Origin of the sequence: Bacillus sp. FJAT-29937 (assembly GCF_001509555.1) — a bacterium.
In the GTDB taxonomy this organism is placed as follows: Bacteria; Bacillota; Bacilli; order Bacillales; family Cytobacillaceae; genus Cytobacillus.
Genome location: NZ_LMAS01000005.1, coordinates 124850 through 182520, shown reverse-complemented (window position 1 = coordinate 182520; position 57671 = coordinate 124850). Strand labels below are relative to the sequence as shown.

The following is a 57671-nucleotide window of genomic DNA, read 5'->3' as shown; positions in this document are numbered from 1 at the left end:
ATTTTTGACTGTTAATGTAGGTGTACTCTCTATGCCTTCGTAAGTTTGACCGCTTATTTCATTGAGTGTGTAAAATTCAAACTCTTCATGAAGTCTGTCAGCAATTTGTTTTGAAATTGGAACAAGTGAAATTTCCATCTCTGAAGCAAGGTCTGCAATCACTGGATTCGGTAAACCAGAAGAGAAGAAAGCAACATCAATCGTTCCATTTCTTAAAGCATCCGCCGATTGTGTGAATGAAAGAGCAGATAAATCCATATCATAGCTTGATAGATTAGCAGCCTTCAGGATCCTCTCAGACATCAGCTTTGTTCCGCTCCCGACTGATCCTACACTTACTCTTTTCCCTCTTAAATCGTCTAATGTTTTAATATCACTATTGGTCGTGACAATTTGGATGAAATTAGAGTAAATTCCAGTAAGAGCGAGAATTTCGTTTTTATTTATTTCTGGTAATGCAAGCACATCGACTGTACTGAATCCTAACTCGGCCTGTTTCTGACTTACTAGTTTTGTATTCTGAATCGAAGCGTTCGTCACTTGTGTTCCAGATGCTTTTCCATCATACTTTCGAAATAAGTCTGCCATAGCCTGCCCCAAAGGAAAATACACACCTGACATATCACCAGTAGCAATAACTAATGTAGTTTGATTTCCTGTAACTTTCTCTGATAGCAGAGGCACTGTTTGAACCTCAGTTGAAAATAATTCCTGTTTGATCTTTATACACCCAATCAAAAGAAATATTAAAAGGAACAAGATTTTAATAAGCGTCCCTATTTTCAATGACTGTCCTCCCTTCATACAAATAACACTTGCAATTACCGTGCCAATATTCTGATTATTGAATTTGTATGCGTTTTCATAAATTGGTCACTTTCTCAGTAAATAAAACCGGCAATTTCTGCCGCTATTTTCAGCAAAATTTGCCGGTTTACCAAGTTTATTTATTAAGCTATTTTTCAATATCATATAGTTTAATTTTATCCCTGAGACTTCTTTCAGAAATTTGTAATGTCTGGGCCGTCCTTTGACGGTGTTTTCCGGAATGTTTTAGCGTTTCGGAAATCACCTTTTTTTCAATTTCCTTCATTGTTAGACCGATAGGAATGACGATATTTTTTTCGCTATCATTAGAAATACCTCCATCCCCTTTCTTTTGCTCAAGAATGGAATGAGGCAAATCCCCCTCATCAATGACAGTATTCAAAGAGAGCGCTACTGAGTATTCAATGATATTACCAAGCTCCCGCACATTTCCCGGATAGTGATAGTCTAGTAAAAGTCTGCGGGCAGCTGCAGAAAAAGATCTCTTTTCTCTGTTCATTTCCTTACAATACTTTTGCAAAAAATAATCAATTAGCAGCGGCAAATCCTCTTTTCTTTCTCTTAACGGCGGTGTTTTGATAGGAATAACGTTCAATCTGAAATACAAATCCTCTCGGAAATTCCCTTCTTTGACCATTTGTTCAAGATTTTTATTAGCAGCACATAAAATACGAACATCTAATGGGATCTTCTTATTAGAACCTAGAGGTGTCACTTCACGCTCTTGAATGACCCGCAATAATTTAGCTTGAAGCGGTAGGGGCATCTCACTAATTTCATCAAGAAATAGAGTTCCTCCATTTGCTGCGACCCATTTTCCTTCCTTTTGCTGTGTTGCCCCTGTAAATGCTCCCTTTTCATAACCGAACAATTCAGATTCAAGCAAGCTTTCCGGAATGGCTGCACAATTCAAAATTTCTAATGGTCCATCCTTACGCTTCCCTAAATAATGAATCCTTTTTGCTACAAGTTCTTTCCCCGTTCCACTTTCTCCCGTAATCAAGACGCAAGAGTCGATATCTTTAATGCGTTCGATCATCGAAAATACATATTTCATAGCCATACTATTTCCTAAGAAGTCTTTAAGGCCCTTCTTTTCTTCCTGATCTTCATGAAGTGTTTCTAGTTTAGTAGAAATTTGTTTAAACTCAGTGGCCCTTAATAATAGCGATAATAGGTTTTCGATGTTAATTGGTTTTTCAATATAATAATAGGCACCCATTTTAATGGCTTCAATGGATGTTTCAATTGAAGCATAAGCGGTCATCATGATGACCGTTACTTTTGGGGCTTTTTGTTTAATCTTTTGCAAAACGTCCATCCCATTGTAACGCCCAATTCGCAGATCTAGCAGTATTATATCCACTGGTTCTTTTTCCGCTATGAGTATGCCTTTCTCCGGATCCGTTGTGGTCATAACGGAATAATCATCTTCAAGAGCAAAGCTAAGTGAAGTACAAATGGCTTGTTCATCGTCAATTATCAGTACTCTGGGCTTCATTCTGAATCTCCTCCTTTTGATATAAAGGCAATACAACCGTGAATGTCGTTCCTCTATTAGGAATACTGTTGACTTGAATATCTCCATTATTCTCTTTTATTAAATTGTAGGATAAGGTTAAACCCAATCCGACACCATTTCCCTTTGTAGTAAAAAATGGTTCAAAAATATGGTTTAGGTCCTCTTGCTCCATTCCTTTACCAGTATCTCTAATGATGATTCTCCCTTTCTCGGCATCCTTTTTCTCCATTATGATTTTTATTTTCTTCACTTCCGTTTCTTCCACTGCATGAATGGCATTTAATAATAGATTAAGGAGGACTTGGCGAATTTGCTGAGGATCAATGTTAAAAACAAGGTCGGGTTCCATGTATTGTTCAAATTCAATCTGATTTTCATTCATGGTTACTTGTAATATAGCTAGTAAGGATGTCAGCTCGAAGGCAGTGCAGGGTTGAATATTAGGTAAACTAGGACGGGCATAATCAATTAAGTCTGTCACAATCCTATCTAGTCTGTTCACTTCCTCAGGTAAATGCTCCATAAGTACCTTTTGAAATTTCGGTTGATCGTATTTCCTTGGGATCAGATCTATGAAAGTTTTAATGGACGTTAACGGGTTGCGAATTTCATGAGCTACACCAGCTACTAACTGGCCAAGCGCGTGGAGCTTCTCCTGTGTAATTAGCTTTTGTTCGAGTTTCTTTTTTTCGGTTTCATCGTTCATTGAGAGCAAATAGCCTGCCTGGTTTTCAAGTGAGTTAAACATCTTATTTAGAGTATAGTAGATTACCTTGCGCTCTCCATTATCATTGATTTCAATAAAGCGATCAGCGCTTTCTTGTTGTAGAGCTTGTCCAAAACGATAATGCTCAAATAGCTTCAAAAAAATGGGAGAATGCTGAAGGTTGAACTTTGTATTAGCGGGAAGCTCGAGAATTTCTAATGCCCGCTTATTACAGCTCGTTATCTTAAAGTCAATATCGAAAGCAACGATGCCCGTGTCTATTTTATTTAAAATTTGTTCTTTAAACGCATAGCTATCAGCAGTTCGTTGCCTTTGTTTTTGTAAGTCTTCATTTAATAGCTGGAGATCTTTTGTTTGAATATTCACTGCTTCTTTTAACCGTTGATTCCAAATATAGATGGCAATGAGGATGAGTGCACCAATCAAAAGAAATATAGATAATAAGAAGATAAAATGTTCCAAACGAGCAATTTTTGCTCCGGTTTCCGGTCTAACCCATTCATCAATTAATTCACTTACTTCTCCCTTAGCCTTTAATTTTGTAAGCGTCTGATTAATGATTATTAGCAGATCCTCATTCCCTTCCTTCACAGCTATCGCATAATCTGCCGGATTAATGACTTCATCAAGAATAAGGTAATTTTCCTCTTGATCAAGCTCTTTTAAAAAGAAGGAAGCCGTAAATTTATTCCCAATAAAAACTTCAGCTCGGTCATTTAGAAGCATCAAAAGACCCGAGTAGTGATTTGTCACCAACGTAAGATTCGTATTCCGTAAATTTAATATCGTGTTGAGAACAGGAGGATTATCTTGCAGAACAATATGCAAGTCCCTAATATCCTCGATACTTTTAACTTTATTCCAACTTTTCATAGGGATAATTAAAGAATCTGACATCGTAAAGAAGGGTTGAGTAAAGTCGAATACTTTATCCTTTTCGGTGCTATATGTTAGCCCTGCAATCGCGTCAACTTCACCATCTATTAATGCCTGTTCCGCTTCATGAATCTCCATTGGTATGTATTCAAAAGTAATCCCATTTTCCTCTGCGATTTTTTCCGCTAATTCAATATTTATTCCAGTCAATGCCCCTTGTTGATCTATATAAGAAAAAGGCGGAATAGCCCATTCCCCGGCGATTTTATATATTTTATCTTCTGCAACTACTAATCGTTGTGATATTGACATAAATAAAAGGAGGCTAATTATAAAATAAAAAAACCAGACTTGTTTTTGGATAACGACACCTCCTACTAGGTAATGTTTGAAAAATTTGAATATTAATATAATAATATGGAAATCTGTGTATGATAGCAAGCTTCTCTTACTTATATAGAATTTTTTCCAACCAAATGGGAACACTTCCATTCTCAAAGATAGTAGAAAAAACACAAAACACGCCATTTACGAATGACGTGTTTTTGGGTTTATATATTATCCATTTCCTTGAGGCTCTCATTAAATTAATATAAAATCTAACCCTATTTTATTTGATTAATTTATCACAACATCCCTTACTTAAGAATAATACCCCAAAATCAAAATACACTCCTCTTGTTTACTCCCATACCCGCTCAAAAGTTACTTCGTTATTTTCATTTCTCAAGAGAAATACATCAGGATTGCTAAGACTTTTCCAATCATCGAAGCCGAAATCATTCTTATAATACTTTAAAAGCAAAGACATTAAATTCCCATGTGTCACAATGATGGTGTTTTCTTTTTCACCGTTAAAAATTTCTTCTGCCACTTCAACGATTCGTTCCGTTGCAGCTTGACTAGACTCGCCGCCTTCAAATTTCAGTTCCATATCATCAAAGGTTGCTCTTAATTTTTCTAGCCAGTCAGGTAGATTTTCGGTACTTAGTATACGTTCTGTCAATTTTCTATTAAGCTCAATTTCTATATTTAATTGCTTGGCAAGTGGTTCTATAGTGTCAATCGCACGTTTATATGGGCTTGATAGAATTCGATCAATTTTCATTTCGGAAAAAAACTCAGATAAATCTAACGCTTGTTTCAAGCCATTATTTGTTAGTTTTGATTCAGGCGGCTGCCCTTCTGCTTCACAATGCCTAATAATATAAGTTTTCTTCAATTTAACCATCTCCCCGCTTCATTCTTTATCCTTACAGTACAAAAAATTGGAATAAAAATGAAGTCATCTCCTTTAAATAAATTTAGATTGTATTCAATTTGGTAAATGAACAGGCCAGGCTTTGACCTTAGATGCTCTTTTTTGACATTTGCAGTAAATGAACAGCACCGGCTTTACCCGTTGAAGCCCATTTTTGACTTTTACGGTAAATGAACAGCACTGGCTTTGCCCGTCGAAGCTCATTTTTGACTTGTGCGGTAAATAAACAGCACTGGCTTTGCCCGTCGAAGCTCATTTTTCACTTATAAGGTAAATGAACAGCCCACTCTTTACCCGCAAAAGCTCTTTTTTGACTTGTGCGGTAAATGAACAACCAGCGCTTTCCCCTTAAGACCTTATTTTTGACTTTTAAGGTAAAAGAATTTTTACTACTGAATACCGATTAAGAAACTCCATTCTTTTCTCCACAAAAATTTGTTCTTCAGCCTATTTCTTCGCAGCACGACTTAGGTTGAGCCTTCTTCTTAACCTTAATCCCCTCCCCAATTATCCAATGTCTTTTAAAAAATAGTTAAAAAAGGGTGTTGAATTTTCTAAATTTATCCATTACAATACAACTAAACTTTACTAACCCGATAAACATTATCGGATTAAATTAGTAACTTATTAATTTATTAAAGGAGAGTATGAGAATGAACACCAGAAGGAAAAACTTCAAGCTATTAGCAATTATTTTCGGATTATTGCTTATGTTGACCGCTTGTGAATCAGCATCAAGTACTGAGACAGCAACAGGAGAAAACAAAGAAACAAACAGCGAGAAAACAGGAAAAGTCATTCGACTTGGATATCAAAAGGGAAACACTTTAAATATTTTAAAAGAAAGTCGATTTTTAGAGAAAAAGCTTCAAGAAGATGGTTATGAAATTGAGTGGAAAGAATTTAACGGAGGCGGGCCCTTATTAGAAGCTCTTTTTACAGGAAACATCGATTTCGGCCATGCATCAGATGGGGCTACCATTTTTGCACAGGCGGGAAATAAGCCCTTTGTTTATGTAGGAGCAGACTTGCCCAATCCTGAAGGAGTCGGAGTCCTTGTCCACAAAGATTCAGACATCAAGTCAATCGCTGATTTAAAAGGGAAAAGGATTGGTGTAAGTAAAGGCGGTAATCATCATTACTTAACCATTTTAGCATTAAAGGAAGCAGGGATTAGCCTTGATGATGTCGAGTGGGTGTATTTATCTGATGCAGCCCAAGGGCGTACTGCATTTGAAACAAAAAAATTGGATGCATTCGCAACCTATGATCCGTTCTTGGCTGGAACAGAAATTCAGCTAGATACAATCAACCTAACAGAAGGAATAGATTATGGCTATCCGAACAGAACCTTTTACGTGGCAAACATTAAATTTAATGAGGCAAATCCTGAATTAGTCAATAAAATTATCGAAGCCATAGATGAATCGGATGAGTGGGCCAATAAAAATAAGCCTGAGGTAGTTAAATTAGTTTCTGCCATGTTAGGAATTGAGGAAAAAATCATTGATCGAGCTACCGCTCGCAGAGATTATAATGCCGAAAAAATGAGCCAAGAAATCATTGATGCACAGCAAAAGCAAGCAGATGTTTATCATGAAATTGGGTTAATACCGGAAAAAATTGATGTATCCCAAAATGTAGGTAAGTAGAGTTCTGCTCGGGCTCTTTTGCGGAAAGGAAAATGTCATGAAGGCAAAGTTATCAAAAAGTCTATTGCCGTGGTTTATCCCGATTTTGGTTTTGGTTGGATGGCATTTTTTCTCAAAGACTGGGATTGTTTCTACCCAGCTGGTGCCTTCCCCACTTACAGTTCTAACTAGCGCCTATAACTTAATTATTTCTGGAGAACTCTTCTACCATATGCAGGTCAGTTTAACACGTGCCCTAATTGGTTTGTTGATTGGGGGAGGAATCGGTTTTATTTTAGGAATTTCAAATGGATTATCTAATCTCACCTTTCAGTTAACTGATACTTCCTTGCAAATGATCCGTAATATTCCTAATCTTGCCTTGGTCCCGCTTGTCATTCTTTGGTTTGGGATTGACGAAGGTGCAAAAATATTTCTTGTATCCATCGGGGTCATGTTTCCAGTCTATATTAATACTCTTCATGGAATCAGAAATCTTGATGCAGGATTGATTGAAATGGGAAGAATGTATGGATTAAAAGGATGGGATTTATTTAAAAACGTATTGTTTCCGGGTGCCCTTTCATCCATTTTTGTAGGCTTGCGATACTCCCTCGGTGTTATGTGGCTAACATTAATCATTGCTGAAACGATTGCTACTACAAGAGGTGTTGGATATTTGGCCATGACGGCCCAACAATTTATGCAATCAGATATTATCATCATTACGATTATTTTATATGCATTATTTGGAAAATTGGCGGATATGCTCGCTCGCTGGGGAGAAAGGAAAGCACTCCGCTGGCACCAAAGCTATGTTCGTTAATTGGTTGGAGGGATTAAACGATGGCTATGCGTGAGCCAGTCATAAGTGAAACTGTACAAAAGAACAATCATGCCGTTCATATAAGCTTGAAAAATATCGAAAAAAGTTTTGGCGAAAAAACAGTATTAAACAATGTGTCACTTGAAATAGAAGCAGGACAATTTGTTGCCATTGTCGGTAAGAGCGGCAGCGGTAAAAGTACGCTTCTGCGACTGATTGCCGGGTTAGAGGAGCCTACATCAGGTCAAATATTTTTTAACGATACGCCAGTTAAAGAATCAAAGTCTAGTGCCACCATGATGTATCAAGATTCTCGCCTTTTGCCATGGAAAAGTGTATTAAAAAATGTCGGTCTTGGGTTAAATGGAAACTGGAAAGAAAAAGCAGAACAGACTTTAGAGGCCGTCAGATTATTATCTTTCAAAGATGAATGGCCATCCACACTTTCCGGCGGTCAAAAACAGCGGGTTGCACTTGCAAGAGCCTTGGTGCATAAGCCCTCCCTCTTATTATTAGACGAACCTTTAAGTGCATTGGATGCCTTAACAAGAATGGAAATGCAAAATTTAATTGAAGACCTTTGGCTGAATCAAGGGTTTACCGCCTTACTCGTGACCCATGATGTTCGGGAAGCTGTAAAAATCGCTGATCGAATCCTCCTCATTGAAGATGGAGATATCACATTAGATATTAAAAATAACGCCGCGCGGCCAAGGGAATTTTCGGTGCCATCCTTAGCGTTATTGGAGAAGAAAATTATTGACCAGATCTTAAAATCGGAGAAATAAAAGCAGGAATTGCTCTGAAAGCTTATTGTTACAACCATCGCCGTTTTTGGTTGGTTAACCCAAAGACGGCAATGGTGTTTTTTTGTTCAATTAAGAAGGGATCCTTCGAAGTTACGGACTTGGGTTCCTTTATTTTTGTATATTAGCATGATTTTAGAAGCTTACTGACACTAGTTCCGCAATTGTGCTAATTGAGCGTTACTTTTGTATGTTTTAGGGTATTTAGTGGATCCTTTGTCCTAATGCAACGTGAATTAAGGTGTTTTTTGGGATATAACGGCTTCTCTGTCCGCTCATAGAGAAGGATTCCTCTTCTCCATTATGATTCCGATAATTTCTTGATTTCCTCAACAGGTAGATCAGTGGGTTCTGAAATTTCATATGTGGTTCCATTGATACCTATTCGGCCTTCTAATCCATCTTTCATTTTCCTTTTAATACTAGCAGGATTACTGGAACAGTTAGAGAACTAATTAATTATTCCTTTAAAAAGATCGGAGGATAAAAATGTTAGAGGTTAGAAAAATCACGCCAGAAATGACTTATAGTCTTAGACATACTGTTCTGCGTCCACACCAAACGATTGAGGACTGTAAATATGATACAGACCATGAACCAGGTGCGCTTCATGTTGGAGCATTTTCTCAAGGCAGGTTAATCAGTATTGCGTCCTTTTGTATCGAAAGGAATCCTGACTTTTCTACTGAAATGCAATATCGCTTACGGGGAATGGCGACTTTAGAAGAGTTTAGAAAGCTAGGAGCTGGGAGATTAATTGTTGCATATGCTGAAAATTTATTAAAAGCTGAAGCGTTTGACCTTATATGGTGCAATGCCCGAACCACTGTAGAGGGGTATTATAATAGATTAGGCTTTAACATACATGGTGAAGTTTTTGATTATCCTCCTATTGGTTCGCATATCGTGATGTATAAAAAACTTACCTAAACAGCCACGGAGTTTTCCACAAAATCTTTACGATGCGGACTGTGGTTCCGTTATATTAGTAAAAATGCATAGTTTTGAGAAATTACGGACACTGGTTCCGCAATTGTGCCAATTGAGCGTTATTTTTGTATGTTTTAGGGCATTTAGCGGATCCTCTGTCCTTGATCAACCTGAATTAAGGTGTTTTTTGTAATATAGCGGATTCTCTGTCCGTTCAAACAATTTTCCCCATCCTCACATGCTGCATTAGCAAAAAAGCACATATTATTTCAAATAATGAAAATATTACATAAGAGGTGATATGATGCTCGTCCCCAAAATAATGATTTCATTGACACTCCTTAGTAGTTTAGGAAGCATCCCTTTTAACAACCAAAATTCAGTGCCTGCACCTAAAGTCATAAAGAGTATTTATACAAATATTCCTGAAAAGAATAATTGGGTTATTGTACCAAAGGGAACGAAAGAAATAACCATTTCTGTAGAAGCTGAAAATACAGAAACTGTTCTTTTTTGGCTGATCCCCACCGGAACACAGACTTGGCACGAAAGAAGACTGCTTGGTTATTCTATAAACAAAGATGTGAAAAATCAATTTAATAAGAATCATGTGTTTTCATTGACATGGAAAATAGATGAGCCTTCTCTTCTTGACCATTTGGTGGTGGAACTGATAGGGATGGAGGAAGTTACGAATGGTGGTAGCATTAATATTAGCATGGAATGATTACTGTTCCCTTTTTTCTTAAGTCTACATTTTTAGGCAGAAAATTAAAAAAGCGTCCCTACTTTAGTAGAAACGCACTGCTTTAATACTTTATTTCGGTATGCCTATTGCCTTAAACGGATAAAATCGAAACTTCACTTCTCCAATGACAGATTCGTATGGGATGAAGCCTATATGCCTGCTGTCCTTACTATTCAAACGGTTATCACCCATAACAAATAAAGAACCTTTAGGCACTTCTTGCAATTCAAAGTCTCCGGTCAGCTTGTTAAATGGATTATCCGCTTTATTTTCCTTTAAATATGATTCTTCAAATGCTTCGCCATTAATGTAAAGGATATCGTCTTTCATCCCTATCCGGTCTCCTGGAAGTCCTATTACTCTCTTTATATATTTTTTGTCTTCCACATCAGGGGCATTGAATACGATCACATCAAACCTTTGAATGCCAGCCGTTTTACTAATTACAACCTTTTCTTGATCTAGAAAAGTAGGTGACATGGACTCTCCAAAAACAGTTGTAGGCGAGAATAGGAATTCCCTGCATATAAAAGCAATTATGAATGCAAATGCCAGTGATTTCATCCAAGAAAAGATTTCTTTTTTTGTACTTTCTTTCATCGTTTCGCTCCTTACATTAAACCTAGTTTTGTTTTTTAATTAGACTACCTATTTATAGACTCCTTTGTAATAATTCGTTAAAATGCATTAAATTCCTTCCATACCATTCAATTCAGATAGCCGTACAGGCTCACTTAACCACGAATTCAGGTATTCAATAAACTTTTTTGTGGCTGGGGCAAGGGTTTTAAAAGATGTAGCAGCAATACCAATTGTCCGATAATGTTCTCCTGCTAATTGAAGAATCCGCACATTAGCCGGGACACGGTGTAATACCATTTGAGGAAGTATACTGATTCCCATTCCATTTCCAACCATTGAAATAATGGCTTGGTCATCTGTAAGTTCAAATTTAATATTAGGCGTAATATTATTTTCTTTTAACATTCGGGTTAAATCGTTATCGCTCCCTTTTTTCGATTTGATTAGAGGATCATCCTTGATCATGTCAAAACAAATCTCATTTTGGTCAGCGAGAGGATGTTCATCTGAGACGATGCATAGCATTCTATCATTTTTTAAGGGAATCATTTCAAATTGTTGCACAGTGGGTAAGGACACAAATCCAAAGTCAACCATACCTGTTGATATCCAATGCTCTATATCATCATAATCCCCTTCCAACAGCTTAATTTCGATAGAAGGATGTCGATCATTAAACACTTTCATGATTTCAGGCAGCCAGTGAATGGACACACTTGAAAAAGTGCCAATCCGAACTGTACCAATTTCTAGTCCATTGATATTAGCTATTTCTTGAATCATTTCTTCGTTCCATTTTAAAATTTCACGGATATATGTTAAAATGCGCTCTCCGTTGCTCGTCAAATGGATTCCTGAGCGTCCGCGATTAAGAATGGAAAATCCCCATTCTGTTTCTAGACTAGAAATGGCATGACTAACAGCAGATTGCGTTAAACCGAGTGCTTCCCCCGCTTTCGTGAGGCTCCCCAATTCTACAACGCTACTAAAAGTCTCAAACTTTGCAAGAGACAAATTGAACACTCCCTTTCCATGAATTTTATTCATGTATAACTTTAAAAACATTCATTTTCTTAATTTAAATTCTACCTATATAATGTAAAATAATCAATTCAAGACAGGATAGGTGATGATGAAAAATGAATGGGAGTACAGCTGTTGCTAAAGTAAAAAGAATGGGGATGAATACTCAATTAAAGGCAGATTTCACCATGCTTGTGGTCACTTTATTTTGGGGATCCTCTTATTTATTCATGAAGATGGGTCTTGAATCTATTCAAGGTTTTAACTTGATCGCCTTACGCTTCGGTATAGCTTTTGTTTTAGCAGGGCTCGTATTCTACAAACGCTTCATGCATATTGATTTTCAGACGATTAAATATGGGTTTTTATTAGGGACCATCTTGTTCTCGGCCATTTCTGTTGTCACAATTGGGGTAAAATCCACGTCCGTCTCAAATGCCGGATTTTTATTTAGTCTCGCTGTTGTATTTGTTCCATTGTTATTAGCCATCTTTTTTAGACAAAAAACTAAAAAACGGGTGGTAATCGGTGTTGTCTTCGCAATAGTAGGTATCGCCCTTTTAACATTAAATGATGGATTAAGCATTAGCGCTGGAGATTTTCTCATCATTTTAGGAGCTTTGTTTTATGCCATTTACATCATTGTGACGGATAAATTGACGAAAAATGTAGATTCTATTTCTCTTGGAATATTACAACTTGGTTTTACCGGGGCTTGGGGGTTGCTGCTATCTTTATTTTTCGAAAATCCGCATCTTCCTAACACGACAGAATCATGGGTATCTATTTTGGCATTAAGTATATTTTGCAGTGCGATTGGATTTATCGGCCAAACCGCAGCCCAACAATATACGACTCCCACACATACAGGTCTCATATTTTCATTGGAACCCGTATTCGCAGCTTTATTTGCTTTTATTTTCGCCGGTGAAGTTCTTTCGGAAAAAGGATACATAGGTGCCTTTCTAGTCTTAATCGGAATCTTAACAACGAAGATAGATTTTAAAAAGTTCATGATGAAAAAAGATTACAGCAGAACAATTGGAAGGTCTGAAACGTAGTTTAATATCCAGTGATGATTAGAAAGGTTTTCTTTATTCCTTATAAACCATTCAACTAATCATTTTCATTAAAGAACCGTTCGTGAAACAAAAAGTTTCCCATTAAATTAGGTTTGATATGTTATGATAATTGATATGAGTTAACCAATAATTAATTTGGTTGACATTTCAATTTGCCGAACCTGTATATAGGGGGAGAATTATGTATAAACTGCGAGGCCACCACCTTTTTTGCCTTCTTGGCTATCGGGGTATGGGCTATTCCGAAGAATACGTGGAAAATATGACGCATTTGCATCAAACGTTGAGAAATGACCCCAAGACGTTCATTCAGCTAATAAAGGGACCTGATCAGCTGTGTGAAAAATACCCAAACTCCGGGAAATACCACTGCCAAGACGAGCATATTTATGAAAGAGATGCCGCTATTCTAGAGAAAATGGGGCTTAAAATTGGGCATATTTTGACTTGGGAGGAGATTGAGTCGTGCATTCAAAAGTATGTCATCCCCTCCGATATTCAAATCGTGTGCGAAACTTGTTCCTGGCGTTCATATGGAGTTTGTGAAGAAGGTATTCAAGAGATTCATGAAGGGAAGGGCTTACGGGAAGTAAAATGAGCCCTCTTTTTTTATTTGTTGGTACGGTTTATTTTACTATTGCTTATGAATCCGTAAATGAAGCAAAAAAAGTAGCTTTATGAACTACTTTTTTTGGATATATCTAAATCTATTGTTTTAAGGAAAATGAAGTGAGCCTTCTTTTTCACCCAGTTCAATCTCATGTTTTCATTCTTTAGTGTCTTCATAACTTTGGTATTCTAAAATATCCCCAGGCTGACAGTCTAAAGCCTTACAAATCGCCTCTAAAGTTGAAAATCGAATCGCTTTTGCCTTTCCATTTTTCAAGATAGAAAGGTTAGCCATGGTAATTCCAACGCGCTCCGAAAGTTCGGTTACGCTCATTTTCCTTTTAGCCAGCATCACATCAATATTGATTATAATCGCCATTGTTTTCACCTCAAACCGTTAAATCATTTTCTGATTTGATATCGATTGCATTTTTTAATAGCTTTTGAAGAACAGCGGCAAAGACGGCAATCACCATGGAAGCAAAAGGAACTACCAATCCGACAAAGATGACACCTGGGGCATCATCTACTTCCGCAAAGAGATAGAAGAGCGGCAAGACTAGCAGATGCAAGATACTGATTGTGATGGCACAGCGATTGATTTTCTTTAAAGCATTAACAGATAATTCGGAGAAAGCCTCACTTTTATCGATATAGCGCAAAAGTTTGAAAGCCTGATACAAAGCAAAGTAAAAAGGGATCGCTGATGCATAAAAAACGATGGAAACGAGATATTTAATAAAAGCAAACTCTGGAAGCAATTTTGCTGTAACATCCCCTATCTCAGGAACCAAAAAGATGCACAATGCAAGAACGGGAATTCCCATAAGAACAACAACGAACTTTAAAAAGAGTGTTTCTCTATTCATATAAAGCACCTCATTTATTTATTATTAATTTGATTCTAATACAATATTTATCGTTTTACAATAAATTATTATCATTTTTCATAATATTTTTATTGTTAAAAACCAACCACTATCCATGCTCGATTTCCCCTTAACCCGCTTTAAAGTGGCTACTATAAGAAAGCTCACTATCACCAATAAGAGCCATGAACTAACCTTTCCTAGATGAACGAGACTCCAAGTGTCTGCTTGATTCGGATATTCCCAAGCCCCAAAGAACGTTGCGATATTTTCTGCGACCCATATGAAAAATCCGATGAGTACAAAAGAAAGGGCGAGTGGCATACGGTAACGAGTCCAACCAACCTCGTATGTGACCCATGATTGCCAAAAGACGATCATGACAAGTCCAGATAACCACCAGCGGACGTCAATCCAATAATGGTGGGTGAAAAAGTTCAAATAAATTGCAGCTGCAAGAAGTACAACTACCGAAAACGGTGGCCATTTAACAAGTTCAACCTTCAGCCTCCTCCACGCCTGGCAAAGATAACTCGCTACACTTGCGTACATGAATCCGCTATACAAAGGCACTCCGAAAATTTTCGCATATCCTTCCTCAGGATAAGACCAGGACCCCATATGTGTTTTGAAAATTTCAAGAGCAAGCCCAATAAGGTGGAACAAAGTAATAACCTTTAGTTCATCTCTTGTTTCAAGTCCAGAACGCACCATCCACCACTGCATCAGAAGGCAGATGATGAGCAGCCAGTCATACCGTGGCAAAAAGGGAAGTGGCATGATTTTTGTAATAGCCAAAGAAGCAAAAATAACAACAGGGAACAAACATGATAGGGCCTGCTCCCAACCGAAGCGAACTAGTTGTTTTAATACACTCATGATTTGTCCCTCCAAAAGTTTTTTCTAAATGTACATAGTTCTGCCTAATGCTATAGCTAAATAGATTTATATTTTTGTACATAGGTTGACCGCCGAACATCTTTCTTTCGCTTTATTGATCTTTGGTGTCTTCATCACTTCGATATTCAAAAGCTTTGTTATTGCAAATTTGACTTTAACACAGAATTTATCGTTTTACAATAAATAAATATTGATTTTTATTACAATATTATTGTTTTATTTAACTTTAGACAAAACAAAAAGCATTCCCTAATACAAGGAAATGCTTTATAAATTGGGCTATTTTCATCTTCTACTAACCTGTCCTTTGAACAAACTTTCTATTGGCGTGGTGCAAATAACATGATCGAAACACCTATTAAACATATCCCAGCACCTAGCCAATCATATAAATCGGGTGTTTTTTTATCAATGCCCCATCCCCACAGAACAGATAGTACAATAAATACCCCACCGTAAGCAGCATACACTCTACCGAATGAAGGAAAGGATTGAAATGTAGCGATTACACCGTATAAAGCTAATGCAATTCCACCACCAATTCCCCAGTAAAAAGGTTTTCCTTCTCTTAACCATAACCAAATTAAATAGCCCCCACCAATTTCAGCTATTCCTGCAACGATAAACAAAACGATTGCACCAAAAATTTAAACCACTTCCTAAACCTTTATGTATATGTAGATTATAGTTTTGTTTGAGATCTAATTCCAGATAATGGCCCTTCAATAGAATAACTGAATGTTGATTTTGCCGTGTTTGAAAAATAAACGGAAAAATTCCGTTTATTTTTGGAAATACTCATATTTCCCTAAAAATAAGAGGAGGTTTTCCGTTTATCTTACCCAAATCCTTGGATTTTGTCTTATTTAGAGCAGTTAATCGGAATTTCTCCGCTTATATCTACATCTTATGCCTCCCTTATATACATTAACCGGAATTTCTCCGCCTATGAATATCTCATATCTACTCGAAAATCATGAGTTTTTTTCAAGAACCTAACCTCCACTTGCTAGGTTGAATCGTGTTTCTCGTGTTCATTGCATTTTGTATATATTAAAAAGATCAGTGTATTACTTCCGTTCCCGCTATCCAATCATAAACATTTTCCCTCCTTTTATTGGTAAGTGGAATGATTAAATATAATAGTATTACAATATTGACAACATTGAGAATCACATAAATAGTAATTTCTGAGAAATCACATGGAAGCATTAATCGCCATATCCCAAAATGTGCAACCTCCCAAGGAAGTAACTTGATAGCTGTTCGCAAAGCTGAGCGACCGATTCCAATTCGCTTACCGACACCGTCAACAACACGGATGCCCATTTTCCTCTTCCCCCATGTTCCCTGCCATTTAGAACAGTCACTCAAAATAAAATAAAGCGAAACTGGCAGCGTCATCATAAAAAAGCCTGTCAGTTCGGCTGTTACTGGGGAACTTGAAAATAAGGGGTTTACAACTGATTGAAATACAAAAGAAATAGTACTTACAACAAAAATGCCGTATATAACGATTAGGAGATAATCTAATAAGAAAGCGTAAATGCGGATTTTAAACGACGCATAAGACATAGAGATAAGCCCTCCATTTCCGTTTCATGATCACCTAAAAAGTAACTTCTTACTTTATATTCCGCAAAACCCAAAATATTTCGCTATGAAAGGGGCATGGTGAGTGTTTGGGTGGAAGAACTTGAAAAACACGTACTATGAAGAGGTCATAGTGAGCGTTTCAGCGGAGATACTTGAAAAACACGTACTATGAAGGGATCATAGTGCGTGTTTTGGTGGAAGAACTTGAAAAACACGTACTATGAAGAGGTCATAGTGAGCGTTTCAGCGGAGATACTTGAAAAACACGTACTATGAAGGGGGCATAGTGCGTGTTTTGGAGGAAGAACTTGAAATACACGTACTATGAAGGGGGCATAGTGCGTGTTTTGGTGGAAGAACTTGAAAAACACGTACTATGAAGAGGGCATAGTGCGCGTTTCAGCGGAGGTTCTTGAAAAACACGTACTATGAAGGGGGCATAGTGCGCGTTTTGGTGGAGGTACTTAGAAAACACGTACTATGAAAGCATCATAGTTAGCGTTTTGGATGGTGAACTTGGAATACCCATGCTATGAACGTTCCTGTCCGTAAAATCAATAATAACGGACAATTTTTTTATGGTTTGATAAAAGAGGCTATCTTTCTGATAATTAGTTCCGATAACGTGGGGAAAAAGCAAAAAACAAACCAATTATCAGCCGAACTCGCACACTAAATACCAATGTAATCAGTCAGAAAAAGGTCGACTTAATAAGCCGGCCTTTAGTACATCAAAATAATGAAACATTAAACTAATTCACTCATTAGCAACAAAATTCACTAGTTTCTTTTCCCGCTTGTTCCCAATATAACTTCCTTCTTGTACATCACCAACAAAGATATATCCAAGTCTTTCATAATACTCGTTAAGCTTGATGTTTGAAGCCTGACAGTCTAATCTAACCGCATCGACACTGTTAACGAGTGCCATCTGTTCACATAAGTTGATCATTTTTATCCCAACACCTGGAACCTCTGTATCGCTGACAAGGTTGTGAATATAGTAATTTTTTGACCCATCGTTAGTCCATCGCTTATCATCTTCGAGTAATACGACCGCTCCAACTACCTTACCCGTCAGTTTATCTTCCATAACGTAAAGTTGTTCAGTTTCTACTTTGTTTTCAAAATAGTCCCTTGGATACGATTCTAGATAATTTGTTCTATTCCACTGATTTAAATTGTTTTTTTCCATCCATATAATCCGCTTTTCTATAAGTTGATATATTTCATCCACATCTCTTGTTACTGCTTTCCTGAAAGCATAGTTTTCCATACTTGACCAAGTACCATCCTTTTCCATATTGTTCTAACCTACAATTTACCAAATTTTACAATCACCTTCTATGTTTTATCATAAAAGGTATTAATTCTCTGTTTTCCAAAATAGACCCCGATTGACATTTTACGTCAAGCTAACTCAGCATAATAACGCAATAGTTCAGCTACTTGTTTATTCCCCTGTTCTACCGCTATTTCCAATGCAGTTTTTCCACCATCAACCTTTGCCTGAACAGAAGCACCATGTTTTAAAAGTAGTATAATTAGATCCAAGTTATTATCATGAAATGCAGCAGTATGTAAAGCTGTATGCCCATTGCTATCAAAAATATTGGCTTTCGCATGATTCTTTAAAAGGAGTTCAATGACCTCTAAATTTCGTTCTCCTGCGATTGCAGCATGAAGAGCCGTATTTGACGGAATAAACTCTATCTTAGAATGAGAAACGCCATTAACATCTGCATTATAATTTAATAAAATCTGTACAGCATCTTTATTTCCAAAATGCGATGCAATTCCTAGTGGTGTTAATCCTTGCTCATTTTCTAAATTTGATAAAGATGGGTTAGAAATAAGAGCCTTTTCTAAAGCAGCAAGATCATTGGATTCAATAGCTTGAAATACATCATTCACTTTAATATTCACAATAATCCCCCCATTGTCTTTTAATTGATGAAATTTACTTTACTTCAATTTGTATTAAATTAGTATCCATTTTCAATCGGTCTCTTAATTCTTCTGTCATATTAAAAGAGAACTTTTGACCAGCTTTTCCATCAGCTAGCTGAAAACCTTGTGCTGTATTAACAGTGCCATCCATTCCCATTGGCAGCCAATTTGAAGTATCGATATTTAACAAATGGTCAATATAATTTCCACTAACTTTTCCTTTCTCTAACCATTCATCTGGTAAAAAATCATGCCCCAATACCTTTTCAGATAATAAAACTTCAACTTCCCCCGCTGAAATAGTTACTTGCCCGTTTTTAGGAATAGATTCCCCATTAACCTGTAACTCATATATAACCTGATTTTGTGCGAATTCCAACATTTCTTTATCCGATAAATTCTCGATCAGCTCCTTAATGGTCGTCACTAAATACTGATTACGTTCATTTAGAAAATCATTTTGCATTTGCACCGATTCTATTTCATATGTATCCTCGACAACATCATCAACCAAACTTTGGACTTGACCTTGTTTTTCGTTTTGCCCATTACTACAACCAACTAGCGAGAATAGACTCAATAAAAATCCAGTTAATATTAATTTTATTATCATGTTTTAGCCCCATTCCTATATACATTTCCAGATAATAATAAAGCTGATCAATTTTTGGTGATTTTCAAGCAACATTTATACTCTTGATTGACGTTATGTTTTATTAATTTCGCACAACTCTCCTGCTTCGTTATTTGAATAATTTCAACAAAAAGAGCGTTAATCCTTCTTAACGTTAATTATAATAATAAAAAAACGTGTTATCCCATGTGTGCCAAGGGTTTAGACATTTTTTATATAAAAGGTTTCAAGCGGAAAAATGATCTCCAAGGTTCTTTGTCCGAGGAATCCAGACCATTTTGGAATGGTAATTAAAACTAGGGGGAAGAGGGAGTTTTTATGATTGAGATTACTAATGTATATTTTTCTGATTCAAAGGACCCCAAATTTGGTCAGGAAATAGAAAGTGAAGTAATATTAATTGATAACAAATTTGTCATTGATATTGACCCTGCTGTGAGTGCATTTTACACCCTAACTGGTGAGTTTAATGGAATCCCGGTTGTAGACTTAGCCATTTGTAAACGTTTTTTTCTGGACAATGATATCAGTAAGAATGGAGTTGATTTGTGGGAACCAATGCAAATGCCATTGATAAATGTTATTGAAAAACTAGCGAAATAAAAGATAGGAATCTTCTTAGCCACAAATAACTCTCAATTAAGAAAGGGCTAAGAAGATTGGGGGAGCATAGTAATATTGCCGCGACTACAAAGTAATTGAAAGATTCATATTGTGATTTGGAAGATTATGCAAATGCATTACCTGAGTTGAGAAGAAGTAGACATTTTTTCGAGTGTTTAAAATACCTACTTCTTATTTATAAAATATTTCTTTTGTCTAATCTTGCAATTACCTCGATTTCGACTAAGGCGCCCCTAGGAAGCGCGGAAACTTCAACACAACTTCGTGCTGGTTTATGTACTGTAAAATAAGATCCATATACTTCATTTACAGCTTGAAAACTGTCCATCGAATCTAAAAAAATTGTTGCTTTTACAATTTCATTTAATCCAACATTCAACTCGGATAATAATGAAACAATGTTATCCATAATCTGCTTTGTTTGCTCTGCTGCTGTTTCACCTACAATTTTTCCATCTTTAATATCTAATGGCAACATTCCTGATAAAAAAGCAAAACCATTGGCTATAACCGCCTGTGAGTAGGGGCCAACTGCTACAGGTGCTTTATTCGTATTAATTTGTTCAACCATGATTTTTACCTCCATTTTCGTGATATATCTATTGTTTTTATCCGTCTCATACTTTTCATTTCGAATGTCAACCGAACCTTTCTATAGAGTAACGATCAATTGGAATGGATGTTTCTCCATCAAGAATTAACTCGGTTATTAATGTTCCTATTAAGGGCGATAATGTGACACCACTATGTGTTGCAGCTACATAAAGATTTTCCTTATCTGGCACCCATCCTAAAATAGGCAATCCATCTTCAGGCATTGCCCTAATCCCGGAAAAAGCGCGGACTATTTTTGCCTTTCCTATTGAAGGTACATAATGTTTTGCTAGATTGGCGGTTTCTTGTATGACATCAAGTGTAGTAGAACGGTCGAAACCAACCTTTTCCATGGAATAGCCAATTAATACCTCTCCATTATTGGCTTGCCTCATTCCACTAATTGTATAATTTAAAAAAGGCTGAAGGGGTTCTGTGACTAAAATTTGCCCTCTTAGTTGATTGACAGGAATATTAATTCCTAACATTTTACCAATCTCTCGTGACCATGTTCCAGAAGCTAGAATAAGATTTTTACAACGATAGTTTCCTTTTTTACTCTCGAGTAAGTAATATCCATTACTTTTTTGGACGTTAGTTACCGTATTATAGTAAGAGTATTCTACACCATTTTTCTTAGCTGCCCTCATTAACATATCAACCAGGCGAAACGGATTTACATTTCCATCAATTTTACTAAAAGTTGCTCCGGCCACTGAGGGGTTTAAATAAGGCTCTTTTTCAAGTACTTCATCCCTTGTTAATACTTTAATTTTAATACCTATCCTCCTGTACTCTTCTGCAAGGCGTTTTGCTTTTTCACGGTCTTTCTCGTTAAAAAAAGGGGATAGTCCACCTGTTCGTTTATATTCCACATCTCCAATTTTTCTAGATAAATAGGGATAGAGCTCACTACTATACATGCTGAATTCTGCATACCACGATGGAGATTTATTATGGACCCAAACCCAAGCCTGAGTGGACCCCGAAGTTCCAGAAAGAGGAAATTTTTTATCAAGAACTAATATCTCTTCTTTACTTCTTTCAGAAAGATGATAAGCAATACTATTTCCAATCACACCCGCGCCAAGGATAATCGTTTGGTAATATTTGGTCATTTACCTTCCCCCTATAAATCTAGTTCATCTAAAACAGATTTAACTGTTGAGAACGCTGTACTATTTGTTGCTAATGTTTCAATTTTAATTGGATAAATAGGCATACGCATTCGAGGGAGTGTGATTTCTGGAAGAGGCTGGTCAGTAAGTTCATGAATGATTTGATTAACAAGAATTGCACAAATTTTTGATTGACAGGCCCCCATTCCACACCTTGTAATCCGTTTAATATCATCAAAGGACTTGGCGCCATAATTAATGACTTCTTCTATTTCTTCATAGCTTATCTCTTCACATCGACAAATAATTGTTGCTTTATCCATTGAAACACCCACTTTTATCATTCTTTATTCACGAGATGAATTGATCTTTTATCATTGGTTGCGAGAAATGGTTAATGTGCAATTTCCTTTCTTCCCAAACCATTGGGCTTCCCTTTGATTCTAAAACCTCTACTTCCTTCCACAATGAATTTCTAATAAACTGTGCTTCTTCCTGTTCAATCATTTTTAGCTCTTCACCAACACTAATTCCAGCAATCATTCCTGTTAACAGCACAACACCATGATTGCTAATTCCTGATGCACTTCCTGCTATATATATATTTTCTTCGCTAGTTCTAAAATTTGCGTCATATTGAGGCAGCCACCCGCCTAATGCTTCCCGATATCCAAAGGAACAATTTAGTTGATAAAACACATCTAATACCGGGGCTCTCCCTCCGTCTAAACATACAAAATCAACTTGAAAATTCATAAGCTTTTCGTCGTGCTTAATCATAAGCTCTTCCACTTGTCCGTTTCCTTTTGCCTCTATTACAATAGCATTTTGATATACTGTAACACCAGATGCCACTACTCTGCTTAATTGTTCACAGTTAAACGGAGATTTAGTTTCCTTCGGCACAACTATTCCTTTCACGGTAATCCCTACATCTTGTAATTGAGAAACCACATCGAGGGTGAAGTCGCTTATCCCTATAATGACCGTTTCTCTGCCTGGAAGAACTAATTCTCTATTAATTAATGTTTGCGCAGCTCCAATCGTCATAATTCCAGGTAAGGTCCATTTTAAAAAAGGAATTGCTTTCTCATATGCACCCGTTGCTACAATAATTTTCTTCGCTTTAACGGCAAAAATCTTCTGCCCATCCGAAATACCAACACTTCCATCTTTATATAAGCCAATAACTCTATGATTTAAAAATTTCCGAAGGGATGATGATTGTTGATTTACCTTTTTAACTAAACTTTCCGCTAATTCAAATCCTCGCATATTTTGATACTGTGTGGGTAAATATTCCAATGGCTGTGTTTGTTGCCTAAGCTGCCCACCTAATTCATATGATTCATCTACTATTGTTACATCCAAATTTCTTTCTCCTAGTTCAGTGGCAGCTGCTAATCCCGACGGTCCCCCACCAATAATTAATACATCGGTGTTCATAAAGCTTCACTTCCAATCTTCGGATCTGCATTATTCGGAAGAATCTTCATTCCTTCTTCTACCCTTTTCATACAGGTCTGAATATGATCCTCTCCATCCACCGTCATATAGCAACTGCAACATCTTCCTCTAGAGCAAAAAAGTCCCCTAGCTTGCACATTCTTTCGTGTGACTCCTAATTTTTTTATTCCATTTGCCATCAATGCAGAAGCAATAGTTTGATGTTTGTATGCCCTTAAAGGTTTTCCTTCATAATAAATTGTTACCGGGTCAATTAACTTTTCTCCGAAATATGGATGATTTTTGATATGCATCCTTACACACCTTCTTCAACTTTTTAGAATGAATGTTCAAACCTCCTGTGGCTTCCTTAATGGATTATATGGCCCTAAATCAATATCAATTGAATTTTCAAGAGCTAACTTAGCTGCTAACACTCCAACATAAGGGCCCATAGTGATCCCCGAAGCACCCAATCCTGTCGAAATAATCAATCCCTCCAAACCAGAAATTACCCCAATCAGCGGAAGGATATCTGGCCCCAATGGTCTAAATCCTATTCTAACTTCCTTCAATGAACTATCTGAAAGCCCTGGAGCAATCTCTAAACCAGCTTCTAAAACACTTTTGACTCCAGAAGCTGTTAATCGATAATCAAATCCTGTTCCACTTTCTCTCGTAGCTCCAACCACAACCCTTGAATCATCAAAAGCCACCATATAATAACTAGTTTGAGGTAGAATAACCGGCCATTGCTTGGTATCCTCGTTTGGTAAAACTAAATGAGCGATTTGACCACGTTGAGGTTCAATCGCAACCTCTAATCCTAGCGGAGATAATAACTCTTTTGTCCACGCGCCAGCAGCCACTATCACCTTATCTGCATAAATGGGGATACCGTTTATCTCTACTCCGATAACTTTATTATTATTAACGATTAACTTTCCTTCACCTGTGTGATGAATAACCCCATGTTTCTTTGCTCCTCTCTGCATAGCATCTCTTAATAATTTCCCATCCACTCTTGCCCCACCTGTAACATGAACGGCCTTAAGATCTTTTTGTAATGGAGGAAAAAGTCTTTGTGCTTCCTGAGCAGACAAACGCGTTACTTCTCCAACCTCTGGTGTATCCACCTTGCGTTGATGTATCCTTTTTTCAATACTGTCTAACTCTTCATCATTACTACTTACAGCCATTGCACCTACCATTTTATATCCAAGATTAACTTCCCCATCTTCTTTTAGTGCCGATACAAGTTTCGGATAATGAAGGGCACCTTCTCTAGCAATCTGATACCAATTCTCATCTTCCACACTTGTAATCCATGGACAAACGATTCCGGCCCCTGCAGCGGTAGCCTGTCCCTGATGTTCCTTGTCAATCACTACAACCTCTATCCCCTTTCTTGCGAGATAGTAGGCTGTGCTTGATCCAACAATTCCAGATCCTATAACAATTACTTTCATTATTCGTTTCCTCCTTTTAGACAAGTACTTTTTTATCTAGTGGGTAATGACACGAAACATAATGCCCTTCCCGATATTCTTTTAGATTGGGGCGCTCCTCCTTACATTTATCCATTCTGAACGGACATCTTGAATAAAATCTGCATCCGACAGAATCATCTATATGCGTTGGAATATCATCTTCCAGTATTATTCTATTTTCGCGTTCCCTTAACATAGGGTCTGGTACTGGTACAGCTGAAATTAATCCAGATGTATAAGGGTGAAGAGTGTGACTAAATAACTCTTCCTTTGAAGCAATCTCGACCACCTCTCCCATATACATAACAGCAATCCGGTCACTAATATATTTTACTGCAGGTATTCCATGCGCAATGAATATATAAGTTAAGTCAAACTTTTTTTGTAATTCGATTAGTAAATTCAATATTTGGGCTTGAATTGAAACATCTAGCGCTGAAACGGGTTCGTCACAAACAATTAATTTTGGCTTTAATGCCAGTGCCCTTGCAATTCCAATCCTTTGTCTCTGACCTCCACTAAATTCATGCGGAAATCTACTAGCAAATGAACGGTCTAAACCTACAGTTTCTAATAACTCATAAACTTCATTCTCAAGTTGCTTGCCTTTTGAAATTTTATGTGTCCGGAGCGGTTCGGCTATAATGTCAAATACTCTCATCCTAGGGTTCAAAGATGAAAAGGGGTCTTGAAATACCATTTGTATATCTCTGCGAACTTTCTTCATTTCACCTTCAGATAGAGCGGTGAGATCCTTATTTTCAAAAATAATTTTGCCCCCAGTAGGTTCAAGCAATCGAAGTATAAGATTGCCGGTTGTTGATTTCCCACAACCCGACTCCCCAACAATACCTAATGTTTCCCCCTTTTTCACAGTAAGATCAATACCATCAACAGCCTTAACCTGATATATAGACTTCCTAAATAAACCCGTGGAACTTGAAAAATACTTTTTTAAACCCTCTACTCTGAGCAAATACTCTTCATTTGCTTTATTTAGCTTCTCAGCCGTCGCCATTTTTATCACCTCATTTCCTCATGCAGCCAGCATCTCACTTCTGTAAGTTGTGCTAATTGAAATAAAGGAGGTTCCTGCTGTCTGCATTTATCCATTGCAAAAGGACATCTTGGATGAAATTTACAACCATGCGGTAATTCATTTGGAGTAGGAACATTTCCTTTAATTGATTCAAGTTTATCTTTAAGATCGTGAATTTTAGGTGTACTATTTAATAAGCCTTGTGTGTACGGATGCCTTGGGTTCTTAAATAAATCAAATACATTGTTTTGCTCTACAATCTGACCTGCATACATCACAATGACACGATCAACCATCTCAGCAACAACACCTAAATCATGGGTGATTATTATAATTGAAGTTTTAAATTCTCTACTTAAATCCTTCATAAGATTGAGTATCTGAGCTTGAATAGTGACATCTAATGCTGTTGTCGGTTCATCGGCGATTAATAATTCAGGATTGCATGATAAAGCCATTGCTATCATGACCCGTTGCCGCATTCCACCACTAAGTTGGTGTGGGAATGAGGAGTAGACTTTTTCTGCTTTTGGAATGCCGACTTTTTTTAGCATGCTAATCGCTAATTCTTTCGCATTTTTTTTATCAACATTTTGATGAAGTCGAAATGATTCCGATATTTGGCTACCAATTGTGAATACAGGATTAAGAGAGGTGAGTGGTTCTTGAAATATCATTGAAATTTTATTTCCGCGAATTTTCCGCATCCTTTTATTAGAATATTTCGTTAAGTCCTGGCCATTAAATGTTACTTCTCCGCTAACAATCTTTCCTGGTTCATTCACTAATTGAAGGATAGATAAGGAGGTGACACTTTTACCACATCCCGATTCACCAACAATCCCAACAGTCTCACCTTTATTAATCGCAAAAGAAACACCGTCTACAGACGGAACAACACCATATTCTGTAAAAAAGTATGTTTTTAATTCTTTAACTTCTAAAAGTGTTTCACTGTTACTCATAATCATTATTCCCTCCTATTTTCTTATCTGTGTTCTTGGATCTAGTACATCTCGAAGCCAATCACCTAAGAAAATAATTCCAAGGACGGTAACTGTTATCGCAATACCAGGAAAGGTCGCTAGCCACCAATTTGTAGCTAAATAATTTCTTCCATCTGTTAACATTCCACCCCACGATACCTCCGGGGGTTGAATACCTAACCCTAAAAAACTCAAAGAGGCCTCAAGGACAATCGTCGTCGCTACACTTAAAGTTGAAATGACAATAAAAGAGGATAGAATGTTTGGAAGAATATGTTTGATCATGATTGTAATACTGCTTGTACCAATAGATTTTGAAGCTTTAACAAATTCCCTTTCTTTAATACTTAAAACTTCGCCTCTCACAACTCGTGCATATGTAACCCAATTAGTAAAACCAATAACGATAATAAGGACCAATAAACTTGGTCTAAAAACTGAAAGAACAACGAGAATAAAGAGTATACTTGGAATTGCTATAAAAGAATCCACGATTCTCATCAATACGTTATCTACGATTCCACCATAATAACCTGCAAAGAGCCCCACAACTATCCCAATAATTCCAGCTAATATTACCGAAAAAACACCAACTAATAATGAAACACGGGTTCCAAAGATGATCCTACTAAGGATATCCCGCCCTAAATTATCAGTACCAAGTAAATATGCAGGTGATCCACCATCTGACCAAGCAGGAGGTTTTAACATATCGCTTAAATTATTTTTGGCTGGATCATAAGGGGCTAAAATATCAGCAAATATAGCAACAAATACGACCAAAAATACGATAAAGAAACCGACAGTTCCTGTTTTACTTTGAAATAATAACTTCGCCCATCTTTTTATTGGACTAACTTTCCCTATGGGAGAAGCAGCTTTTCCTTTATTGATACTTACATTTGCCTCCAAGTCGAACACCCCCTATGAATAATTAATTCTTGGGTCTAACAATCGATAAAGTAAGTCAGTAATGAGATTAATAACAATAACTAGTATAGCGATTACAAAAACCGCAGCCTGAACGATTGCCATATCTCTCCCATTAACCGCCTGAACAAGCAACAATCCCAAACCTGGCCATGAAAATACTGTTTCAGTAATGAGGGCCCCACTTACAAGTGATGAAATTTGAAGACCCATAATGGTTACAACTGGGATTAGTGAGTTCCTAAAAGCATGTTTAAAGATAATACTAGGATCACTTACCCCCTTACTTTTTGCGGTCCGGATATAATCTTGATTTAAAATCTCTAACATACTCGAACGAATTAATCTTGTCATTTCCGCAGCAATCCCTGTCCCTAGCGTAATAGCAGGTAAGATTAAATGAGCTAATGTTCCCCGTCCTGAGACCGGAAAAAAGTGATAGTTGACAGCTAGAAAAAGGATTAACATAATTCCTAACCAAAAGTTTGGCATCGCTTTTCCTAACACCGAACCTCCGGTAATAAACAAATCTACGAAGCTATTTCTTTTTCTTGCTGAATAAATGCCAAGTGGAATTGCAATAACAATTGCTACTACCATAGAAGCTGTTGCAAGTTCAAAGGTTGCTGGGAGTCGTTCCAATACAAGTGGTAACGCTTCCTGATTATAACGAAAAGAAGTTCCGAAATTACCCGTAGCTAGATTACTTAAAAAATTGAAGTATTGAATAATGAAGGGATCCTTAAGTCCTAACGCCTCTCTCAGTGCCTCTCGATCCGCATCAGAAGCATCTTCTGGCAACATTAAGGAAACGGGATCTCCTGCCATATAGACTAATACAAAAACGACAAAAGTAATGATAAACAAGGTGGGAATAATTTGTATTAATCTTCTTGAAAGATACCTCTTTTTCAACTTTTCCAACCCCCTTAAAAATTAAGCGGGACTAAATGAGAAATCATTTCAAGCCCCGCTAATAATTTTTATTACTTTAAAGTAATATCTGAGAAATTAATAACCTCGTCGAGTCTTGGAGCAAAATTCACATTGTCATTTACCCCATAGTTAGCACCTTGTTGAAACAAGAAAATATGGGGTCTTTCTTCAGCTACAATTTCTTGAATTTTTTGGTATTGTTGTATTCTTTCCTCTTCATTTAAATTTCTTCCAGCTGCATTAAATAGATTCTCAACTTCTTCATTAAAATAATCCGTTTGTCCTGCTGCGCGATCCTTAGTGTAATGAACTAAAGAATACGATGCATCTAGCAATCCATCAGCTAAAGCTATCATTATTAGTTCTTTGTTAGATTTAGAGTTATATTTATCTAGAAAAGCACTTGATTCTAACAATTCCAAATTCACTTTAATTCCTACCTCACCCAACATACCAGCAATTAATTGAGCAACTTCTCCGTCAAGCGGATATCTTCCTTTAGGAGCAGTAAATGTTAACTCAAGGCCATCTGCATATCCAGCTTCAGCCAATAATGACTTTGCTTTTTCTACATCATAAACATACGCATCATATAAATCTGGATTTGATCCAAGCACCCCTTTTGGTACACGAGAACGCACTGGAACTGCCGTACCTTTCAACACAGAGTCAACAATAGCCTTTTCGTTAATGGCCAAATCGATTGCTTCCCTTACTCTTGGGTCAGCAGTTACATACCCGTCAGTATGGCGAAGCATTAGCAACATAACACGTGTTGTATCCCCATTAATTAGGGAAGTTCCATTTTCCCCCTTAACACGATCCCATTCATTTGGAGGAATATCAGTAGCTATATCTACTCCACCTGTCAGCAATTCTCCGACACGGGTAGAACTTTCGGGAATTGCACGTACAATAACTTCCTTCCACTTAGGGGCATCGCCAAAATAACCATCAAATGCTTCTAGTACAACTTTGTCATCACGCTTCCATTCAACGTATTTATAAGGTCCCGATCCAACAGGATTCTTCTGAAATTCCTCAAGACCTACTTTTTCAAAATAATTTTTTGGTACTACATCTGCACCACTCTTAGCTAGTAATCTTAGTAAAGTTGGCATTGGACCATCTGTTTTGATTTCAACTGTTAATTCATCAATAACATTTACCTCTTTAAGTTGGGTAAAATAAGGATATTCCTTTAAAGATTCATCAGTCATGACACGTTCAAGACTAAACTTTACATCTTCAGCCGTTAAAGAATCTCCGTTATGGAATTTTACACCTTCAAATAATTTAAATTGCCATGTCTCCTCATCGATGTTTTCATAAGTATCCACAAGCTCTGGTTTGATTTCCATGTCATTATCACGGTAGAATAAACGGCTAAACATATTCCTGAAAACCCTATCCCCATTCGTACTCAAAGAATTTTGAGGATCCATAGTAGTTAAATCAGCACTCTGTGCTATGATTAAAGCGTTCTTTTCCGCACTAACTTTTGTCCCATTTTCTGATGTTTTTTCAGAAGTTTTTTCAGATGCGTTTTCATTGGATGATGAAGGACTATTGCTGCAACCTATTACAAAGATGACTGTCGCAAACAATATTGCTAAAAATGTCAAATACCTTTTTTTCATTTCCCTGCCCCCTTAGATTTTTAAAAAAATTTATTAATAAAAATATTCGGACTATTTTAATTGCAGTTGTCCTAAATTTTTTATTACAGCAACCGTAGCTTTAATTCCTTGAATATAATCATCAACAAATATATTTTCGTTTGGTGCGTGGAAGCTAGATTGTGTATTTGCTACACCAATCTGTACAGCAGGAATATTTGTGTTATTTAACAACTTATACATAGGGCTAGACCCAGCTAAATTCCGTAATATGATTGGTTCTTCTTCATAAACCTCGTCTATGCTATCTAAAATAACATCTACAAATGGATCGTGAGGATTTGTGTTAAAAGGCAGCATTCCATGTGATTGCTTAATCTCTATATCTTCAAAACTGTTGCGATCTAAATGTTTACGAAGTAACTGAACAATGTTTTCAGGTGACTGATTTGGAACTAGCCTAAAATCCAACTTTACTTTTGCTATTGAAGGAAGTACTGTTTTCGATCCTTCCCCGGTATAACCGGAATCAATTCCACAAATGGTACAGGTCGGTTGGGCAGTTAATACTTCTTTCAATTTATCCCCCGTAACATTATTAAGAAAGTCTTTAATACCATACAAATCCTTTGTTCTTTCTTCATCAAAATGCATGGATTGGATAAATCCTATATCCCTTTCAGTTAAAGGAATAATATCATCGTAGAAACCCTCAATTAGTATGTTTTCTTCTTGATCTTTTAAAGTGTTCAATGCCCAAATTAATCTCCAAGCTGGATTTTCAATAATGGCTGCCTCAGAGGAATGTAAATCCGTTTTTGCTCCTTTACAAACTAATTCAAGATAGCAGATTCCTTTTACTCCTAAGCCAACATGAGGGCGTTTATCTTCTACTCCCCTTGATCCCCCCTCCCAGATTATCCCGTCGGTTTTTAGTTTTTCGGGAAAGTTATTCGCAAAAAACTCTAAATGCGGACTTCCGACTTCCTCTTCTCCTTCAAATATAAATTTTATGTTTACCGGTAACTCACCATAGACTTCTTTATAGGCATGGATTGCACAGATACGGGCAATTAAATTCCCTTTATTATCTGCTACCCCACGCGCAAATATTTTTCCATCTCTAATACTTGTTTCAAAAGGATTACTTACCCACTGATCAATTGGATCCTCGGGTTGTACATCATAGTGATTATAAAAAGTCAGCGTTTTTTCCTTACCAGTGTCTAATTCCCCATAAATAATTGGGTACCCAGCTGTTTCTATTTCTTCAATTTCAACATCTATTTTTTTTAAAAAGCTTTTAACTAACTCTTTCATTTTCACCATTCCACGATCCTGGGCTGAGACACTAGGTTGATTACATGATTCAATTAACCAGTTTATATACTCCTCTGCATTTCCTTCTATGTATTGATAGACCTTTTCCATCTTTTATATCCCTTCCTTCTTTTCTAAAGGTTATGTAAGGAAATTTTCATTAGATTATAAAGATATAAAGTTATAACATTATATCTTTATAATCATTTAATACATGCAAACAGTGCATTACAGATTTATTTCTATAAAGTACCTAGACTTATCATGCCTAATAATAAATTTAGAGTATTCAACTGCCTTTTGGTCATTTGTATAAGTATATCGTTCTAATACAAATAGCTGCTCTCCCATAGGAATCTTCATTAACTTTGATTCATATTCGGAAGAAATGATTGTTGAAAAGAATATTTTAGCTTTTCCTAATAGCATTCCATATTTATTAATAAACACATTGTAAATTAAATCATTATCAATAGACAATTGAGTTAATCCAGGAAATAACATTGACGGTATATATGTGTATTCAATCCCTATTACGTCTTTTTCTTCTAGCTTTAATCTGTGAATTTTATATACCTTCTCTTCGGGACTTAAATTTAAAGCTTTACTAACTTTTTCACTCGCTTTTTCTTCTCTAAAACTTAACGTTTTGTGGGGATGTGATGTTGAATCATTATTCTCATTCCTTAATGTCACTAACTGAAAAATATCTTTATCATCTTTTTTTCTTACAAATGTCCCCCTTCCTCTTTGACGATATAAAATACCTTTGCTAACCAAATCATGAATTGCTCTTTTAACAGTGATTGTACTAACATTAAATTGGATGGCGAGTTCCTTTTCTGATGGAAGTTGATATCCTGGTTCCCAATCACCATTTACTATTTTTTCATTTAAATAATCTTTAACCTGATGATATAGCGGTGTTGGTAAATTTTTATTTAATTTCATGGAGTGCTCCTAAAGTTTATAATATTATAATAACTGCGCTCATCTTTCTTTTACCTATGAAGATAGTATTAATAAACTCTTTTTAACAGATTAACAACATTATTGGATAATTTCAACATTTATTTGAAAATTTTATATTTTTATTTTATTTAGTTTATTCTGCCCCCCACTATCTTGTTTGCTACAAGTTATTGAACTTATCATTTTAATAGGTTTTTATTTTATTTCCCCCTATGTCTTTTAAGCCAAAGATCATCGAAGTTCACAGTCCCCGGGATCCAGACAATGATTGAAGAATATAGTTTGCCGAAGAAAAGATTAACGCCTGTTCTGGCATACGTTTTGTAAGTGGATGTTAAAAGCAACGAATAATGATATTGAAAAAGTGCGGAGACTCGCAGGTCACTGCAATAACGCGACAACCAGCATATACTTAAAGGATTCATATAGTGATTTGGCGGATGCTGTTGATGTTTTGCCGAAATTCTAGTAAAGAATCAAGCACTGTTAAAGATTATTTTTATAAAATTGCTTTGAATTGGAACTAAAAAACTAGGGGAAAGAGGAATTTTAATGATTGAAATTACTAATGTATATTTTAAAAATACGGAGGATCCAGACTTTCGACCAGAAATAGAAAGTGGAGCAATGTATTTGATAAAAGATTTGTCCTTGATATTTACGATGATGAGTGTATATTTCGCACCGTAACTGGTGAATTAAATGGTATCCCTGTTGTAGACTTATCCCAATCTAAACATCTTAGAATAATAGAAACTGGAATAGATAAAAATGAAGTGAATTGGGCAGAATTAATGCAAATGCCATTTGTGGAGGTTATTGGAAAACTAGCTAAGTAAAATAGGTATTTAAAAGATTCAATTAGTGATCAGATAGATTTGTAGTGGCTGCTTTGCCGAAAAATAGACGAAAAATATTTATAAAATTATTGACCCGAACATGTTTGCACCCCACATGAGGATCTGTTTCCCGAATACAAAAACAAAGGAATATTAAGAAGAAACGTTCTTTTCCTTTTATACCCCTAGTATATTCTTACATTTTTTCAAGGGACGCTACTTTATTCTCCTCTAGCACGCTTTTGTTTAAATCTTACAATTTCATAAACGCCATTGGTAACGGAAGAATATTCCCTTGATATTTCAGCGATTTTCTTTATTAATTCCTATTCGCTCATCATTATTGAATACCCATTTTCTTTTTCATTTGCTGTAGGTCTTCAACTAAAGCTTCCCATTCCAAATAATCACTGATATTATCGACTTCATCCCAATGAATCTCTCCATTTAGAATATCCTTGAATACTACTTCAAATGGCTGATTATCATACATTTTCTCAAATTCTTTTAGTTTCCCACTAATCTCTTCAAATTGTGCTGGCAAAATATCGTAAAAATAAGACTATTCTTGTTCAAAACTTAGGGGTTAATTTTATCATGGCTGTTTATCACCCACCATGCTAAAATCAAAAAGAAAAGAGACTAATGTATTATTTTTCTAGTTTAATAATTTGGTTGATTAGTTCATTGTAAAATGGTTTAATTATAGTAAGGTTTATTGGTTGGGTCACCCAATCAATACACCGACAAATAAAATGAGACAATAAGCCAAACTCAATTGATGGCGCTTTCAACTTATCCAATAGGATAAAATGTTCTTTCTTCAATGATATTACTTCATTAATAACAAAACACGATGATAGGAGGTTGAGGGTCAGATGCAAATTAATCGGAAAGGGATTTCTGAACAAGTCGCCGACAGTATAAAGAGAAGAATTCAAAATGGGGAATACAAGGTTGGAGATAAAATTCCAGGTGAAAGGGAAATGGGGACTGAGCTTTCCGTAAGCAGAAATACAGTCAGGGAAGCTTATAAAATACTTGAAGCGTATGGATACCTCACTGTTAAACATGGAATAGGGGTATTTGTTGCTTCACCTGAACATCTAATTCAAAAGATGACCGAGGCCTTTTTTGTAACATCTGATCAAATCAAAGACTTTTTTGCTGTTCGAAAGATTCTTGAGGAATGGACTGTCAAATGGGCTATTGAAAATTCTTGTGATGATCAATTTAATGAATTAGAACAAATTGTGAACGAAGCGAAAGACATATTAGCTGGCGAAATTGATTATAATCGCCTGGCCGAGTTGGATCATAAATTTCATATCACATTAGCTAACAATTCCAAAAATGAAGTACTTGTTAGAATCATGAATTTCTTAATTGATTTACTATCAGAGTCTCGCAATAAATCCATTCAAATCCCTGGCCGCGTCAAACAATCAGTTCAGGAACATGCAAAAATATTACAAGCCATAAAACAAAAGAATATTACGGTCGCCCAACAATTAATGAAAGACCATCTAGACAGTGTTGAACATTCCCTCAGCAACGCTTCAAATGTCAAATAAATAAAAACATTCATGAACGTCTGCTCTCAATCTAGAATGTAAATGTCGTTGGCTTTATTTCTCTGCGCTGATGATTACTTCGTACATCAAGGCTTGTTCAATAAATCCAACGACAATTTAATTTTACACAGAAAAAAGGGCTGTTCAGATTGAATGACTAATCTCACAGCCTTCCTATATTTATAATGTTTTTTCTAGGGACTTAGGTGTTGGAAATTTTACGTTATACTTGATGCCTAATTCAATTAATTCCTCTTCTACACTTGGTGATAATTGTATCCCCTCCGAAAGCCGCAGCTCCCTTTCCCTGTTTCTTCTTTCCCCTGGGTACCTAATTTCATTCGTTCCAGGAACTTTAGGCAAGTCTTTCATTTCTTCAAGAAGGTTTTGAATGGACTCGAAAAAAATGTTTATATTCATGAATTTTTCAATATCCATCAAAATGAAAAAGTGACCAACATTGGCCTGGCCAGTTTCATTTTCATCATACAAATTTTTAACATGAGGACCAAACGCAGCACCGGAAAGAATACCTGTTAAAATTTCTACTGCTAATGCTAAAGCAGAGCCTTTCGCTCCGCCAAGCGGCAATACAGCTCCTCTTAATGCTTCCTCAGGATCATTGGTAGGATGACCCTTTTCATCGATCGCCCACCCATCTGGAATATCTTTTCCTTGTTTGGCAGCCAAAATTATTTTCCCTCTTGCTACAATACTAGTAGATAAATCAATAATAACCGGTTGATCATTTCCAGTTGGAAATCCAAATGCGATAGGGTTAGTACCAAAAAAGGCACTCTTACCTCCCCAAGGGGCAATTCCGGATGGCGAGTTAGTAAATCCGATACAGGCAAGGTTTTGTTCACATGCTAATTGGCAGTAGTATGAAGCCGTCCCAAAATGATTACTATTTTTAATGGCAATTGCGGAAATTCCACTTTGTTTCGCCATATCCATTCCTTTTAAAATAGAATGATAGGTAACCACGTGTCCGAGTCCATTATCTCCATCAACTAATAGAACAGAAGGAGTGCTTTCCTCCATTGAGATATCAGGATTTAAATTAATCCTTTTATCAGTAAAACGCTTTGAATAAATAGGAAGCCTGCTAATACCATGACTGTCAACGCCTTCTAAATTAGCTCGTATTAAAGAATCCGCAACTATGTCAGAATTCTCTTTATTCATTCCCATACCTTCTAAAACCCTATTACAAAACAATTTGAGATCAGATTCATTGAAAGTATTCATTATTAACTCCCCAAAGTTTAATATTTTAATCTATGAATAAAGAACTTCTCCCTATACAAAATGTATAGGGAGAATCATTATCAAGCACTGCGATATAACTTTGTCATGACAAACTCTTTATGTCCTAATGCTTCAGCACTTGTAAGTCGGCCATTTACAGTACGGGCAATCATTTCCATTAACTGATCCCCAGCTTCTTCTATTGAAATCTGACGAGATAGTAATCCCTGTACGTCAACATCAATATGTTCGCTCATAGTCCCTGCCGTAATAGGGTTTGCCGTAATTTTAACGACAGGTTCAATCGGATTACCGATAATATTTCCTTGTCCTGTAGGGAATAAATGCAGCACCGCTCCCCCTGCAGCCATCAATGTAATACATTCAGCCGCGGCGGAAGAAGTATCCATAAAATATAAACCCTCTCCATTTGTAGGTTTTTCAGCAGGTTCTAATACACCAATGACTTGCTTCGTTCCTGTTTTTGCAATATTACCAAGAGCTTTTTCTTCAATTGTTGAAAGGCCGCCGGCGATATTTCCTTGTGTCGGTTGTGATCCTAATAAATCAACGCCTTTTGATTCAATTTCTCCTACATAATCGTTATAGATGGCCATGAATTTATCTTCCATCTCTGGAGTAGCCATTCGATTCTTAATCAAATGTTCTCCTCCTGTCAGCTCTGATGTTTCTCCAAAAAATACAGTCGCGCCTGCGTCAACTAAACGGTCAACTGCTTGAGATACTGTTGGGCATGAACCTAGTCCAGTAGTTGTGTCAGACTCTCCACATTTAATACTTACTATCAGATCCTTTAATTCAATTGGCTCCCTTTGTAGTTCTGTCGCCCATTGAACATACTCTTTCGCTTTCCAAGATGCTGCACGAATCGTTTCCAAATCCCCATTTCCTTCAATAGAGAAGTAGGATACTGGTTTACCAGTTTCAGCAATCCCGTCAGCAATCTTCTTAGACCAATTTTCCTCGATTCCAATGACGATGACAGCAGCTACGTTCGGGTTGGAACCAGTTCCAATCATTGTTCTAAAATGCAAGTCTAAATCTGGTCCATACTGAAGTCTGCCATATGCATGAGGAAGAGCCATTGTTCCTTGAACCTGTTTCGCAACGGCTTCACAAGCCGCATTTGAAATGTCGTCAACTGGCAAAATAATTACATGATTGCGAATTCCAACTCTACCATTTTCTCTACGATATCCAAAAAGTTGTTGTCCCATTCTTACCACCTCGCCGTTTTAATATTTTGTGTGTGAACATAATCGCCAATAGTCCATTCTTCAGTCGTGATACCGATTTGAACGCCATATTTTATGACTGGTTCTCCTTGGTTTAGATTAACTAAAGAAATTTTATGCCCTAAAGGAATATCCCCTTTAGCTGTTACGACCACATCTGAATTATCATCCATATAAATGCCGACTACCTTTTCTCCCTCTTTAATCGGGCTAGTAGCAACACCTACATGATCCCCTCTATGGTGAATGAGGAACTTATGAGTGCTTACAGCCTTTGATTCCTGCTTTTCAGTAAGAATGCTTGATTGACTATTATTTCCCATGATAAAGCCTCCTTAATGGTTTGGTGACCCAACCAATTTATTTATGACTTTATTAAAACACCAAATTAATTAATAGTCAACACTAATTATTAAATTTTCTAAATATTTTAAATTAAATTTTTCAATGCTGCAAAATGAGGACTCTTTTTTTACATCTTATATACTTCCCTCAGCCATTAATTAAAAGGTTCCTATAATTAAAGATTTACAATCCTTCTTATTCTTTATCAAAAATTAAATTAGTCAAAATATTTTAAAAATATTGAATTACACTCCAAATAGTGATTTAATAAATTTATATTGGTTGGGTCACTATGCCATAATTCCAGAGGCTAGGGAGAATTTTATTAGTTCTATCTATAATCAAAATTCAAAAGGAGGATAGAAGAAGTAAGGTCTTAATTAGCCACACAAATTGGGGGTACTGATTATGAAGGATGTTGAAGTAACAGTCATGCGGTTTGATCCACAAATTGATGATGAGCCTAAGTATGAATCATTTCAAATTGAAGCCAAAAAAAATATGACGGTATTGGATAGCTTGTTTCTAATCGTTGAGGATCAGGATCCAAGTTTATCTTTTCGGTGTGCATGCAGACTGGGTATGTGCGGTTCCTGCGGGATGGTCATTAATGGGCGCGGCCGTTTAGCATGCCGAACAAAAATTGAACATTTAGGGGATAAAATATTAGTTCAGCCTATGAGGAACATGGACGTAATAAAGGATTTAGCCGTCAATATGGATTCATTCTTTCAAAATTGGGAGAAGGTAAAACCTTATTTTGTTCCGAAAGAAGATACGGATGAGTTTGCTATCATTCCTCCATCATCAGGAAGACGAGAAATCATAGATGAAAACCAAGATTGTATTACTTGCGGATTGTGTTTTCAATCCTGTAATACCGTTTCACTTAGAGGGGTGGATGAGTTTATCGGTCCAGCTGCCTTAAACCGAGCTTACAATTTGATTGCAGATGAAAGAGATGGAGCTAGAGATGAAAGGCTCGACATGGTGGTAGAAACAGATGGGGCATTTGGCTGCCGTTCTTTCAGTGCTTGTGTAGAAGTTTGTCCAAAAGGAATTAAACCAATGGCAACAATCCAGAAAATCAAAATGAAGCAGCTGAAAAGAGCAATAGGTATGAAGTGGTAATTCGACTAAACGATAGGAGATGGTTGGGGAATGGCTTCAACTAGTTTGCAAACAAGTAAAAATGTTCAGGAAGTAAAAGTAAAACAACGTCCTTTTGTTGGCTATATTGCATGGATTGTTCAAAGAGTTACAGCATTAATCCTTCTATTTTGCTTACCATTAAAAATCTATAGTGGTTATGCAATGGTCGGAAAACTTCCAGGCATCGGTATTTTCTCTTCTTTACATTTAAACGCTTTTTTAGATGCTCTCTTAATATTTGCTTTAATTTTCCATGCCTTATATGGCTTTAGGGTAATCCTAATTGATTTCGGTATTGTAAAAGATAATCGAAGTGTGTTTACTATTTTTACCGTTATTGGTGCGGTTTTATGTGCTGTCATGTTTTATGTCATTGTGTCCTAGTAACATATTAAAAAGAGTAGGTGAACTCATTGGAACGCGTAGAGACAGACATTCTAATCTTGGGGAGTGGCGGTGCTGGTTTATTTGCAGCTCATCATGCTGCTGATCAGAACCCTAATTTAAAAATTATCGTTTCAGCAAAAGGGTTAATTGGAAAAAGCGGATGTACCCGTATGGTCCAAGGCGGTTATAATGTTGTACTCCATCCAGATGATTCATTTGAAAAGCATTTTAAGGATACGATTAAAGGCGGAGGCGGAATCAATGATCAGGAGTTGGCATGGACGCTAGTAAATGATGCGCCAAAAAGAATAAGAGAGTTAGAAACAAAAATGGGCGTCTTTTTTGATAGAAATGAAGATGGAACGATTCACCAGAAGCCCTTTGCTGGTCAAACATTCGACAGGACTGTTCACAAGGGAGACTTAACAGGAATTGAAATTATTTCTCGGATGCGTGACCAGCTTTATGCGAAACCAAACGTCACCGCGTGGGATGAAGTAAGGGCTATCGATATATTATTTGATGAAGAAAAACACAGAGTCGCTGGGTGTTTAATGCTCAATATGAGAACCGGCGAATTTATTGTCGTTCATTGTAAAGCTGTTATTGTCGGGACAGGCGGTGCCGCCACCATGTACAAGATTGCAACCCCTAGCCTTGAGAAATCGGGGGATGGAATGGCTATGTGTTACCGGGCAGGTACAGAGTTTTTGGATATGGAAATGATGCAATTCCATCCAACAGGACTGCTTGCCGAGAATTCACGGTTAAATGGGGGTGTTCTTGAAGAAGGCCTTCGCGGAGCTGGCGGCTACTTAATCAATTCTCTTGGCGAAAGATTTATGAAAAATTATGATCCAGAACGTATGGAGCGCTCTACAAGAGACCGGGTTTCAAGAGCAGCCTATATGGAAATTATGGAAGGCCGCGGAACTCCGTTAGGTGGAGTATACGTGGATGTATCCCATCTTGGGAAAGAAAATGTACGGCGAATGTTCCCTGGCATGGTCGAACGCTGCCGGGATGTTGGTAAGGATTTAAGCGTGGAGCCAGTAGAGATCTCCCCAGCAGCCCACTTTCATATGGGTGGAGTAAGGATATCGAACAACTGTGAATCAAATATTCCCGGGTTATTTGTGGCCGGTGAGGATGCTGGTGGCGTTCACGGAGCAAACCGCCTTGGCGGAAATGGCGTTTGTGACTCAACTGTATTTGGTGCCAGAGCTGGCGATGCGGCTGTTTCCTATATTAATTCCGTCGGCACTAGCGGAAAAATATCAGATGCCCAAGTTCAGTCCTTTATTGATGATATTGTAAAGCCTTTTCATAATGATGAAGGCGAAAATCCCTTTTATATTCGCAATGATTTGAAAAACCTAATGTGGGAAAAAGTTGGTCTCGTCCGAAATGGGAAGGATCTAGAGATTGCTTTAGATGAACTTCGAATATTAGAAGAGCGAATTGAGCGTGTATCTGTGAAAGGTTCACGACACTATAATCTAACATGGCAAGAATTCTTAAATGTTCGTAATCTCGTAACGATAGCCAAGATGGTTACGGCTAGTGCCTTAATGCGTACTGAAAGCAGAGGCTCTCACTACAGAGAGGATTATCGGGAAAGAAATGATGAACAATGGTTAAGCAATATATATGTGAATAAGGGTGAAGCCGGAGAACCCCGCTATCATGTAGAAAAAACGAAACAAACCCGTATCGATGTGGCAACAATGGAAGGATTTAAGATCGAAGTAGCTTCCAAATAACAAAAGAGGAGTGGTCTCTATGACAGTTGCTGATTATGCTGCAGATTACAAGCATGTTTGGGGAGTAGAACAAGATTTTTATAAAAGTGTCGAGGAATCCTGCAAAACTCTTTATATTGAATCTCTTAAGGACCTACCGCCTGATGTTAGAACTGCCTTAGAAAGAGCTTACGAAAATGAAGAGTTAGAAAGTGGAAAAGAGATTCTAGCAACACTTATCAAGACTGTTTCCACTGCGGATGATCAAAAATTATTAATCTGCCAAGACACAGGGATTCCTGTATACTTTGTAAAGGTAGGAAATCAAGTGCGTTTTGATGGTCTAAGACTAGAGCAGGCCATTAGAAAAGGAACGGAACGGGCTACGCTTGAACATCCATTAAGAAGCAGTATTGTAAACACATTAACAAGAAAAAACCATGGCACTTCTACCGGAAACCAAGTCCCTATTATTCACTATGAATTTGTGGGAGGCGATCAAATAGAAATTCTAATTGTTCCGAAGGGATCGGGTTCTGAAAACATGAGTTATTTGAAGATGTTAACGCCTGCCGCCGGTATTGAAGGGATTAAAAAATACGTCTTAGAATGTGTATTTGAATCTGGCGCCAATCCATGTCCCCCTACAATCGTGGGAATCGGAATCGGCGGAACGGCAGACAAATGTGCAGCACTTGCGAAAAAAGCCGCGGCACGTGAAGTTGGTTCTCCTAATCCGGATCCAAATGTACGGGAACTTGAGGAGGAACTATTTACTTTAATCAATAAATTGGGATTAGGTGCCCAAGGCTTAGGAGGAAGTACGACAGCCTTAGCAGTCCATATTGAAGCAGCAGATACGCATATGACATGTAACCCTGTAGCTGTCAATATGATGTGTTGGCCTGCGCGAAGAATGAGAGCGACCTTCAGTCAAGGGGAAGATCCTAGAATTTCATTTTAGAAGTTGTATTATAATTAAACCTAATGGGTCATATGATTTTGAAAAAGGTCACCTATTTAAGCTCAATTTCATCCCCCCATTAGGGAGATGAAATTGAGTAAAGAAAACCTTATTCCTTTCAACCATAGATATTACAGATCGTCACAATTTAAGCTGGAGGTTTTCACATGAGCAGCGAACTTCAATTAGAGAAATCTGCCGTCCCCAATTCGAAAATACCATTTATAAAGTCACAAAATCTTCCGGGGATTGGTTTAACAGTTGTTATAGGGCTTATCGCCCATTCTTTGGGAAAGGATTTCCCCCTGATCGGCGGGGCTGTCATTGCCATTGTTATCGGAGTCCTTATGAGACAGTTTCTTGTTGTTCCCGAAGTGTTTTTTCCTGGAATCGGCTATACTCTTAAAAAGTTATTAAAACTGGCCATTATTCTTCTTGGCTTTAGCTTTAGTTTTTCTGAAATCTTTCAGCTGGGAATAAATACACTCATTATCGTATTAGTTGCTGTCATTCTTGGTATTGGCCTCACCTATTTCATCGGAAGGTTATTTAAACTCAAAGGGAATATTCCCCTGCTCATTAGTTTAGGGACTGGAATATGCGGGGCCACAGCAATTGCCACGACAGGGCCAATCCTTAAAGCAAAAGATGAGGACATCGTCTATGCAGTTAACACCATTTTTGCGTTTAATGTATTAGCTGTCTTAGTCTATCCTCTTATTGGCCATTTACTTTCTATGCCTGATAGTATGTTCGGGGCATGGGCAGGTACAGCCATCCATGACACCTCTTCTGTTGTTGCAGCTGGCTACAGCTACAGTACAGAAGCTGGGGATGCATCCGTCGTTATTAAATTGATGAGAACCTTAATGCTCGTGCCAGTTGCAGTCCTATTATCAATTTTTATTTCTATTAAGAATAAAACGGCGAATGCCGATCAGAAAAAAGTAAAAATGAGTAAGGTCTTTCCGTTCTTTATCTTATTTTTTGCTGGGGCTGCCGCGATCAATACGATTTTCCCTTTGCCTTCCAGCTTTATTGAACCCACCACGTTTATTGCTAAATTTGTCATTTTAATGGTCATGGCCAGTGTTGGTCTGGGAACTGATTTAAAGAAGATTAAATCTGTTGGGATACGTCCCTTAATGGTTGGTTTAATTTCTTCCATTATCATGGGAGCTATCAGCTTACTCTTAATTACTGTCCTTTTTTAGCAAATTTAATAGAATAATTGTTTAGTTGCCTTTAGGATGACAAGGTTTAATAAATCCACTAGGAGGGGTACTATGGCACATTATAGATTAAAAGCTCCGTTGACAGATGAAGATATTAAGAAATTATATGCTGGGGATACAGTCACTTTAGATGGAATCATTTTCGGAATCCGTGATGCCAATCTTATTCGCCTTTTTGATAAGAAGGTGGATCTGCCGGCTGACCTTGTTCCCCAATTACAAGGATCAATCGGTCTCCATACCGCTCCGGGAGTCAGAAAGTTAGAGGACGGTACATATGAAAAGGTTAGCATTGGCACGACAACAAGCTATCGTATGGACCGTTTTACTAGGGGATTAATGCAAGATTATGGCATGAAAGTCATTATTGGAAAAGGAGGACTCCTAGAGGATGGGAGTCAGGCATGTGTTGATTTTAATGGCTGTTATTTCTCTATCCTCGGAGGATCGGCAGCATTGGAGACGACACAAGTTGAAGCCATTGAAGATGTATGGTGGGAAGATCTGATGCCTGAAGCCATATGGAAATTCAGGGTAAAGGATTTTGGGCCTTTAATTGTCTCTATTGATTCCCATGGGAACAATAAATACAAGGATATTAAGAAAATCGCAAAAGCAAATCTAGATGATATATTAAATCAAATTTAGACTGGAGAAATGAACGGATAAAGGCAGAAGTCCTATTTTTAATAGGGTTCTTGCCTTTTATCTTATCTTGTTTACAGTTTGATCATTAAGGAGGGCATTGTATGGAGGAAGTTTGGATCTTCCTATTCCTGATTGTCCTAATATCTTCTTTTCTTCAAACAAGTACGGGCTACGGATTTTCAGTTGTGAGTACACCGTTTTTATTTTTGATCTATCCCGTGCAAACGGCGATTCAAATTAGTATTATTCTTTCCCTTTGTCTTTCCATTTTTATGATTTTCAAAATAGGAAAAGAAATCGATAAAGCCCTGTTAGTACGTTTAATAAAAGGAAGTAGTGTAGGAACTCTCTTAGGCATTCCGATTTATCTTTATTTGGATGTCACCATGCTAAAGATCATCGTGGGGATACTGATTCTGGCTTTCACGGTTCTTCTTATTTTAAAGTTAACTATCCGCCAAACTAAGAAAAGGGACATCTTGACTGGTGGGATTTCTGGCCTTCTAACGACAAGCATGGGAATACCCGGCCCTCCTCTGTTACTTTATTTTTCTGGGAGTGCAATGGATAAAGAAAGCTTTCGTAATATTCCATTAGTCTACAATCTCTTTGTCTATTTCATTAGCTTACTTTTACAAATCATCTTTAGCGGTACAAGTTCAGTTGTTTGGACTTCTTCCCTTATTTCCATTCCTGCGCTTTTTTTAGGCATATTGCTGGGACAATTCTTTTTTAAGAAGATTAGCCAGAGTACATTTCGATTGATTTCCTATCTGATTCTACTCTTTACAGGCGGTTATTTGATTATCATGAACTTCTTTTACGTTACTTAAGGAAAATGATCCATACTTGAATACAGAACAAAAAACGTACAGCTTGAACTGTACGTTTTTTATTTCCCTTCTCTATTAATCCCCTGGAATACGAAACAATCCGGTTACTATTTGCTAGATAAACTATATTCACCTCTTTGTTTAAATTGATACTTTATGCTCAAAAGTTAACTAATATATTGATTTATTTGAAAATTGTAAATATAATCAATATATCAGTTGTGGTTACGTGCCCCAACCACCAAATAAGGCAGTTAAATTTGAAAAACCATTAAAAAACGGGGTAATCAGACATAGTTTATAACCTTCTTTATCCTCGTAAAGGAGAAGTTTCTATGACGGGAAAAAAGAAAAAGAATGATCAAAACTTTTTTAAAAGGGTTCCTTATCCGTTTTGGGTTTTCAGTACTCTAGCAATTGGATTTTCACTTGGTTTATTTGTACCTGACAATCCCGTGGTGCATGGCCTTGCTCTAAGCGGGCAGTATTTTCCAAAAGGCATCGTCACATTTGCTACAGCTATCATCTTTTTCTTACTAGCCGGAGCAGCAGTAAAGTTGATTTTGGTACATAAAGATAAGGCTGGCCAATTGTTTGGGAGAATCTTTGCATCCTACCTTGTTTTGGGACTAGTGGCCGTAGGATATGCTGCACTTTTTATTTTTTTAGTGGCAGGTCTGGATTTTACGACAGAAGGTGCGGAAGTAGCAGGATTCTCTACCTTCATAATGAGTATATTAGGTACATTTAAAACAATTATCACCCAGCAGCCATTATTGCAGATTTTAATTGCCTCCGTCGTAATTGGCTGGATCGTTGCGACTAACAAAAAATTTGAGCCCATTGCAAGAAATATTATGATTATTAGCGACTATATTTTAAAAGCATTTAAGTGGCTACTTTGGTATTATCCAATCATGATTGGTTGTTTAGCTATAAACATTCCGTTAAAGTTTGGGACTGAAGGGGTTGCCTATTATGGGAAAACCGTCCTTTGGGTATTTATTCTAGCTACAACATGGACACTCCTAATCATTGTATTAACAAAGATGATCTCCAAAAGAACATGGTCGCAAATATGGAAATATTACTTTACCGTATATTCAACAGGTTTTGGGACCGGTGGGTCTTATGATACACTGGCGGTTAACATTATTTCAGCTGAAAGAGATTTAAAATTAAAACCAGAATTCGCTGAGACATCCGTTGTGTTTGGCACAGTATTAAATAAAAGCACCTCTACAATGGCTGTATTAATTGTGACTGTAACGACCTGTGCCATGATGGATATTCCTCTTTCCTTATCTGAAATTTTATTATTAGTGTTGCCTATGTGGATTTTGGGCTTGGAATCACCAGGCGTTCCCGGCGGTGCGGGATTCTTTATGTCCCCTGTTATAGCTACCATTCTGCAAGTACCCGATCCAACGTTATTTATCACAACCTTTATTACCATGTACTCTGGCTTTATCCCTATGATTTGTACAGCAGTCAATACGACAGATGATGGTCTAATTGGTGCCATGGTACAAGATCGATTTGCACCTATGAAAACAGTGCCTGCTCCAGCTATTAATCAAATTAGAAAGTCATCCTAATTTCAAAGGGGGAATAATGAAATGAAGGTTTTAGGTTATATTCTTTTTGCAATCGGAATTTGGATGATGGTCTCCCCTCAAGCAACACTTGGATTAAAAGAGCTTAAATGGATGGCAGATTATGCATTTCCAGGGGAAGCGCTTATAGGGAGCGTAGTAGTTGCGGGCTCTTTAATGTTCTTTGGGAACCCTAAATCTAAAAAGGTTAAACATAATTAAGAGATTAATAGATGACAATATTAAAAAAGCCCAATTAAGTTGGGCTTTTCACTATTACTACATACTTTTGTCTATGATTTCTTCTCTTGCTTTCTTTGGTTTATTCATCATGTAAACCCCAACAAAGAAAATAGAAAAGGTAATAGTCATCACCACGAATACAATCGATAAAGGGATATCTAGCGTATGGTATAAGTATTCGAAGACCAATTGAATGGAAATCCCCGAAATGACAGTAACCATAATAATTTTCAACCATTTTTCTTCTATAAAGGAAGCTATCTTTCCTCCGATGATCACACCGACCATTCCCCCTATTATTAAAGGGACAGTGAGGTCAAGCCGGAAATATCCACCGCCTAACTTTCCAATAATTGTTCCAGTCGCAAGCAATGCCCCAACAACCAGTCCTGTACCAACTGCTTTTTTAATAGGCAGCTTAAATATATTTATGAAGATAGGGATATATAAAAATCCTGCCGCGACACCAATCATTCCACCTACAGCTCCAACTCCAGCACTTAAAAAGATAGCGAGAATGGGAGAGAATCTTTCCTCTTTGACTTCAACCGGATCTTTTTTTGGTAATAATATAGAAATGGCGGCAATGATAGAGAATAAGGTAAAAATCCCTTTTAATAAATCATCACTGAGCGTGTTGGCAATTCGCGAAGATAGCAAACTACTTAGTAAAGCAGGAACACCAAAATATAAGATAACATTTAATTTTACAAGTTTTTGTAAGTAATAATAAACCGATCCTGAAATAGTAGTAAAAATCGTATTAAAAGATGTCATCATTGCTATTTCTTTCATATTTAATCCTAATTTCAACCAATGTGTAAACAGGATGAGCAAACTTGTAACAATAACACCGCCGCCCACGGATATCATACCCGTCAGCACACCAGTCAGCAGGCCGATGATGAATGCGATCACCGACATCCGTGACACCTCTTTTCATTAAATTAATGCTGCGCGTTTCATCCTTAAATCGTACTATTAGGACTCCGTGAATAATTGATCTTGAAGCCCTGGTTAAATTTCTTGCCCCCTTAATTTCTGTGACATTATTTGTCGGGTTTATCAAGGTGGAGTGACCCTACCACTTCGCTATTATTAAAACATTTTCTGAGTATCAAGTCAATATAATTTTCTAAATTTTCAAAATGTGATAAATAGTAGATAATATAATTTTTACGAAAAAGTTCGATCGAACAACTAGCTGATTATCTACTTTATGGGTGTTAAACCCTCCTCTATTCAATTTTCACGTGTTGATGTGATGGCTGCTTCTTGTTTAAGCAGCGATGAAATAATCGTTCTAGACGTATGCCATACACCTGCGATTTGTGTATAAGTTGGTCCATGATGGTGTGAAGATAGTGGACCGACAAAATAGAGACCTTCTACACTTGATTCAAAATTTACTACGGGAAACCCGTTTTCTTCCTTCAAGATATTAGGCAATATAGACTTAAGAAACATAATCTTATCAACTGACGGACAGTATCCTGTGGCAGCAAAAAGATGATCTACCTCTACCCTTTCCTCATTTCGAAAAACAACCTCAAATTTTCCGGTTTCCTGTACATGCTTAGCACATATGATATCTGAATAAGGACGTAGCCGTACCTTTCCCTCGACTAGTGGGAGAAGAAATTCAGTTACTGTAGCTTTAAGTAGTTCTTTTCGCAGATAGTCCTTCTCTTTTTCCGGAAGAAAGAAAAACTTGTCGGCAATGTCTCGCTGACGTTCATTGATGTTTTCCAAAGGAGGTTCATATCCTGATCCATGGAAAGCTAACTCCACATTCGCCCCAGCTTGATGCAACAGCGCTGCCGCCTCCCACCCGCTTTGTCCCCCTCCCAATACGACAACCCTTTTTCCGGCAAAGCTTTCATAAGAGGTATATCCGGAAGAATGCGATATGAGTTCAGCTGGCAAATGCTGAAAGTTGGAAGGGAAAAATTCTACGTTGCCCAGTCCAACAGCCACGATAATATGGCGAGTATTTCTCTTACAGCCAGAGATCAACGAAGTTCACGGTCCGAGGGATCCAGACGATGCTTGAAGGATATAGTCTGCCAAAGAAAAGATTAACGCACGCCTCATATGTTCCGGCATGCATATTGTAAATGGATGTTTAAAGTGACAATTAATGATATTGAAAAGGTAAGAAGATTGGCGGGGCATAGTAATATTGCAACGACAAGCAAATATTGGAGGGATTCTTATGTTGATTTGGTTGATTCAGTGTTAAAAAGTGAAGCATCTGCGAAGAAACAAGGATGTTACTGAGATATTTGATACAAGAAGAAATACGAAGTAATTGTTTAAGAGGAGGGGTGTCTGCCCCTCCTGCTCGACTTGCTATTTTGGAACTGCTCCTGCCTCTACTAGCAAATCAACAAGATGGATGGCTCTGACTGTTTTCTTCATCCCTTCCCTTTGAATACCTAGCTTCATTTGCAATAGGCAGCCCGGATTTGTAGTTACAATAATTGTAGCGATTGTTTCTTTTGCATTTTTCATTTTAATATCTAATATGTCCATGGATTCTTCATAGTTTACAAGATTATAAATGCCTGCTGATCCACAACAACGGTCGAAATTCTTCATTTCTCTGTATCCAGCATTTGGAACTTGCTTTAGTAATGCTAAAGGTTCTTCAGTTACTTTTTGCACATTTTTCATATGACAAGAAGATTGGTAGGTAATTGTCTCATTAATATTGTTTGTAAAACGCAGGCCATCAAGTTCATTTAAAACTTGGGAGATATCTCTAGTTTTTTTTGCGAATTTTCTTGCCCGTTCTTCCCATTCTTCATCTCCAATGAATAGATGTTCGTATTCCACAAGAGTCGCGCCGCATCCACCGGCGTTATTTACGATATATGTTACGTTTTCCTTTTCGAAAGCCTCTATATTTTTTTTGGCAAGCTCTTTGGCAGAGTTTGTTTTTCCTGAATGGGCGTGCAGTGCCCCACAACAAGTCTGGTTTTCAGGAATAATCACCTCGGCTCCAGACATTGTTAATAATTTTATGGTGTTACGATTTGTTTCGTGAAAAATTGAGTCCATGACGCATCCAGTAATAAAACCAACAACCATTTTTTTAGGGCCAATGGCTTTATTGTCACGCACCATTTGTTTACGGATCTGCGGAGAAGTTTGGTTAGGTAATACCGCTTCGAATTCTCCAAGATGAAGAGGTGCTCTTTTAGTTACGCCCGTTTTTCGAGCTACTTTTTGCAACCTTGTTTTTTGATAGAACCATGAAGCATTTCCTATAAAGTTCATCCACTTTTTAGAAGGGATCATCTGATCAAAGAGAATAGATTCAACTTTTCTTTGTATTTTCGTTTTCTTTGCATTATCCTCTAAAACTTCCTTAGCTCCCTCCAATATTTTTCCGTATTGGACATTGGTTGGGCATACGGGTTCACATGCCCGGCAACCAAGACAATTTTCAATTGGTTCTCTTAAATCTTCAACACTAATTTTTTCCTCAGCAAGCATCCTAACTAGATTGATTCTTCCCCTAGGGGTATGCGCTTCTGTTTTCATTGTTTCATATGTTGGACACGCCGGTAAGCAATAACCACATTGGACGCAATTAAATGTTTCATTGTAATTTAACTTTTCTTTTAAACTAGTCCTGCTCATCCCCGTAACACCAGCTTTTGCCCTTTTTCAGGGAAAATTTTCCCAGGATTTAATATATTATTTGGATCCCATGCTTGCTTAATTTTTTTCATCATATCAAGCCCAATTTCACCTAATTCCATTTCCATAAATGGAGACTTCAGTGTTCCGATTCCATGCTCACCTGAAAGGGTTCCGCCTAATTGGACAGCTGCCTCGAAAATCTCAGCAACAGCCTTCTCCACCCGAATCATCTCATCTTCATCACGTTTATCACAGATAATATTTGGATGTAGATTACCATCGCCGGCATGGCCAAACACAACAAGATGAATATTGTATTTTTCACGGATTTCCTTTAATCGCTGAAACATTTCAGGAATCTTACTTCGAGGAACCGTTGCATCTTCAGAGACTTTTGTTGGTTTAATTTTTACTATAGCTGGAGAAACTAGTTTTCTCGCTTTCCAGTAGCTCGCAGCTTCTGCTTCATCCTTAGCAATTTTCACTTTTACAGATCCAATTTCCGTAAAAATGGATTCAATTTTTTTCATTTCGTCTTCAATAGCCAATGGATGGCCATCTAATTCGATTAGAATAATCGCCTCACAATCAGTTGGCAGACCAATAGGCTGATAGTTTTCTACTGCAATGATTGAAAACTGATCCATGATTTCCATTTTGGAAGGAAGGATTCCATTTGTTAATACTTTTGATATGGCTTTTCCTGACAGAACAAGATCATCAAAAACAGCCATCATTGTTAAGGTTGCTGGTGGCTTAGGCACCAATTTTAAAGTAGCTTCGGTAATAACACCTAAAGTGCCTTCAGACCCAACAATTATTTTCGTTAAATCATAGCCCGTGACATTTTTAATCGTTTTCCCGCCTGTTTTAATAATTTCGCCTTCAGGGGTTACAACTTCTAAGCCAATTACATAATCCTTCGTCACTCCGTACTTTAGGCCTCGAGGTCCGCCGGAATTTTCCGCTAAATTACCTCCAATGGTGGAAACATGCGCACTGCTTGGGTCAGGCGGATACATCAAACCATATTTACCAGCAGTTTCATTAATTGTTGCGGTGAGAACTCCCGGTGAAACGACTGCCACGAGATCATCGGGATATATTTGTAGATAACTATCCCATTGAGACATATCTAAAACAATGCCGTTTTTTACAGGAAGGGGACCTCCACTAAGAGATGTCCCTTGTCCTCTGGGCGTTACTGGAATTTTATATTTGTTTGCTAGTTTTAAAATTGATGATACTTCTTCTTTATTCTTTACCTGCACAACGAAATCAGGCAGGTAGGTTCCGAATGAAGCATCATAGCTATAACTGTACCTGCTTGCCAAACTCGTTAAAATTTGATTTGAAGGTAGAAATTCTTCAAACTCTTTAATGATTACATCCATTCGAACTTCTCCTCTTAACCAATATTCAGAGAAACAAACTTTTCTTCAAGATATTCGCTTAATCCGTATTTTCCTCCTTCTCTACCAATTCCACTTTCTTTTAATCCACCGAATGGCGCTTGGGCTGTCGTTGGCATTGCATCATTAATTCCAATAATTCCATACTCTAATGATTCCATGACACGAAACGCACGACCTAAATCATTCGTATAACAATAAGATGCAAGCCCGTAGAATGGATGATTTGCTTTTTCAATCGCCTCTTCTTCCGTTTTAAAGGTAAAGATCGGAACAACAGGACCAAAGGTTTCTTCTACTGCGATTTTCATAGATTCATTGGCGTTATTAATAACTGTCGGCTGATAGAATGCACCTTTTTGATTCAAAATTTCACGTTCACCACCGCATAGTATGTTTCCGCCTTTTGTTATTGCATCTTCTACATGTTCCATTACCTTTGCGAGACTTTCCTCATTAATTAAAGGTCCAATCTCTGTTCCTTCTTCCAGCCCATTTCCTATTTTTAATTGCTTAACTTTTTCTGTGAGAATCTGCGAAAAATCCTTAGCAACCTCTTCTTGAACATAGATTCTATTTGTACATACACATGTTTGCCCTGCATTTCTAAATTTACTAGCAATTGCAGCATCAGCGGCAACCTCTAGATCAGCATCCTCAAATACGATAAATGGAGCATGGCCGCCTAATTCCATTGAGACCTTCTTAACCGTATTTGCGGCTTCTCTCATTAATTTCTTGCCTACTTCCGTTGAACCTGTAAAGGTGATTTTTTGGACATGTGTGCTATCTAATAAAGATTGAGCAACCTCGTTGGATGGACCGTGTACTAAATTGGCTACTCCTTTCGGTAAACCTGCTTTATCTATTGCTTCAAAAATTTTGACCGCTGTTAGAGGGGTCACTGAAGCTGGTTTTAAAATAACCGGGCAGCCGGCGGCAATGGCTGGAGCAAGTTTACGTGTAACCATAGCAGCTGGGAAATTCCAAGGTGTGATGGCACCTGTAACGCCAATCGGATCTCGAAGCACTAAAATTCTTTTGTTTTGGGCTGAAGCTGGTATCGTTTCTCCGTAAATACGTTTTGCCTCTTCGGCATACCAATCAACATAAGAAATAGCTAGCCTTACTTCCCCAAGGGCCTCTTTTAATGGTTTCCCCATTTCTAATGTAATCGTCGTTGCTAGCTCTTCCTCAATATCCCTTAAATTGATTGCAATTTCTTTTAGGTAGCGAGATTTTTCATCAGCTGTAACTTTCTTCCAAGTTTTAAACGCCTCTGAAGCCGCATAGATGGCTTCTTCTACATCTTCTTTGCCTCCAAAAGCAACTTCTCCGACCTTTTCTAATGTGGCAGGGTTATAAACAGTTAAGTATTCACCCTGTCTTGATGATTTCCATTCGCCGTTAATATATAGCATGGCTGTTCTCCTTATTACTTAATTTCTGTAATCCATCTTTTAGGATAAGTATTGATTGATCAAGTTCATTTTGATGGACTGTTGTTGGCGGAATAAATCGTAAGACATTTTTTTCAGTTCCGCATGTTAATAGAATGAGTCCGTTTTCTAAAGCGTGATTTTTAAGCCAATTGACCGTTTTTGCATCTGGTTTACCTTCTTCATTAACAAACTCTATCCCTATCATTAATCCTAAGCCTCTAACATCGCCGATGCCTTTAAACTCCTTTTGTAAATCAAGCAATTGCTTCTTTAAATAATCTCCCATCTTTCTGGCGTTTTCGATTCCTTCGCGTCTTAATATTTGGATGGAGGCCAATGCTGCAGTACATGAAACGGGATTTCCACCATATGTACCGCCATGTGTTCCGGATTCCCATTTTTCCATGATATCCCTTTTGGCGATAACTGCACTTAAGGGAAAACCGGATGCAATCCCTTTACCTAAGGTGATAATATCTGGCTCTACTTCAAAATGCTCATAAGCAAACATTTTACCTGTTCTTCCAAACCCTGTTTGGACCTCATCGAACACAAGTAGAATACCGTGTTTATCACAAAGAGCTCTTATCTTTTTAATAAATTCCTTCGGTGGAACAATATATCCACCTTCTCCTTGTACAGGTTCAAGTATGATGGCTGCCACTTGAGAAGGATCCACTTGATACGTAAACACTTCTTCTATATTTTGAATACATCTTTCGGTCTCCTCCTCATTACTTAAACCTGATCGGAAGGAATAAGGATATTCACAAGAATAAATGCTTGGAAATAATCCTTCATAATCCTTACGGTAGGAAGAGTTGGAAAATGTAATCGATGTAGTTGCTAGTGTTCGGCCGTGAAATCCCCTTTTAAAAGAAATAATGGCCGGTCGTTTAGTGGCTTTTTTCGCTAGTTTAATAGCACCTTCATTCGCTTCGGCTCCACTATTTGAAAAATAAACCATTTTGTTAGATCCAGTTAGATAGTTTAATTCCTCAGCAAGTTTAATATATGATGGATAGTAGGCGACATTGTGGCCAATATGAATCATGGAATCTAATTGTTCTTTAACTGCTTCAATAATTTCTGGGTGGCAATGTCCTACATTATTAACACCCACTCCGCTGGCAAAGTCTAAATATGATTTGCCCTTTTCATCCACGACAGTCGAACCAATAGCCTTTACAATTCCAAGATTTGTTGCTCTTCCCGCTACTGGAGGAAGTACTTGATTACCTCTTTCAAATAAACTCATATTCTCCTGATTCATCAGTATTCGGCCTCACTCTCTTGTTTATAATTATTTTTCCAAAGCTCAATATACTCTTTTGCATTAGCAATAAGGCCTTGTTTTTCCTTATCATGTAGTTCTCGGATGACCTTTGCAGGGATACCAACGGCTAATGTCCCTTCAGGGATTACTTTTCCTGGTGGAACGACTGCTCCGGCAGCTACTTGGGCTCCTTTTTTAATGATTGCTCCATCTAAGACGATAGCACCAATTCCAATTAATGCACCATCTTCAATTGTACAAGCATGTAAGGTTGCCCTATGTCCAACTGTAACCATTTTTCCAATAACAAGTGGAGATTCCGGTGTAACATGACAGATGGTGCCATCTTGAATATTACTTCCTTCCCCAATTTCTATATAATTATGATCATCACCCCTGAGCACAGATTGTGGCCAGATACTGACATCTTTTGCAATCCTCACGTCCCCAATAATTTGTGCAGATTCATGAATAAATGTCTCCGAATGAACGGAAGGCACCCGTCCCCTCAAGTATTGAATCATATGAACATCCTACTCCTTAAAAAGTAATATCTTAATGTAGTAAAATAAGATTAACTGCTTGAGACAAGGCCTAATTCTTTTAGTATTTCCTCATTATGTTCTCCTAAAGTAGGTGCTGAATTTTTAATTTCTCCCGGTGTTTTTGATAATTTGACGGGAATACCTAGCGCTTTTACTTTTCCAGCAACCGAATGCTCGACCTCTTCGACCATTTTTCGGGAAAACGTGTGCTGGTCCGTTAATGATTCCGGGTATGTGTTAATTGGGCCGGCTGGAATCCCTGCCTCATCAAATTTATCGAACCAATATTTTCTTGGTTTTAAACGAGTTTTTTCTTCTATTAATCTAACAAATTCATCTAAATGCTGAATACGTGAAGCATCATCTACAAATCTATTGTCATTTAGGAATTCAGGTCTTCCTATAATTTCGCAGAATACTGGCCAATGATGCGATGTATCTGCCCCTACAGTAAAATATCCATCGCTTGCTTCAAATGCTTGATACGGTGCAGATAATCGATGTCCGCTTCCAGTTGGGGTAGGCGTTTCGCCAGATACCCAAAACTGGATGCTCTCCCAGACAGATAACGCAATGCCCGTATCGTATAGGGAGGCATCAATAAATTGCCCTTCATTTGTATTTACTCTGGCATATAAAGCTGATAAAATCCCGTATGCAGAGAATAATCCTGCACCCAAATCAATAACCGGTATTCCGCATTTTACTGGCTTCCCGCCTCTTTCACCTGTCACACTCATAATCCCTGTCATCCCTTGAGCAATTAAGTCATATCCTCCGCGGGAAGAATATGGTCCATATTGGCCAAATCCAGAAATAGAGCAATAAATGAGCCGTGGGTTTATTTTAATAAGAGTGTCATAGTCGATACCCAATCTTTTAACAACACCAGGGCGATAGTTCTCAATTAAGATGTCGGCTGTTTCAATTAATTTATAAAAAGTATTCCTGTCCTCCTCTGTTTTTAAGTTAAGGGTCATACCGCGCTTGTTTCTATTGATTGCCATATAAGCATAGCTTTCACCGTTTATTCCTGGTGACCACGTTCTAGTGTTTTCGCCATTCGGTGGTTCAACTTTAATGACATCAGCTCCCATATCTGCCAACAGCATTCCGCAATAAGGTCCCGCCATGACCTGACTTAAGTCAACAACACGTATTCCTTTTAAAGCACCCATTTTATCCATCTCCTTACGCTTATTCTTCGAATTAAGATTTTCCAATTAAATTTTCATTATTTAAAAATAGCTCTTTATTTTTTAAAATGACATTTCCATCAATTTCAACTGTAGGAGCATTGACAACCATATCGTAGTGGCCCTTTGCTTTAATGTTCCCTCCGATATAAGCATTCGTTCCTAAAGCGATGTGAATCGTTCCAAACACGCCTTCATCACTTAACATACTGTTTTCTAATTGACACTCCGGATTCATGCCAATTCCGAATTCACCAGCAAAGTAGATATTTCCGTTTTCATCATTTCTTTCTTCTAACACTTTTTTAAACAGATCAGCTTCTTTTCCGCCTGTGATCGAAATGGCTTTCCCTTCCTTAAATTCCACTACTACGGGAGTATCAATCAGGCCAACACCTGGAATACTTCCATCAACGACCAGTATACCTTCAGCTGTTCCTTCAACTGGGGCAATGCTAGATTCAATACAGTGCGCCGCAGATACATCCTTTGTATTAGCAAATCCAGTTAATGCCCTTCCTTCCCTACCTTTAATGGAAAAGCGTAAATCGGAGCCCTTCGGTGTTGTAATTCGAACGAATTCCCCGTTTGTCAAAATATTAGCAAGCCTTTCCACTTGAGGCCTTATTGCAACAAAGTCAGCACGCAATCCACTACTTAAAAGAATGTTTTCATGTGATTCAGGCAAAATTAAAATCCTTGTTCCAGCCATCTGTGCGTCATGGCGTGCTTTTGTATGAGCAATGTTATATGTCGTTGGAGCGATAACCACATCTACTTCTTTCATCGCAGCAGCTATAGCTTCTGGCAAGGCATCCCCGTGTCCATTTCTTGGTAACATTGATATGGTGATTGGTTCTGCACCTAATGCAGCAGTGGCAGACGCAAGTACTTTTGATATTCCTTCCGTTAGAAAATCAGTTAAAATTAATACCTTTTCTCCTTCAACAACTCCAGCCAATACTTTTACTAATGCGTTGGCTGCAGGGTACATTAGCACATCTTTCATAAAGTAAATCTCCTCCAGTTCCTCAATGTTTAATATTAAACTCCCTCAAAGGAAGGGGTTTGCTTATTGAAAAATGACTCAATCGCGTGTTTGTGATCCCTTGTTTCTTGGCATCTAATAAAAGCATCTAATTCCATTGTCATTGCATCTTGCCAATTGAATTCCATTGTTTTCTGAATGACATCTTTTGCATGCCTTACTGCAATGGGGGCACGTGAAGCAATCATCTTTGCCCACTCTAGTGCTTCTTCCATTAATTTTTCATGAGGAACAACAGTACTTGCCAAACCTCTTTGAAGAGACTCTTCTGCAGTAATCGTTCTTCCTGTTAGAATTACTTCCTTGGCATACGCTTCCCCCAATAGCCGGACGAGACGGGTAGGTCCAACAACTAATCCAACCTTCACACCAGCAGCGCAAAGCTTTGCACGTTCTGACATGATGCGAAGATCACAGGCTAAAGCAAGCTCAAACCCTCCGCCAAAGGCATAGCCATTAACAGCTGCAATCACTGGTTGAGGCATTTCATTGACAATGTCATAAATTCGGCAATCCTCTTCTAGAAATAGCCGTACAGTTTCTGGTGTTAATTCCCCTTCTTC

Annotated in this window: 59 protein-coding genes and 2 pseudogenes (2 of these 61 running past the window's edge); 20 read left to right on the top strand and 41 right to left on the bottom strand. The window is 37.5% G+C overall.

The window, feature by feature from the left end; all coding sequences use genetic code 11:
• From AR328_RS12940 to AR328_RS12925, 4 genes are all read right to left on the bottom strand, one after another.
• A protein-coding gene (locus tag AR328_RS12940; RefSeq protein WP_066295494.1) for a TAXI family TRAP transporter solute-binding subunit crosses the window boundary here: on the bottom strand, positions 1-786 show its 5' portion. It extends 192 nt beyond the left edge of the window; the window shows 786 of its 978 coding nt (coding positions 1-786); the start codon lies at positions 784-786; its stop codon lies beyond the left edge, outside the window.
• Between the two features lie 169 nt (positions 787-955).
• Positions 956-2329, bottom strand: a complete 1374-nt coding sequence (locus AR328_RS12935; RefSeq protein WP_066295490.1) for a sigma-54-dependent transcriptional regulator — start codon at positions 2327-2329, stop codon at positions 956-958.
• Positions 2304-4265 (bottom strand): transporter substrate-binding domain-containing protein, encoded by a 1962-nt coding sequence (locus tag AR328_RS12930; RefSeq protein ID WP_197414462.1) that lies wholly within the window; start codon positions 4263-4265, stop codon positions 2304-2306. Before AR328_RS12930 ends, AR328_RS12935 begins: the two co-directional genes overlap by 26 nt.
• A 370-nt stretch (positions 4266-4635) precedes the next feature.
• Positions 4636-5184, bottom strand: a complete 549-nt coding sequence (locus AR328_RS12925) for a histidine phosphatase family protein (RefSeq protein ID WP_442854448.1) — start codon at positions 5182-5184, stop codon at positions 4636-4638.
• A 683-nt stretch (positions 5185-5867) separates the two neighbouring features.
• Between AR328_RS12925 and AR328_RS12920 the strand changes: the two genes are divergently transcribed.
• The 5 genes from AR328_RS12920 to AR328_RS12900 all read left to right on the top strand — a co-directional run bounded on the left by AR328_RS12920 (position 5868) and on the right by AR328_RS12900 (position 10134).
• On the top strand, positions 5868-6866 hold the full coding sequence (locus AR328_RS12920) for an aliphatic sulfonate ABC transporter substrate-binding protein (RefSeq protein WP_082677223.1): 999 nt from the start codon (positions 5868-5870) through the stop codon (positions 6864-6866).
• Positions 6867-6903: 37 nt separating this feature from the next.
• Entirely contained in the window at positions 6904-7671 is a 768-nt protein-coding gene (locus AR328_RS12915) for an ABC transporter permease subunit (RefSeq protein WP_066295477.1), read from the top strand.
• Between the two features lie 26 nt (positions 7672-7697).
• Entirely contained in the window at positions 7698-8459 is a 762-nt protein-coding gene (locus tag AR328_RS12910) for an ATP-binding cassette domain-containing protein (protein ID WP_066295923.1), read from the top strand.
• A 507-nt stretch (positions 8460-8966) separates the two neighbouring features.
• The gene (locus tag AR328_RS12905; RefSeq protein WP_066295475.1) at positions 8967-9407 is read left to right on the top strand and encodes a GNAT family N-acetyltransferase; all 441 of its coding nucleotides are present in this window, start codon (positions 8967-8969) and stop codon (positions 9405-9407) included.
• 304 nt (positions 9408-9711) lie between these two features.
• Positions 9712-10134, top strand: coding sequence for a hypothetical protein (locus AR328_RS12900; RefSeq protein ID WP_231734822.1), 423 nt, complete (start codon positions 9712-9714; stop codon positions 10132-10134).
• Between the two features lie 90 nt (positions 10135-10224).
• On the opposite strand, the gene lepB is transcribed toward AR328_RS12900, so the two are convergent.
• Entirely contained in the window at positions 10225-10755 is a 531-nt protein-coding gene (gene lepB, locus AR328_RS12895) for a signal peptidase I (protein WP_066295473.1), read from the bottom strand.
• An 87-nt stretch (positions 10756-10842) separates the two neighbouring features.
• On the bottom strand, positions 10843-11751 hold the full coding sequence (locus tag AR328_RS12890) for a LysR family transcriptional regulator (protein ID WP_066295472.1): 909 nt from the start codon (positions 11749-11751) through the stop codon (positions 10843-10845).
• 167 nt (positions 11752-11918) lie between these two features.
• Here AR328_RS12890 and AR328_RS12885 point away from each other — a divergent pair, with 167 nt between their 5' ends.
• Entirely contained in the window at positions 11919-12821 is a 903-nt protein-coding gene (locus AR328_RS12885; protein WP_066295913.1) for a DMT family transporter, read from the top strand.
• Between the two features lie 202 nt (positions 12822-13023).
• Positions 13024-13440 (top strand): DUF1284 domain-containing protein, encoded by a 417-nt coding sequence (locus AR328_RS12880; RefSeq protein WP_066295469.1) that lies wholly within the window; start codon positions 13024-13026, stop codon positions 13438-13440.
• A gap of 168 nt (positions 13441-13608) precedes the next feature.
• Here AR328_RS12880 and AR328_RS12875 read toward each other — a convergent pair whose 3' ends face one another.
• The 8 genes from AR328_RS12875 to AR328_RS12840 form a co-directional block, all read right to left on the bottom strand.
• Entirely contained in the window at positions 13609-13830 is a 222-nt protein-coding gene (locus AR328_RS12875; protein ID WP_066295467.1) for a helix-turn-helix domain-containing protein, read from the bottom strand.
• 10 nt (positions 13831-13840) lie between these two features.
• On the bottom strand, positions 13841-14320 hold the full coding sequence (locus AR328_RS12870) for a DUF2975 domain-containing protein (protein WP_066295464.1): 480 nt from the start codon (positions 14318-14320) through the stop codon (positions 13841-13843).
• A 78-nt stretch (positions 14321-14398) separates the two neighbouring features.
• Positions 14399-15199, bottom strand: a complete 801-nt coding sequence (locus AR328_RS12865; protein ID WP_066295462.1) for a DUF817 domain-containing protein — start codon at positions 15197-15199, stop codon at positions 14399-14401.
• Between the two features lie 341 nt (positions 15200-15540).
• Entirely contained in the window at positions 15541-15867 is a 327-nt protein-coding gene (locus AR328_RS12860) for a YnfA family protein (RefSeq protein WP_066295461.1), read from the bottom strand.
• Positions 15868-16282: 415 nt separating this feature from the next.
• Entirely contained in the window at positions 16283-16795 is a 513-nt protein-coding gene (locus tag AR328_RS12855; RefSeq protein ID WP_066295460.1) for an RDD family protein, read from the bottom strand.
• A 778-nt stretch (positions 16796-17573) separates the two neighbouring features.
• On the bottom strand, positions 17574-18119 hold the full coding sequence (locus AR328_RS12850) for a GNAT family N-acetyltransferase (protein ID WP_197414461.1): 546 nt from the start codon (positions 18117-18119) through the stop codon (positions 17574-17576).
• A 107-nt stretch (positions 18120-18226) separates the two neighbouring features.
• Entirely contained in the window at positions 18227-18742 is a 516-nt protein-coding gene (locus tag AR328_RS12845) for an ankyrin repeat domain-containing protein (RefSeq protein WP_331457189.1), read from the bottom strand.
• A gap of 34 nt (positions 18743-18776) precedes the next feature.
• Positions 18777-19379, bottom strand: coding sequence for a hypothetical protein (locus AR328_RS12840; protein ID WP_066295450.1), 603 nt, complete (start codon positions 19377-19379; stop codon positions 18777-18779).
• Between the two features lie 339 nt (positions 19380-19718).
• Between AR328_RS12840 and AR328_RS12835 the strand changes: the two genes are divergently transcribed.
• Complete coding sequence (locus tag AR328_RS12835) at positions 19719-20003, top strand: hypothetical protein (protein ID WP_066295449.1); 285 nt, start codon at positions 19719-19721, stop codon at positions 20001-20003.
• A 196-nt stretch (positions 20004-20199) separates the two neighbouring features.
• On the opposite strand, the gene AR328_RS12830 is transcribed toward AR328_RS12835, so the two are convergent.
• From AR328_RS12830 to AR328_RS12770, 13 genes are all read right to left on the bottom strand, one after another.
• Complete coding sequence (locus AR328_RS12830) at positions 20200-20595, bottom strand: Rid family detoxifying hydrolase (RefSeq protein WP_066295448.1); 396 nt, start codon at positions 20593-20595, stop codon at positions 20200-20202.
• A 67-nt stretch (positions 20596-20662) separates the two neighbouring features.
• Positions 20663-21736 (bottom strand): NAD(P)/FAD-dependent oxidoreductase, encoded by a 1074-nt coding sequence (locus tag AR328_RS12825; protein WP_066295444.1) that lies wholly within the window; start codon positions 21734-21736, stop codon positions 20663-20665.
• Positions 21737-21747: 11 nt separating this feature from the next.
• On the bottom strand, positions 21748-22059 hold the full coding sequence (locus AR328_RS12820; RefSeq protein WP_066295440.1) for a (2Fe-2S)-binding protein: 312 nt from the start codon (positions 22057-22059) through the stop codon (positions 21748-21750).
• A gap of 28 nt (positions 22060-22087) precedes the next feature.
• Positions 22088-23182 (bottom strand): NAD(P)/FAD-dependent oxidoreductase, encoded by a 1095-nt coding sequence (locus AR328_RS12815; RefSeq protein WP_066295438.1) that lies wholly within the window; start codon positions 23180-23182, stop codon positions 22088-22090.
• A complete protein-coding gene (locus AR328_RS12810) occupies positions 23179-23496 on the bottom strand; it encodes a (2Fe-2S)-binding protein (RefSeq protein ID WP_066295436.1) in 318 nt (105 codons plus the stop codon). Before AR328_RS12810 ends, AR328_RS12815 begins: the two co-directional genes overlap by 4 nt.
• Before the next feature lie 36 nt (positions 23497-23532).
• The gene (locus tag AR328_RS12805) at positions 23533-24651 is read right to left on the bottom strand and encodes an NAD(P)/FAD-dependent oxidoreductase (RefSeq protein WP_066295432.1); all 1119 of its coding nucleotides are present in this window, start codon (positions 24649-24651) and stop codon (positions 23533-23535) included.
• 16 nt (positions 24652-24667) lie between these two features.
• Positions 24668-25690: an ABC transporter ATP-binding protein gene (locus AR328_RS12800; protein ID WP_066295896.1), complete on the bottom strand. Its 1023-nt coding sequence runs from the start codon at positions 25688-25690 to the stop codon at positions 24668-24670.
• A gap of 5 nt (positions 25691-25695) precedes the next feature.
• Positions 25696-26676 (bottom strand): ABC transporter ATP-binding protein, encoded by a 981-nt coding sequence (locus tag AR328_RS12795; protein ID WP_066295902.1) that lies wholly within the window; start codon positions 26674-26676, stop codon positions 25696-25698.
• Between the two features lie 15 nt (positions 26677-26691).
• Positions 26692-27609, bottom strand: coding sequence for an ABC transporter permease (locus AR328_RS12790; protein WP_082677221.1), 918 nt, complete (start codon positions 27607-27609; stop codon positions 26692-26694).
• Between the two features lie 12 nt (positions 27610-27621).
• Positions 27622-28542, bottom strand: a complete 921-nt coding sequence (locus AR328_RS12785) for an ABC transporter permease (RefSeq protein WP_066295427.1) — start codon at positions 28540-28542, stop codon at positions 27622-27624.
• A gap of 71 nt (positions 28543-28613) precedes the next feature.
• Entirely contained in the window at positions 28614-30203 is a 1590-nt protein-coding gene (locus tag AR328_RS12780) for an ABC transporter substrate-binding protein (RefSeq protein WP_066295426.1), read from the bottom strand.
• 51 nt (positions 30204-30254) lie between these two features.
• A complete protein-coding gene (locus AR328_RS12775; RefSeq protein ID WP_066295425.1) occupies positions 30255-31613 on the bottom strand; it encodes a M20 family metallopeptidase in 1359 nt (452 codons plus the stop codon).
• Between the two features lie 117 nt (positions 31614-31730).
• Positions 31731-32453, bottom strand: a complete 723-nt coding sequence (locus AR328_RS12770; protein ID WP_066295424.1) for a GntR family transcriptional regulator — start codon at positions 32451-32453, stop codon at positions 31731-31733.
• Between the two features lie 226 nt (positions 32454-32679).
• Between AR328_RS12770 and AR328_RS23075 the strand changes: the two are divergent.
• Positions 32680-32943: pseudogene (locus AR328_RS23075) on the top strand (tyrosine-type recombinase/integrase); the annotation flags it as partial.
• 710 nt (positions 32944-33653) lie between these two features.
• Here the strand turns inward: AR328_RS23075 and AR328_RS12765 are convergent.
• Positions 33654-33806 carry a hypothetical protein gene (locus AR328_RS12765; protein WP_231734820.1) on the bottom strand — a complete coding sequence of 51 codons (153 nt, stop codon included), beginning with the start codon at positions 33804-33806 and terminating at the stop codon, positions 33654-33656.
• A 385-nt stretch (positions 33807-34191) separates the two neighbouring features.
• On the opposite strand from AR328_RS12765, the gene AR328_RS12760 reads away from it, so the two are divergent.
• A complete protein-coding gene (locus tag AR328_RS12760; RefSeq protein ID WP_066295420.1) occupies positions 34192-34887 on the top strand; it encodes a FadR/GntR family transcriptional regulator in 696 nt (231 codons plus the stop codon).
• A gap of 180 nt (positions 34888-35067) precedes the next feature.
• Here AR328_RS12760 and AR328_RS12755 read toward each other — a convergent pair whose 3' ends face one another.
• The 3 genes from AR328_RS12755 to AR328_RS12745 form a co-directional block, all read right to left on the bottom strand.
• Positions 35068-36138, bottom strand: coding sequence for an Ldh family oxidoreductase (locus tag AR328_RS12755; RefSeq protein WP_066295418.1), 1071 nt, complete (start codon positions 36136-36138; stop codon positions 35068-35070).
• A gap of 80 nt (positions 36139-36218) precedes the next feature.
• On the bottom strand, positions 36219-37376 hold the full coding sequence (locus AR328_RS12750; RefSeq protein ID WP_066295417.1) for a UxaA family hydrolase: 1158 nt from the start codon (positions 37374-37376) through the stop codon (positions 36219-36221).
• Positions 37377-37378: 2 nt separating this feature from the next.
• Complete coding sequence (locus AR328_RS12745) at positions 37379-37717, bottom strand: UxaA family hydrolase (RefSeq protein ID WP_066295416.1); 339 nt, start codon at positions 37715-37717, stop codon at positions 37379-37381.
• Positions 37718-38147: 430 nt separating this feature from the next.
• Here AR328_RS12745 and AR328_RS12740 point away from each other — a divergent pair, with 430 nt between their 5' ends.
• The 9 genes from AR328_RS12740 to AR328_RS12700 all read left to right on the top strand — a co-directional run bounded on the left by AR328_RS12740 (position 38148) and on the right by AR328_RS12700 (position 46517).
• Positions 38148-38870 carry a succinate dehydrogenase/fumarate reductase iron-sulfur subunit gene (locus AR328_RS12740; RefSeq protein ID WP_066295414.1) on the top strand — a complete coding sequence of 241 codons (723 nt, stop codon included), beginning with the start codon at positions 38148-38150 and terminating at the stop codon, positions 38868-38870.
• A gap of 30 nt (positions 38871-38900) precedes the next feature.
• A complete protein-coding gene (locus tag AR328_RS12735) occupies positions 38901-39275 on the top strand; it encodes a hypothetical protein (protein ID WP_066295411.1) in 375 nt (124 codons plus the stop codon).
• 29 nt (positions 39276-39304) lie between these two features.
• A complete protein-coding gene (locus tag AR328_RS12730) occupies positions 39305-41041 on the top strand; it encodes an FAD-binding protein (protein WP_066295409.1) in 1737 nt (578 codons plus the stop codon).
• 19 nt (positions 41042-41060) lie between these two features.
• On the top strand, positions 41061-41984 hold the full coding sequence (locus AR328_RS12725) for a fumarate hydratase (protein WP_066295406.1): 924 nt from the start codon (positions 41061-41063) through the stop codon (positions 41982-41984).
• A 167-nt stretch (positions 41985-42151) separates the two neighbouring features.
• Complete coding sequence (locus AR328_RS12720) at positions 42152-43198, top strand: YeiH family protein (RefSeq protein ID WP_082677220.1); 1047 nt, start codon at positions 42152-42154, stop codon at positions 43196-43198.
• Positions 43199-43270: 72 nt separating this feature from the next.
• A complete protein-coding gene (locus AR328_RS12715) occupies positions 43271-43867 on the top strand; it encodes a fumarate hydratase C-terminal domain-containing protein (protein WP_066295401.1) in 597 nt (198 codons plus the stop codon).
• 101 nt (positions 43868-43968) lie between these two features.
• Complete coding sequence (locus AR328_RS12710; RefSeq protein WP_066295398.1) at positions 43969-44700, top strand: sulfite exporter TauE/SafE family protein; 732 nt, start codon at positions 43969-43971, stop codon at positions 44698-44700.
• A 335-nt stretch (positions 44701-45035) separates the two neighbouring features.
• Complete coding sequence (locus AR328_RS12705) at positions 45036-46298, top strand: cation:dicarboxylate symporter family transporter (protein WP_066295395.1); 1263 nt, start codon at positions 45036-45038, stop codon at positions 46296-46298.
• Between the two features lie 21 nt (positions 46299-46319).
• Positions 46320-46517, top strand: coding sequence for a hypothetical protein (locus AR328_RS12700; protein WP_066295391.1), 198 nt, complete (start codon positions 46320-46322; stop codon positions 46515-46517).
• Between the two features lie 57 nt (positions 46518-46574).
• On the opposite strand, the gene AR328_RS12695 is transcribed toward AR328_RS12700, so the two are convergent.
• Entirely contained in the window at positions 46575-47462 is an 888-nt protein-coding gene (locus AR328_RS12695; RefSeq protein ID WP_066295390.1) for a sulfite exporter TauE/SafE family protein, read from the bottom strand.
• Between the two features lie 318 nt (positions 47463-47780).
• A complete protein-coding gene (locus tag AR328_RS12690; RefSeq protein WP_066295385.1) occupies positions 47781-48515 on the bottom strand; it encodes a SidA/IucD/PvdA family monooxygenase in 735 nt (244 codons plus the stop codon).
• Positions 48516-48529: 14 nt separating this feature from the next.
• Between AR328_RS12690 and AR328_RS22255 the strand changes: the two are divergent.
• Positions 48530-48818 (top strand): annotated as a pseudogene (locus AR328_RS22255) (site-specific integrase); the annotation flags it as partial.
• A gap of 72 nt (positions 48819-48890) precedes the next feature.
• Here the strand turns inward: AR328_RS22255 and AR328_RS12685 are convergent.
• The 8 genes in view from AR328_RS12685 to AR328_RS12650 are tightly spaced (at most 50 nt apart) and all read right to left on the bottom strand, a layout consistent with a single transcriptional unit that may run on beyond the window.
• Positions 48891-50186 (bottom strand): (Fe-S)-binding protein, encoded by a 1296-nt coding sequence (locus AR328_RS12685; RefSeq protein WP_066295382.1) that lies wholly within the window; start codon positions 50184-50186, stop codon positions 48891-48893.
• A complete protein-coding gene (locus AR328_RS12680; protein WP_066295380.1) occupies positions 50183-51583 on the bottom strand; it encodes an FAD-binding oxidoreductase in 1401 nt (466 codons plus the stop codon). The genes AR328_RS12685 and AR328_RS12680 overlap by 4 nt, the downstream gene beginning before the upstream one ends.
• Before the next feature lie 14 nt (positions 51584-51597).
• Entirely contained in the window at positions 51598-53022 is a 1425-nt protein-coding gene (locus tag AR328_RS12675) for an NAD-dependent succinate-semialdehyde dehydrogenase (RefSeq protein ID WP_066295376.1), read from the bottom strand.
• A complete protein-coding gene (locus tag AR328_RS12670; RefSeq protein ID WP_082677218.1) occupies positions 53009-54316 on the bottom strand; it encodes an aspartate aminotransferase family protein in 1308 nt (435 codons plus the stop codon). Before AR328_RS12670 ends, AR328_RS12675 begins: the two co-directional genes overlap by 14 nt.
• Positions 54316-54843: a gamma carbonic anhydrase family protein gene (locus tag AR328_RS12665; protein ID WP_066295374.1), complete on the bottom strand. Its 528-nt coding sequence runs from the start codon at positions 54841-54843 to the stop codon at positions 54316-54318. Before AR328_RS12665 ends, AR328_RS12670 begins: the two co-directional genes overlap by 1 nt.
• Positions 54844-54893: 50 nt before the next feature.
• The gene (locus AR328_RS12660) at positions 54894-56042 is read right to left on the bottom strand and encodes a CaiB/BaiF CoA transferase family protein (protein ID WP_066295372.1); all 1149 of its coding nucleotides are present in this window, start codon (positions 56040-56042) and stop codon (positions 54894-54896) included.
• 31 nt (positions 56043-56073) lie between these two features.
• Complete coding sequence (locus tag AR328_RS12655) at positions 56074-57069, bottom strand: aminopeptidase (RefSeq protein WP_066295370.1); 996 nt, start codon at positions 57067-57069, stop codon at positions 56074-56076.
• 35 nt (positions 57070-57104) lie between these two features.
• A protein-coding gene (locus tag AR328_RS12650; RefSeq protein ID WP_066295369.1) for an enoyl-CoA hydratase/isomerase family protein crosses the window boundary here: on the bottom strand, positions 57105-57671 show its 3' portion. It continues 198 nt past the right edge of the window; 567 of the gene's 765 nt are visible here — the last part of the coding sequence; the start codon falls outside the window, past its right edge — the gene reads right to left on this strand; its stop codon occupies positions 57105-57107.

Coding starts and splice junctions, on each gene's coding strand:
- AR328_RS12935 (WP_066295490.1), bottom strand. CDS start 2,329: ATGAAGCCCAGAGTACTGATAATTGACGATGAACAAGCCATTTGTACT.
- AR328_RS12930 (WP_197414462.1), bottom strand. CDS start 4,265: ATGTCAATATCACAACGATTAGTAGTTGCAGAAGATAAAATATATAAA.
- AR328_RS12925 (WP_442854448.1), bottom strand. CDS start 5,184: ATGGTTAAATTGAAGAAAACTTATATTATTAGGCATTGTGAAGCAGAA.
- AR328_RS12920 (WP_082677223.1), top strand. CDS start 5,868: ATGAACACCAGAAGGAAAAACTTCAAGCTATTAGCAATTATTTTCGGA.
- AR328_RS12915 (WP_066295477.1), top strand. CDS start 6,904: ATGAAGGCAAAGTTATCAAAAAGTCTATTGCCGTGGTTTATCCCGATT.
- AR328_RS12910 (WP_066295923.1), top strand. CDS start 7,698: ATGCGTGAGCCAGTCATAAGTGAAACTGTACAAAAGAACAATCATGCC.
- AR328_RS12905 (WP_066295475.1), top strand. CDS start 8,967: ATGTTAGAGGTTAGAAAAATCACGCCAGAAATGACTTATAGTCTTAGA.
- AR328_RS12900 (WP_231734822.1), top strand. CDS start 9,712: ATGCTCGTCCCCAAAATAATGATTTCATTGACACTCCTTAGTAGTTTA.
- lepB (WP_066295473.1), bottom strand. CDS start 10,755: ATGAAAGAAAGTACAAAAAAAGAAATCTTTTCTTGGATGAAATCACTG.
- AR328_RS12885 (WP_066295913.1), top strand. CDS start 11,919: ATGAATACTCAATTAAAGGCAGATTTCACCATGCTTGTGGTCACTTTA.
- AR328_RS12880 (WP_066295469.1), top strand. CDS start 13,024: ATGTATAAACTGCGAGGCCACCACCTTTTTTGCCTTCTTGGCTATCGG.
- AR328_RS12875 (WP_066295467.1), bottom strand. CDS start 13,830: ATGGCGATTATAATCAATATTGATGTGATGCTGGCTAAAAGGAAAATG.
- AR328_RS12870 (WP_066295464.1), bottom strand. CDS start 14,320: ATGAATAGAGAAACACTCTTTTTAAAGTTCGTTGTTGTTCTTATGGGA.
- AR328_RS12865 (WP_066295462.1), bottom strand. CDS start 15,199: ATGAGTGTATTAAAACAACTAGTTCGCTTCGGTTGGGAGCAGGCCCTA.
- AR328_RS12855 (WP_066295460.1), bottom strand. CDS start 16,795: ATGTCTTATGCGTCGTTTAAAATCCGCATTTACGCTTTCTTATTAGAT.
- AR328_RS12850 (WP_197414461.1), bottom strand. CDS start 18,119: ATGGAAAAGGATGGTACTTGGTCAAGTATGGAAAACTATGCTTTCAGG.
- AR328_RS12840 (WP_066295450.1), bottom strand. CDS start 19,379: ATGATAATAAAATTAATATTAACTGGATTTTTATTGAGTCTATTCTCG.
- AR328_RS12835 (WP_066295449.1), top strand. CDS start 19,719: ATGATTGAGATTACTAATGTATATTTTTCTGATTCAAAGGACCCCAAA.
- AR328_RS12830 (WP_066295448.1), bottom strand. CDS start 20,595: ATGGTTGAACAAATTAATACGAATAAAGCACCTGTAGCAGTTGGCCCC.
- AR328_RS12825 (WP_066295444.1), bottom strand. CDS start 21,736: ATGACCAAATATTACCAAACGATTATCCTTGGCGCGGGTGTGATTGGA.
- AR328_RS12820 (WP_066295440.1), bottom strand. CDS start 22,059: ATGGATAAAGCAACAATTATTTGTCGATGTGAAGAGATAAGCTATGAA.
- AR328_RS12815 (WP_066295438.1), bottom strand. CDS start 23,182: ATGAACACCGATGTATTAATTATTGGTGGGGGACCGTCGGGATTAGCA.
- AR328_RS12810 (WP_066295436.1), bottom strand. CDS start 23,496: ATGCATATCAAAAATCATCCATATTTCGGAGAAAAGTTAATTGACCCG.
- AR328_RS12805 (WP_066295432.1), bottom strand. CDS start 24,651: ATGAAAGTAATTGTTATAGGATCTGGAATTGTTGGATCAAGCACAGCC.
- AR328_RS12800 (WP_066295896.1), bottom strand. CDS start 25,690: ATGGCGACGGCTGAGAAGCTAAATAAAGCAAATGAAGAGTATTTGCTC.
- AR328_RS12795 (WP_066295902.1), bottom strand. CDS start 26,676: ATGAGTAACAGTGAAACACTTTTAGAAGTTAAAGAATTAAAAACATAC.
- AR328_RS12780 (WP_066295426.1), bottom strand. CDS start 30,203: ATGAAAAAAAGGTATTTGACATTTTTAGCAATATTGTTTGCGACAGTC.
- AR328_RS12775 (WP_066295425.1), bottom strand. CDS start 31,613: ATGGAAAAGGTCTATCAATACATAGAAGGAAATGCAGAGGAGTATATA.
- AR328_RS12770 (WP_066295424.1), bottom strand. CDS start 32,453: ATGAAATTAAATAAAAATTTACCAACACCGCTATATCATCAGGTTAAA.
- AR328_RS12765 (WP_231734820.1), bottom strand. CDS start 33,806: ATGTATGATAATCAGCCATTTGAAGTAGTATTCAAGGATATTCTAAAT.
- AR328_RS12760 (WP_066295420.1), top strand. CDS start 34,192: ATGCAAATTAATCGGAAAGGGATTTCTGAACAAGTCGCCGACAGTATA.
- AR328_RS12755 (WP_066295418.1), bottom strand. CDS start 36,138: ATGAATACTTTCAATGAATCTGATCTCAAATTGTTTTGTAATAGGGTT.
- AR328_RS12750 (WP_066295417.1), bottom strand. CDS start 37,376: ATGGGACAACAACTTTTTGGATATCGTAGAGAAAATGGTAGAGTTGGA.
- AR328_RS12745 (WP_066295416.1), bottom strand. CDS start 37,717: ATGGGAAATAATAGTCAATCAAGCATTCTTACTGAAAAGCAGGAATCA.
- AR328_RS12740 (WP_066295414.1), top strand. CDS start 38,148: ATGAAGGATGTTGAAGTAACAGTCATGCGGTTTGATCCACAAATTGAT.
- AR328_RS12735 (WP_066295411.1), top strand. CDS start 38,901: ATGGCTTCAACTAGTTTGCAAACAAGTAAAAATGTTCAGGAAGTAAAA.
- AR328_RS12725 (WP_066295406.1), top strand. CDS start 41,061: ATGACAGTTGCTGATTATGCTGCAGATTACAAGCATGTTTGGGGAGTA.
- AR328_RS12720 (WP_082677220.1), top strand. CDS start 42,152: ATGAGCAGCGAACTTCAATTAGAGAAATCTGCCGTCCCCAATTCGAAA.
- AR328_RS12715 (WP_066295401.1), top strand. CDS start 43,271: ATGGCACATTATAGATTAAAAGCTCCGTTGACAGATGAAGATATTAAG.
- AR328_RS12710 (WP_066295398.1), top strand. CDS start 43,969: ATGGAGGAAGTTTGGATCTTCCTATTCCTGATTGTCCTAATATCTTCT.
- AR328_RS12705 (WP_066295395.1), top strand. CDS start 45,036: ATGACGGGAAAAAAGAAAAAGAATGATCAAAACTTTTTTAAAAGGGTT.
- AR328_RS12700 (WP_066295391.1), top strand. CDS start 46,320: ATGAAGGTTTTAGGTTATATTCTTTTTGCAATCGGAATTTGGATGATG.
- AR328_RS12695 (WP_066295390.1), bottom strand. CDS start 47,462: ATGTCGGTGATCGCATTCATCATCGGCCTGCTGACTGGTGTGCTGACG.
- AR328_RS12685 (WP_066295382.1), bottom strand. CDS start 50,186: ATGAGCAGGACTAGTTTAAAAGAAAAGTTAAATTACAATGAAACATTT.
- AR328_RS12680 (WP_066295380.1), bottom strand. CDS start 51,583: ATGGATGTAATCATTAAAGAGTTTGAAGAATTTCTACCTTCAAATCAA.
- AR328_RS12675 (WP_066295376.1), bottom strand. CDS start 53,022: ATGCTATATATTAACGGCGAATGGAAATCATCAAGACAGGGTGAATAC.
- AR328_RS12670 (WP_082677218.1), bottom strand. CDS start 54,316: ATGAATCAGGAGAATATGAGTTTATTTGAAAGAGGTAATCAAGTACTT.
- AR328_RS12665 (WP_066295374.1), bottom strand. CDS start 54,843: ATGATTCAATACTTGAGGGGACGGGTGCCTTCCGTTCATTCGGAGACA.
- AR328_RS12660 (WP_066295372.1), bottom strand. CDS start 56,042: ATGGGTGCTTTAAAAGGAATACGTGTTGTTGACTTAAGTCAGGTCATG.
- AR328_RS12655 (WP_066295370.1), bottom strand. CDS start 57,069: ATGAAAGATGTGCTAATGTACCCTGCAGCCAACGCATTAGTAAAAGTA.